This window comes from Streptomyces sp. NPDC048417, from assembly GCF_040651615.1.
GTDB lineage: Bacteria > Actinomycetota > Actinomycetes > Streptomycetales > Streptomycetaceae > Streptomyces.
Genome location: NZ_JBEZKI010000037.1, coordinates 55,738 through 104,251, shown reverse-complemented (window position 1 = coordinate 104,251; position 48,514 = coordinate 55,738). Strand labels below are relative to the sequence as shown.

Below are 48,514 nucleotides of genomic sequence, written 5' to 3'. Positions count from 1 at the left end.
AAGTACATCCAGTACGACGACTTCCGGCCGGCACACCGAGAGCACGCACCGGACGCCGCTCCTTGACGGGCAAACGTTGCCTGCCGCGGCACTAGAAGGCGAGCGGTAGGGAGAGCGGGATCGGCGTCTGGCGCAGGCCCTCCAGTATCAAGTGGGGGAGGACTTCGAGGACTGCGTCCATGGCGTACTCCAGGGCAGCAGCGTCGGGGGACTTGCTTGATGTCGAGTCCACTTGCGGGGTTCGTACCGGGCCGGCATCGAGAAGCTGTAGGGAAGCAGCCACCAGGACATCAGCGGACCGGGTGGTGATGTGGCGGGTTCGAACGCAGGCCGCACATGGCGGTGGGCGTTGAAGCGGACAAACACATCAACGGCCGGAAGTGGCATCTCCTGGTTGATCGGGACGGCCTGCTCGTCGACCTGCTTGTCACACCGGCCGACGTCCAGGACCGGGACGCGGCCCGCGTCCTGCTGACTTGCGCCAAGGGCTTCGTCCTGTTGTCCAAGCGCTGGGGGGTTGAACGGTCGAATTCATGGACGATGCGGGCCCCGCCGCAACGCGCGGGACTACGAGCGCCTCATGGCCCATGCCGAAGCCCACGTCCAGTGGGCCTTCATCACCCTCATGACCCGTCGCCTCACACGACGCAACCGCTGTACCGAGGCGGCCTCAACTCCCCGCGCCGCAGCCGCCTGACAATCCATCCGACCGTCGTTCGATTGGGCGTCCGTCGACGCTCAACCGAACGGCATACCCGATCAGCACCCAGCTCCATGACCTCGTGACCTACGAAAACGTGATGCGGCCCGGGGCGCGAAAAGCATTGGCGGTACCGTGGCTCGCGCCGACATCCTGTCCGCATGCTGATCAGGGAAGCCAACACCGAGGACTGGCCTGTCATTTGGCCCTTCTTCCACAAGATCGTTGCCGCTGGTGAGACCTTCACCTATCCGATCGATCTCAGCGAGGAGCAGGGCCGCGACTGGTGGCTCCTGCCGGCCCCGAACCGCACGGTCGTCGCCGTCGACGACGCCGGAACGGTCCTCGGCACGGCAAAGATGAACAACAACCACATGGGCAACAGCTCGCACATCGCGAGCGCCAGCTACATGGTCGACCCAGCGCACTCCGGGCAGGGCGTGGGCCGGGCACTGTGTGAGTACACGGTGGAGTGGGCGCGCGCGGCCGGCTTCCGGGCGATGCAGTTCAACGCGGTGGCCGAGACGAACGTGCATGCGGTGAAACTGTATCGGTCCATCGGCTTCGAGGTGCTGGGCACGTTGCCGGAAGGCTTCCGACATCCCTCGAAGGGCTACGTCGGGCTCCACATCATGCACCGCGCACTCTGAGCCACAGCAGAAAGGAGACAGACGACCCAGAACCCGCCCACCCGCCGTTCGGATCAGCGTCGACGGACCCCGGTCCGAATGGCAAGCACAGACCTGTCCCGCCGCATAGCCCCGTGAGCAGCGCAAAGAGGTCAGGCTGCAGCTGAACGCGCCCTATTCGGCGAGCAAGCCGACGACCTCCACCCGACGAAGATTCACGGCCGCCGACCTTGTCATCTCTCCTGCGGATAACCATTATCTTGGACCATCTCCGGCGAATGGGAAACAACGACTCGGCTCCTCCGTTGGTAATCACAGGCGGTGAATGCAGGGCCCGTGCGGTCCGACCGTCGACGGAAACCAACGACAAGGATCGGAGGGCTTCCGATGTCGCTTACGTCGGCCACGGGTCTGCGTTCGGACCGCATATCGGTTCGGAAGAGCCGAGCCGGTGAGCAGCTGCTTGCTACCGGCCGGTACGGTGCCGGGTTCTGGATGGTCGCGGCGGTGTTCGTGACGGCCATGGCCTTCTCCACCGTTCCCACTCCGCTGTACCCGCTGTACCAGGCGCACGACGGGTTCTCCACGTTCACGGTCACGGTCGTGTTCGCCGTCTACGCCCTCGGCGTGCTGACCAGCCTGCTGCTCGCCGGACACATTTCGGACTGGCTGGGCCGCAAGAAGGTCATGACGTCGGCGCTGGCACTAGAACTGCTCGCCGCCGCGTTGTTCCTGGCTACGCCGTCGCTGCCGGTGCTGATCGTCGCCCGGCTGGTCACCGGCCTCGGCGTCGGCATGCTGACGGCGACCGCCACCGCGTATCTGCAGGAACTGCACAGCGCCCACCGGCCCGGTTCCTCGATGCGACGGTTCGAGATCGTGTCGACCGTCGCCAACATCGGTGGGCTCGGCCTGGGCACCGTCTCCTCGGGCGTCCTCGCCCAGTACCTGGGAGCGCCGCTGCGGGTGCCGTACACGGTCTTCGCCGTTCTGCTGCTGACGGGCGCGGTCGCCATCGCGCTGACCCCCGAGACCGTCCGTCGGCCCGCCGCCAGGCCGGCCTACCGCCCCCAGCGGGTCGGAGCCACTCACGGAGTGCCTGGATATCTCGTGGTCGGCGCGGCCGGATTCACCTCCATGGCAGTGTTCGGCCTGTTCACCTCGGTGGTCCCCGGCTTCGTCGGCGGGACCCTGCACCACCCGTCCCGGGCACTGACCGGACTGATCGTGTTCGCGGTGTTCGCGGCCGCCGCGGCGGCCCAGACGGGCACCGGCCGACTAGGCGCCCGCACGCGTTGGTACGCCGGGCTGCTCGCCCAGGCCGTGGGCATGGCCGTCCTGGCGCTCGGTGTGCACCTCGCCAGCCTGCCCGTGTTTCTGTTCGCGGGGATCATCGCCGGGGCCGGAGCGGGAGTGCTGTTCAAGTCCGCCATCGGGCATGTGGCCGCTACGGCCGCCCCGGCCGGGCGCGGCGAGGCCCTCGCCGGAGTGTTCCTCGCCTCCTACCTCGGCCTGGCCCTGCTGCCTGTCGGCCTCGGCGTCGCCAGCCGCTCCATGAGCCTGACCAGTGCGACGAACTGGTTCACCGCCGTCGTACTCGCGCTGCTCGCCGCCATCGCCGTAACCACCCGCCGTCACGGCCCCACGGCCGAGGCCGTCTCCGCTCCGCCGGGTCCCGATGGCATCGAAGGAGGCGCCCGTCGTGCAGACCGTGACCACTGACCTCGCCAGCCAAGGACTTGACGCTGCCTCGGGACTTCGTCGCCTTCCAGGCCGGCACGAGGCCGCACTGCTCGCTGGTTGAGGTCTCGGTGACCTGCTGCTGGACCGATTTCTCAGAGCCCCTGCCCAGTCCCGTCGAGCCTGGTGCCTTCTCGTGCGATTCCTGCGGGATCAACAGGACTGCGTCATCTGGTACCTGCACCTCCGTCTGTCGGGCATACATCTGTAGTGCACTCCTATCTCGACTACGAATACGAGTACGAGGCGCGGCGCGATGGGGAAGAGACGGAGAGCAATCTCGACGATTCAGAGGAGCAAAGGGCCGCATGACCGCGCACTGAACGAGATCTTGTACGGGCGTCGGAGCGGGAACGCGTTCGCGAGCTCGATGGCGACGAGGGGCAGCGCCTGCTGCGGAGTGTCCGCCGTGGCACGGGGCCGGTGGTGACCTGGCGGCGGGCACAGATGGCGCTGTTGTCCGCGCGGGGCATGGCCGTGGCGAAGATCGCCGAGTGACGTTCGCCAGCGCGGACCGGGTCCGGGACGTGATCCACGGCTTCTACGCCGACGGCTTCGAATCGCTCTACTTGAAGTACAAGGGAGGCCGACCGGGAACCTTCAGCCTCCCGGAACCCCGGGAGATCAAGAAGATCGTCAAGTTCGGGCCGGCAAAGCGGGCCGACTTCCTGGTCGCTGAGGGGGTCGTCTCGACAGGCGGCCGCAGTCAGCCTGGAGGCGAGGTTGTGCTCGGCGGTAGTAACCCGGTTGCGAAGGGCTCGGTCGCCTGGACGAGGATGTCTGCATGAGCCGAGAGACAGACGAGGTACGTGAAGCGATTGCAGGCGAGCTGCGTCTGATGGACCCCAGCGTGCGTGCCACACGCTCGCTTGCCCAGCAGCTCCTGGACCCGGACTTCGTAGAGGTCGGCGCTTCGGGGCGGCGGTGGACCTATGAGGAGATGATCGCTGAGCTGCCCGAGCTGGACGGTGCTACTGAGAGCGGACCGCGCTACGAACCGTCACATTTTACCGGCGTCCTGCTGTCTCCCGGTCTGGTGCATCTCACCTACGAGACCACGTTGGATGGCAACCGGGCACGACGAAGTTCGCTCTGGCGCAAGCAAGGTGCGGCTTCGACGTGGCAGATGTACTACCACCAGGCCACGCCCGTCCCGCCCGCCACCATGTAGTTGCGAATCCCGGGCCATGAGAGGGGGTTGGAGCACCCGGCTTCACCTGCGAGGTGAAGGGGGAAGATCTCGACGGCGACATCAGGCCGGGGACACACCGCAGGTCAGGAGCGCCAACCACCCTCCTGGCCACCCGTCAATAACTTCCCCCGAGTCCAGTTGGTGTGACCGAGCGTGTGGCGCTTGAGACTCGGACTTTGGGTCTACGCGAGGCCACCGTTGCTCATCAGTAGTTGACCGTTGATCCACTCGCCCTCCCTGGAACACAGGAAGTCCACGAGGTGCGCGGTGTCCTGCGGAGTGCCCAACCGGCCGAGCGGCGTGCTGCGGAGGCAGTGCTCCCGGACTTCCTCAGGCATCCAGCCGGTGTCGACCGGCCCGGGGTTGATCGCGTTGGCGGTCACACCGAGGTGGGCGAGTTCGTGGGCGGCGGCCAGGGTGATGCGGTCCAGGGCTCCCTTGCTGGCCCCGTAGGGCAGGTTGCCGACGGTGTGATCACTGGTGAGGCTGACGATCCGGCCGGTTCCCCGTTCCGCGGCGAAGCGGCGTCCGAATTCGCGAATGAGCAGCCATGAGGCGCGCGCATTGACGGCGAAGTGCCGGTCGAAACTCTCGACGGTGGTGTCAAGCAGCCCGGAGTCGACGGACTCGCAGTGACTCATCACCAGCGCGGTGACACTGCCCATCTGCTGTTCGACCTCGTCGAAGACGCGTGCCGGGGTGTCCGGGTCCGCGAGATCCGCCTCGATCGCGGTGGTGGACGCACCGTGTTCGGCCAGAGATTGGCTGATCACTTCAGTCGCGCCGGGCTCGCTGCCCCAGCTCATGCGGGCGTCGTAGGGGGTCCAGTAGGTGAAGGCGATGTCCCAGCCCGATGCGGCAAGCCGACGGGCGATGCCCGCGCCGATACCGACGGTGCGGCCGACCCCGGTAATCAGGGCGAGCGGGCGGTCGGCCGAAGAGCCTGGTCCGTGGGCAGGCTGGTCATGATCGGTGTTCGTCGTCACGGGCCGGAATGGTTCACGAACGACACCGCGGCGTCAATCGTTTTCCTGTGACGGCGCGGCAAATGAGCAGGGGTGGGCGGGAGACGCGTCTCGCACTGAGGAACAGCGATCACGCTCCGTACGCAACCACGAGAAGTGGACCAGGGCCTTTGTTTTTGACGTCGGTTGGGGGTTTGCGGTGGGACTGTGAGGTGTGTTTCTCCCGCCGGGGCCTCATGGGTAACTCGCCGTCGAGGGCGAGGCGGACCAGGCACCACACAGGAGGGGCCACTGGGTGGCCGATCGGTAAATGAGTAGCGTGTTGTTACGGGTGTCGGAACACTGCCTCGGTGACCAGTACTGCACCGTCTCAACTGCTGCGCCCTCGCGCCCTCATACCCGGGGACCTTGTCGTCGTCGCGGCGCTGTCCGGGCCGCTCCATACCCAATACGCACCCGATCTCGAACAGGCGGTGGCCGAGATCGAACGGATGGGATTCCGGGTACGCCTCGCGCCGCTCCTCGAAGCCGGACGGCGCCGCTGGTGGAGCGCGGCGCGGCCGGACGAGATCGCCAGGGAGTTCAACGGTCTGCTGCGTGATCCCGAAGTGCGCGCGATCGTCGCGCACGACGGTGGCCAGACGGTGTTCGGATACCTCGACCTGATCGACTTCGACGCGATCAGGGCCGATCCCAAGCCGATCCTCGGCTACAGCGATATCTCACTGCTGCACCTGGTGCTCTACGCGCGCACGGGTCTGGTCGGGTTCCATGCCGACCTGGCCACGCCCGGTCTCGGCGGGCACTGGCAGAGAGCGTCCGCGGCCCGCCGGGAGGAGTTGGGGAGGCTGTACTCGACGCTGCTGACCGGCACGGAGCCGATCGGTGCGCTGCCCGCCGGCCCGTCGTGGGAATGCTGGCGTGCCGGACATGCCGAAGGTCCGCTGATCGGTGGGGTCATCAATCGGATCGTGCTGGCGCAGGCGACGCCTTTCGCGTTGCCGCTCGAATGCTTCGACGGCGCGGTGCTGTTCTGGGAGGAGCTGGGCGGCCAGGCATCGTACGTGTGGAGCCTTCTGCAGATACTGCGGCACAGCGGGATTCTCGATCGGATCTCCGGCATGGTCGTGGGCATTCCGGAGGCGATCGAGGGACTCGACTCGCCCGATGGCTCTCCGAGCCTGGCCGAGATCGTCCTCGACGTTCTCGGTGACCGCGACATCCCGGTCCTGGGCAACGTCGAGGTCGGGCACGCAGGCCCGAATCTGCCGATGCCGGTCGGTATCCGTGCCGCCCTCGATGCAGGGGAGCGGACGTTGTCGCTGCTCGAACCGGCGGTACGGCCGCACGCGTTGACGGGGCCGGTCGGCTGAACGCCTTCGGCAGCGACTGCGAGCCCGTTCCCGTGACCGTCCTCGGTGTGGACACGTTCCTGCCGACAGCATGCAGTTCGCCCTGGAGTCCGGCCGCCGGCTCTCGCCGGGCGGCTGCTACAGCATCCTGCCCTCCTAGCGGGGCGAAACCTCGGACGAGACGCACCTCAACCAGTACACGCTCAGCGAAGCCGAGATCCCCGGCGGCCTCGACGACATGATCAGCTACGTCGACGGCTACGTGAAGACGCTCGCCGCCGCGGTCCCGGACGAACACGTCGACCGGATCGCCCGGCTCCGCGGCACCACTGTCCACGTCGAAAGCATGGCCGCCCGAGGTGCCCCCTTCGACGAGTTGCACGCGGCCGACGCCCTGGACTGGACCCGGGCCTGCGTGGATGCCTCCCACATCCGCGCAAAAAAAGGGGGGCGAGGCGACCGGCCCGTCACCGGTCGACCGCGCAAAGACGGGCAGTAAACGCCATCTGATCTGCGACGGGAAGAACACCCCGTTCAAGGTCATCACCACCGCGGCCAACGGACCGCCTTCCGGCCTCGCGTAAAAGAAGAGCTGCTCGCCCGGCGGCATCTTGAAGCGGTCGAGAGATCCGTTCAGCCGATGGTGAAGCGCTGGTTCTGGGCGCCTCGGTCGCAGCGGGCAGTACGGTAGTAGCCGTTGTCCTGCTGGTAGAGGCAGCGGCCCGTGCCGACGCTTTGGAGCATGATGGCGCTGCGGGGGGCGGGCTGGACGGTGCGCCACTTCTGGTATGAGCCGCCGTTACAGCGCAGGGGGTAGACGTCGCCCCGGTCATTGCTGTCGAGGCAGCGGCCCCAGAAGTTGTTCTTAAGAGTGGTGCTGGTGTTGAGGCGGCCGTTCCACTGCCACAGGAGGCTGCCGCGTCCGGTGGTGCAGCGGTCGCCCTTGAGGCCGGTTTCGGAGGTCTCGCGCAGGCAGTCACCGTAGCGGTAGTTCGCGAAGCGGCTGGTGGCGGTGGCAGCCGAGGCGGGTGTGGGGGTGAGGAGGGGGAGGGCGAGGCCGGCTGCGGCGATGAGGGCGGCGAAGGCTTTCCGGGTCGGGCGGCGCACTGGGGGTCTCCTTACAGTGGTTTTCAGAGGTACCTCGACAGGATCCCCGAACACCACCGCCTACGTCTGAAAAATGGGGAAAACGCCGGATCGAGCCGCTCATGCCGGCCGTTCCGGTCCGGGGACGGCGCTGGGCCGATTACCGCGGCACGCTCGAGGCCATCGCGTGGAAGTACCGCACCAACTCGCCCTGGCGGGACCTCCCCGAGGACCTCGGCTCGTTCCAGACGGCCCATTAGCTGCTGATCAGGTGGGCCGTCGACGGCACGTGGGAGAAGGTCTTCGCCGCCGTCCTCGCCGCAGCGGATGCCGTCGACGACATCGGCTGGACCGTAGTGATCACTAATCGGACAGATACATCCGATCAACTGACCAACCCATCAAAGAGGCACGCTCTAGCAGAAAGTGATCAGCGTGGAGACGAAGAACGTCGCCGGCAACGCCGGCACCAGACCAGGCAGAAAGTGGGGGGTCCTCGGCCAGCGTGACTTCAGGCTTCTGTGGATCGGCGAAACGGTACGCGGTATCGGCAACAGCGTCACCGCGGTGGCCGTCCCCCTCGTCGCCGTCATCACCCTCGACAGCAGCGCCACCGCCGTGGGCATACTCACCGCCGCGGTCTGGCTGCCCTGGCTCCTGGTCGGCCTGCCCGCCGGAGCCTGGGTGGACCGGATACGGCGCCGCCCCCTGCTCATCGCGTGCGCCGTTCTCTCCGCCATCCTCTACGCCACCGTCCCGGTCGCGGCCTGGCTCGACGCGCTCACCTTCACCCACCTTCTCGCTGTCGTGCTGATCTGCGGCATCGCGGCCGTCTTCGTCCGCACCGCCGTGCACAGCTACCTGCCGACCGTGCTCACCGACGCCGACCTCCAGGAGGGCAACGCCCGCATCAGCGCCAGCGAATCCGCCACCGACGTGGTCGGCAAAGGCCTGGCCGGCCTGATCAGCCAGATCTTCGGCGCCGTCGCCGGCCTCCTCCTCGACGCCGTCACCTTCGTCCTGTCCGCACTCTGCCTCACCGGCATCAAGGCCAGGGAAACGAAGCCGGAACAGCCCGACCAACCGATCCCCCTGGGCCGGCAGATCGCCGAAGGCCTGCGCTTCGTGTTCAGCGACCGCTACCTGCGCCCCATCGTCACCTACGGCGCTCTGGTCAACTTCGCGCTCCTGGGCTACCAGGCCGTACAGGTCGTCTTTCTGGTACGAACCGTCGGTGCGAGCACCGCGACCGTCGGCGTGCTCCTGACCGCCGGCAGCATCGGCGGCATCGTCGGAGCCTCCGTCGCCCCCACCGTCGGGCGGCGCTTCGGTACCGCACGGGGCATGCTCGCCACACAGCTGCTCACCGGGCCCTTCGCCCTGCTGCTCCCTCTGACGACATCAGGCGCAGGACTGGCGTTCTTCGCTCTGGGTACCTTCGTCATCGGATTCGGCATCGTCACCTGCAACGTCGTCCTGGCCTCCTTCCGCCAGACCTACTGCCCGCCGCGCATCCTCGGCCGTGTCGTAGCCACCACGATGGTCATCAACCACAGCACCATCCCGGTCGGCGCACTGATCGGCGGCTTCCTCGGCGACGCACCCGGCCCGCGGCCCGCCATGTGGATCATGACCGCGGTCCTCGCCCCCTGCGGCCTCGTCCTCGCCCTCGGCCCCATGCGCTCCCAGCGAGACCTGCCCGCCACAGCCCGGCCCGAGCCCGGACCCGGCATCCAGGAGAAGGAACCCGCGTGACCGGCCGGGACCTCTTCGACCGCTCGCGAACGGGAAGGGGAACGGTGTCGGGAACACGCCGGTGGCTGGTCCTGCGGGAAGAGGGCGTGTCTGCTTCGTAGCATGAGGCGATGATCACGTCCGGCGGGCAGGGTCCTCACCAGCGGCGCGAGCGGCAGCGCAGGTTGTGCCGCCGTCTGTTCGCCCTCGGCGTTGCCGGGACCGGTGCGGTGGCCGTTGCGGTGTTCGTGTTCCGTGCCGGCTCCGAGGGGACAGCCTCCATCGGAACCGCCCGGGCCCCCCTACGGGCGACCGGGATCACGGCGTCCGGTGCACCGGGGCCGCCGCGTCCGACGGGCAGCGTGCGGATCGCTGCCGTGGGGGACATCGTGATGGGCTCGCTGCCGGACGACCTGCCACCGGACGGCGGCGCCTCGTTCTTCGACCCTGTCGACGACCTGCTCGCCGGCGACGTGGTGCTCGGGAACCTGGAGGGCACACTCACCACCGGCGGCTCCAGCAAGTGCGACTACATCGATGGCCCGAACTGCTTCGCGTTCCGCGCCCCGCCGTCCTACAGCCGCTGGCTCAAGAAGGCCGGGTTCACGGCCATGAACCTGGCGAACAATCACGTCGACGACTTCGGGGCGGAGGGGCGACGCGACACGTTCGCTGCGCTGCGCTCCGTAAACCTGCCCTTCACCGGCCGCCTGGGCCAGATCACCATCCAGCGGGTACGCGGCATCCGGGTCGCACTGATCGGGTTCGCTCCCGACCGAGGGGCGAACGACCTCACGGACATCCCCGCCGCACGGCGACTCACCGCCCGCGCCGCGAAGATGGCGGATATCGTGATCGTCACGATGCATGCCGGCGCGGAAGGCTCGGACCGCACGCATGTAGAACCCGGCACCGAGTATTTCCTCGGCGAGAACCGGGGCGACAGCTACCGCTTCAGCCGTGCGGTGATCGACGCCGGAGCCGATCTCGTGGTGGGCAGCGGCCCGCACGTGATGCGGGGGATGGAGTTCTACAGGGGCAGACTGATCGCCTACAGCCTGGGCAACTTCACCGGGTACGGCGTACTCGGCCTCGGCGGCACACTCTCGACCAGCGGCGTGCTGCAAGTCACCCTCCGCGCCGACGGCACCTACGTGTCCGGGCGACTGCGCCCGACCCAGATCGTGGAGCCCGGCACGCCGGAGCCGGGCGGCGAGGCAGTCGACCTCGTCTCCAGCGTGTCGGAGGAGGACTTCGGCTCGGACGCCGCCCACATCTCGACGGAAGGGACAATCCAGCGCTCTTCGCCGGGTACCGGAGACGGCTGAACTGCTTCGGGGCCGGTGGAGGCTCTGATGCGCTCGTGGTCTGATGGAGCCGGGTTCCTGGAGAACTGACCGTCCAGCAGTACCCGGAGGCTGTCATCGATCGACTGGCCCCCGTAAACCCCTGAGCCCGATTCCTGCCGGCCGGAGAGCGGTGACTGCCGACAGGCACGCCGAAGCGTGGCCGCCGGCTGGGCCACCTCTTCCCGGGCGATCCGAGCGGCATGCCACGCCATGTCACGCCACGCCACGTCCCCCGGACCGGAAAGGACATCGGGCCGACCCGTTCCCGGCCGGTCGGCCGGGAACGGGTCCGGTCACTCCTTGGCGGCGGCGAGGGCGGCCAACTCGCGGTTGACGGCGACTTGGTGCGCCTCAGCGTCCATACGCGCCTTCTTCGGGCTCCATCGACCCGCCATCACGAAGACGAAGGGCAGGAAGAGCACCTGGCCGCCGACGCAGATCCACCACCAGGTGCGCCATTCGCCGGGCCCGTCCTTCGACGCCTTCTGGACCTTGGCGCCGTACTCCTGCAGCAGTTTCAGCTGCGGCGCCGCCTTCTGCACGACGGCGAGGTTCTCCGGGCCGACCTCCTTGGCGGCGCGGGCGCCCAACGCGGGCGGCACGGTGGCCGGGGTGTACTTGTTCAGCTCGGCGAAGAGATCCGGGTGCGCGTTGACGATGGCCAGCGCGGGCGCCGCCTGCGCCGAGGCGACCTTGACCTCGGCGCCGTGCTCCACGAGCGGGGTCACGGAGGTGACCAGTACCGGGATGAAGGCCGCGGAGACGGCGACCACGATGCGCACCGTCCAGCCCCACACTGCCAGGCCCGCCGCGGTCGCCGCCGGGTTGTGCTTCTCCACCGTCTCGGTGAAGCTCGCCATCCAGGGTGCGTAGGCGATGCCGCTGAAGACGCCGATGCCGATGAACAGCCAGGCGAAGGAGTAGTAACCGGTCGTCAGGTGGGTGGCGCGGGTGGCGAAGATCGAGGTCACCACGACGGAGCCGACCGCCCCGACGATCATGAAGGGCTTGCGTACCTTCAGCCGGTCCGAGAGCAGGCCGACCAGGACCAGAGCGATGGCGTTCGCCGCCCAGTACCAGTTGGCCAGCGCGTTGGTGCGCTGCTCGCTGTAGCCGAAGACGGTCGAGAAGTAGACGACGAAGTTGCCGACCGCCGCGTAGTACAGCAGCAGGAACACGGCGATGGCGAAGGCCGAGCCCAGCACGTCCAGTCGCACCATCTGCCGCCACTCGCCGCGGCGTACCGCCTCGGTGTCCAGCCCCTTGGCGCGCGCCTCGACCAGCGCCCGGTCCCGCAGCGTCACCATGATCTGGTCGCGCAGCGCCGGGGACAGCTCGCGCAACGCGAAGATCGCGACGATGAAGACGACGAGCCCTGCGATCGCCGAATAGCGCAGTTCGTCCTGCCAGGTGGCGCTGTCGAGGGTGTTGCTGGTGACGGTGGTGACCACCAGGGAGCCGATGACCGGGCCCATCGTCCAATACCCCATAGCGGTGGCCCGGCCGAGCTGTGGGGAGAAGTCCCTGATCAGCGCGGGGGTGGCGACCAGCACAATGCCCTCGATGAAGCTGACGAGCGCGAAGAGCACCAGATAGGTGGTCTTGTTCGCCGCGTTCGGCAGTCCGAAGCAGACCAGCAACGCGGCGATCAGCAGCCCATAGACCACCAGATTCGCCCGGCCCCAGCGGTCCGCCAGACCCGCCACGAGCGAGGCGAAGGCCCCGACCGCGTTGCCGATCACCGAGACCCAGATGAAGTAGCGGTACGTCATACCGAAGTGCGTGATGATCGACGTCGCCACCGCGTACTGGATGTACAGCATGTAGTACAGGACGACAGTGGTGACGACCACGATCGCGAGATACCCCATACGGCGACCGGTGGGCGGGTAGTCCGCAAGTTCGCGGCGGTACAGCCGGGCCAGCGGGCCGCGGGCGTCCGCGGAGGGCACATCGGGCGCGGGTCTGTCGGCGTCGGACGGTGTCGTGGCGGCGGACATACGGCTCCTCCCAGGGATACCCGGAACAGGGTGTTTGCGTCGGTGCGACGAGGGTGCGCGGCGACCCGGCTCCGGGAGCGTGGCCAGAGGGTAGTACCGACTAGTCGGTACGCCTAGGGGGTCTGCACGAGGTCATGCACCTGGTTCGTCCCGACCCGGTCGTCGCCGGTCCGCTCGACCTCTTCGGCCATGGATCACCACCAACCCGCCGGCTCCTCCTCCAGCTCGGCGAACTGCTCACCGGACAGCTTGGACGGACAGCTTGGACGGACAGCTTGGGCAGCTTCGTCGACCCGCGAAGGCGAGCGCGCCACTCCCGCCCTCACGCCGGGCACGACGCCGACGTTCCACCGACCGCTCACTGACCCGCAGATCCTTCGCGATCCCGGCGGTTCTCTCCCCACGAGCAAACCGCTCTCGCCTGCCTCGTACCGGATCCGCTCGCGAAACCGCCGCCCCTCCACGGTCGGACCACCACACTGCGCACACCGCATCCCACCGGCCTACCGCAGGCTCGAAGGGCCTTCGGCTGCTGCCCGCCGCCCTACCGTTCCATTCGCCGGTCAAGGCCGTGGTCCATCATCGTTCAGTGAAGTGAAGACCTCCGGAGGGGGAAGGTCACAGAATGTGATGGACGGAGTGAGGGGCATGTACAACCTGCGCCGCCTGGAGGTGCTGCGGGAGTTGAAGTACCGCGGCACACTGGCCGCCGTTGCGGCGGCCATGTCCTACAGCCCCTCGGCCGTCTCCCAGCAGTTGACACTCCTGGAGTCCGAGGTCGGCGCACCGCTTCTGGAGCGGGAAGGGCGGGGCGTCAGGCTGACACCGCAGGCCGAGATCCTGGTAGCCCGTACGGAGAAGGCCCTGCGGGAGTTGGAGCGCGCCGAGGTGGAGATCGCGGTGTCGCTTCGGGAGGTGTCCGGAACTCTCAGGGTGGCGGCCTTCCAGACCGCGATGCTCGCGCTGATGCCCGCCGCACTGACCTGGTTGCGGGAGAATCATCCCGGGGTGAGGGTGGAGGCCACGCAGGCCGAGCCCGATGCGTCGTTGCCCGGCCTGCTCTCCCGGGACTTCGACCTTGTGATCGACGAGACGTTCCCCGGTCACGCACGACCGGCCCGCGCCTCAGAGGTCGAGCAGCACCACCTGTACGAGGACGCCATGCGGCTTGCCACCCCGGCGCCCGTCGCGGCCCTGGCCGAGGTGGCCGAGCGGCCCTGGGTGATGGAACCTGTCGGCACGCCCGCCCGTGCGTGGGCGACCGCCGTCTGCCACGCGGCCGGCTTCGAGCCGGACGTCGCCTACGTCTCTGCGGACATGCTGGCCCACGCACGGCTGGTCGAGCAGGGCCACGCGGTGGCCTTCCTGCCCGACATGCTGTGGTTCGACCGCACCCCCCACCTCGCCCTCGACGCCTCCGCCGTCCACGTTCGCACCGTGCTCGCGACCGTACGTGCCGGTGCCGGGGAGCACCCTCTGATCCGGACTTTCCTCTCCGCGCTCCGGTACGCGTCGGCAGACTGCCCGCGCGCACAGGGTGACCGCCCTGGAGCGGCGCCGGTCACGACGTCCGCCGGGGCCTTCGCTGCCGCGGATCACCTGGCTGTTGCGGGCGCGGGCCAGGCGCAGCGGCCGGAGTGCCGCATTGCGTCGGTTCGCGAAACATCTCCAGACAGTTATTCGTCAGTATTACTGATCCTTCATATCCAAAAACATTCACTTTACTGAACTGGCGATACTTGAGAACGTGAAAATGAAAGGGCTCTTCGGACAGATGGGAAGCAAAGGGCATGGACATCGACGCGCTCCGCCAGGACACGCCGGGTACCGCGAACCGGGTGCACCTCAACAACGCGGGGGCCGGTCTGCTGTCCCGTCGGACTCTCGCGGCCATGACCTCCCACCTGGAGCTGGAGGCCGCCGTCGGCGGTTACGAGGCCGCCGCCCAGGAACGGGACCGCATCAATGCCACCCGCGCGAACATTGCCCGGCTGGTGGGCGGACAGGCGGACGAGATCGCGTTGTTCGACAACTCCACCCACGCATGGAATGCGGCCTTCTACTCCATGAGGTTCAAGCCCGGCGACCGTATCCTCACCGGCCGGGCCGAGTACGGCAGCAGTGTGCTCGCCTACCTCCAGACCGCCCAGCGCACCGGCGCCGAGGTCGTCGTCGTGCCCGACGACGAGTCCGGACAGCTCGACACCACAACCCTGGCCAACCTGATCGACGGGCGCACCAAGCTCGTCGGCGTCAGCCACGTCCCCACCAGCGGCGGCCTGATCAACCCGGCGGCCGAGATCGGCCGGATCACTCGCGCGGCCGGCATCCCCTTCCTGCTGGACGCCACCCAGTCCGTCGGCCAGTTTCCCGTCGACGTCGACGAGATCGGCTGCGACCTGCTCACCGCCACCGGCCGCAAGTTCCTGCGGGGCCCGCGTGGAACGGGCTTTCTGTGGGTGCGTCCCGAGGCCCTGGAGTACCTGGACCCGTGCGTCACCGAGATCGAGGCCGCGACCTGGGACGGCAAGCGCGGCTTCACCTGGCACGACGGCGCGCGGCGCTTCGAGACGTGGGAAGTCAGCTACTCCAACGTCCTGGGTCTGAGCGAAGCCGTCCAGCAGGCTCTGGAGCTCGGCATGGACGAGATCGGCCGACGGGCCATCTTCCTGGGCGCGTATCTGCGCGACCGCCTCGAGGCACTGCCCGGTGTCACCACCTACGACCTCGGCCGCAACCGGTGCGCCATCGTGACCGCAAAGGTCGACGCCGTCCCCACGGCCGACGTCGCCTCGACGCTCACGAAGCAGGGGATCAACGTCACCACGACCGTTGCCGAGCACACCCAGTTCGACACCGAACACCGAGGCGTCCACCCCTTGGTGCGGCTTTCCCCGCACTACTACAACACCGAGGCCGAACTCGACCGTGCAGTCGAGGTCATGGCCGAATTGGCCCGCACCGCCGGCTGATGCGCCGCTCCATACCTCCGGAGACCTCCGTGCGCCCGAAGCCGGCCGCCGGCCTCGCTCGCCTGCCCGCGGTACGGGTGGCCTGACGACGTCTGCTCACCACGCGGCCGCCGTGGCCGACGTCGCCGCCGTCTTCGCGGCCGCGCGACGTCGCGTCGCCGTGGACGTACCGTCAGTCCTCCAGGCGGACCGGCATCAGGATCGAGAAGGTGCCCTCGTCGCCGGGGCGGCGGATCGCGATCGGCGCTGTGGGGGTGCCGAACTCCAGAATCAGTCGGTCCCGGGCTCCGGCGGTCAGCGCGTCCAGCAGGAACTCACGGTTGACGGCGACCCGGTTCGGGTCTTCGTCAGCGTCAGTGCAGATGGTCACCGTGCCGCCGTCCTCCACTCTGAGCACGCTGAGGTCGTGCGCTCCGTCTTGTCCAAAGCGGACAGGACCGGTTTCCAGGGCGTTCCGGAAGGCCGCCACCTCGACGACGGTGCGGCGCCCTGCGACCTGGGGGAGAAGACGACGGTAGTCGGGGAAGGCGTGGTCGAGGCATTGACCGGCTGCCTGCCGGTCCCCGGCCTCCAGTGTCACGCGGCCACCGTCGACAGAAAGTCGCACGGGCCCTTCGCTCTCCAACAGCGCCCGCATTGCGTCGGCGAGGGGGGTGGGCACGAGGACCTGCACTCGGCTCCCGTCGTGCCCGGCGACAGCGGCCTGCGCGAGAGCCATTCGGTACCGGTCGGTTGCCACGGCATGGAGGCTCTCGCCCTCAATGTCGAACAGGACCCCGCCGAGCATCGGCAACTCGGGGTCGGTGCTCGCCGCGAAACGAACCGTGTCCAGCGCGGCTGCCAACTCGGGTGCGGCGACGGACAGCCGGACGGTGGTGCTGTGGAGCGAGGTCATGACGTTCTCCCGGTGATCGAGTAGTGCTCGGAGCGTGGAGAACTCGCCGCGGGCATCGGACAGACTCCGTTCGAGGCGGCGCAGATGCGCCGTCAGCAGCTTCCGGACCAGATCGGTGTCCGCGCCGGACCAACTGGCCAGCACCAGCCGGATGTCCGCCAACGGCATCCCGGCCCGGCGCAAGCGGGCCAGCAGCCTGGCCTCTTCGAGCTGCTCGGGCTCGTACCAGCGATAACCGCTCACCGGATCCACCCAGGCCGGGACCAGCACGCCGGCGCGGTCATAGAACCGCAGGGCGCTCACGCCCAGGCCGCTGTCGCGAGCCATCTCGCCAATGCTGCGCATGTCGTTCTCCACATCCAGCACTCTGGGCCCTGCACAAGGTCGAGGGTCAACTCGGCTCCATCCGCAGCCGCTCGCTGAGCGTCACGGATCAAGGGGATTGAACACAACTACTGAAGACCCAGGCGTCGATCAGTTGCCGCGTGGTGCGGCTGACGTGCGTGTTCACGTCGTCCCAGACCAAGACGACGGGGCCGCCGAGTTGCTGGTGCGGCTGTGTCGAACGCCCGATGCCAACGCCCGCCGCCGGCGGTTCGCCGGAGACCGGCGCAAGGGACACCTTCGTGATCCATACTCTGTGGAGGCGGTTCGGGGGAGGGCGTGTCCTTGCAGCACAGCGGTGGGATGGGACGAGCAGTCAAGGGAGCAGCGGCCGTTGTCGTTGCCGCTGTCCTGATACAGCTCAGGCTTCGAGACCTTGGTCGATTCAGCTGGCTGGTGCGGTGACCGCGAAGGTTCACCGGGTGGGGTCGAACTGATGACTCCCCTCACCAGTACAGTCGGCGCACCGAAGGAGCAGAGGAGCCCGGTGAGCACGAGTGACAGCAACGCAGATGGCCACCGTCGGCGGGCCGTGGCCATCAGGCGGACACAGGCCGGGCTGTTCGGAGTCGTCGTCCTGTTGGTGGGATTCCGTATCTGGGAGCGAGAGCATGGCGGTGGGTCGAGCTCGATCGTGTTCGGGCTGATGGCCGCATCGGCACTGTCTGTCGGCGTGCTGGAACGTTATCGGGTCAACGCTGCCAAACGATCTCGGTGACTCACCTTCCAGGTGGTTCAGGCTGCCGCTGGCAGCGGCCGACCGACCCAGCGGATCACGTCCCGGACGCGGACCGCGCCGGCGAACGTCACCTCGGCGATCTCTGTCACGGGCATGCCCTGCGCGGACGGTAGCACCATCTGCTCTCGCCGCCAGGTCACCACCGACCCGGTCCCCTTGCGGACGATCCGCAGCAGGCGCCTGCCGTCGTCGCCGTCGATCCCACGAACCCGCACGCGTTCAGCCGCGTGCTCATTCTGACCGTCCAGTTCCGGACCACGACAGGCCGCAGACCTGGCTGCTGACGGATCAGAGGGGAAAGACAGAATGGGAATCATGGATGCTGGACTCGCTGCACTGCTCGGCGCCTGCGTAGGTTCCCTCGCCACCATCGGCGCGGCGTTGGTGAACGGGCGTGCGGCGGCGCGCTCGCAAGGTGACCAGTGGCGCAGGCAGCACCGCAGGGACGCCTACGCGAACTACCTCGGTGCTCTTCACGACCGAGACATCGCTATGGACGCGGTGTTCGGTGCACTCCAGCCGGAGACTCCTGACCTGCGGGACGTAGACGACAAGGTCCACCGTTTCGTCGCCTTGGCTCGGGAGGTACACCGTGCCGCGGAAGTCGTCATCCTCGAAGGTCCGTTTCCCACGGTGGAAGCAGCCGATCGTGTGGCGCGCGCATCCGGTGACCTCTCCAGCGTGATGCGTCGGATGGTGAGGAACGCCCATGCCGAGGACTTCTCCCAGAAGGTGGTGGACACCGCTCTCGCCGCCGAGCGGGAGCGCGCCCTCTACCAGGCCGTGAAGGACTTCCGCGCAGCAGCCAGCGATGTCCTCGGCAACGCGAACTGACCCCTCCGCCCATGCACCACCAGGCGACGCGGTGTGGCCCGGCGTAGTGCGGCCGGCCGGCCGACAACATCAAGCGCGGTCATCCCAAGGACCCCCGCTACGACCTCAAGCAGCTCCGGACCGGCCTCGCGGTGACCGGCGACGGCGATGTCCCGCTGCCGTCCCGCGTCATCGACGGCGGAGCCGCGGAGATCTCCCAGACCACCGGCACCATGGACAGTCTGTACGCGATGGCCGGGCCACAGTACGCGAACTCCATGCAAAGAAGCGACAATCGCTTGCAGGATCCGTACTGATAGATGGAAGGAAGCGTCCAACGACTTGTCCGGCCGTCCTGCCGCGCCCTAATGTCCCGGTACGCAGCGGCACGGCACGTTCCCGCCGTGCTGCCGTGCACCGAGCTGCCCTCGGTGACCTCCGCTCCTAGAGAAACGAGAATCCGATGGCGCGCTACACCAACCACGTGGCTGCGGAGCGGCTGAGGGGGCGTGCCCGAAGACCGGCTCGGACCCTCGTGGCGCTGACCGCGGCCGCCGCCGGACTCGTGCTCGGGCTCGGCGCTCCGGCCCCGGCGGCCTCGGGGCACGGTGGCCGTGCGGGCACCCCGGCGGTGACCCGGGCCGGGCTCGATCCCGCCCTCGTCGCGGGGCGGGGCGCCACGGTGGATTTCGTCGAACAGGAGGCGGAGAACGCGGCGACGAACGGCACCGTCATAGGCCCCGACCGCACCGCGTACACGCTGCCCTCGGAGGCATCCGGCCGCACGGCGGTGCGCCTGAAACCGGGCCAGTACGTCGAGTTCACCCTGCCGCGCGCGGCCAACGCCCTCACTGTGCGGTACAGCATCCCCGACGCTCCGGAAGGCGGCGGCATCACCGCGCCCCTCGATGTCTCCGTGGGCGGCGGCCGCCGCACCACGATGACCCTCACCTCGCAGTACTCCTGGCTCTACAACCAGTACCCGTTCAGCAACGACCCTCAAGGCGACCTGCTGCACCCCGACTGGTGGATCACCGAATGCGGTTGCGTTCCCGCCGCCACCAGCCCGACGCCCACCATCGACAAGCCGTTCAGGCCAAGCCACTTCTACGACGAACAGAGACTGCTGCTCGGCAAGCGGTACGCGGCCGGTGACACCGTCCGCCTCACCGCGCCCAAGAACACCAACGCGGCCTGGACCGTGATCGACCTGCTCGACACCCAACTCGTGGGCGCGCCGCATGTCGAGAAGCATGCCGCGAACGTCATCGCGTTCGGGGCCGATCCCACCGGCCGGCGTGACGCGGGCGACGCCTTCGACCGGGCCATCGCCTCCGCCAGGAAACGCCACCTCAAGGTGTACCTGCCGCCGGGCACGTACCAGGTGAACCGTCACATCACCGTGGACGACGTGACGATCGTCGGGGCCGGCAGCTGGTACACGATCGTCAAGGGCCACCAGGTCACCCTCGACACCCCCGCCCCCGACGGCTCGGTTCACACCGGTGTGGGCTTCTACGGCAAGGACGCCGCGGACGGCGGCAGCCACGACGTCCACCTGTCAGGCTTCGCCGTCGAGGGCGACGTACGCGAACGCATCGACACCGACCAGGTCAACGCCCTCGGCGGGGCGCTCAGCGATTCGACGATCGACGGTCTCTACCTCCACCACACCAAGGTCGGCATGTGGTTCGACGGCCCGATGACCCGTCTGCGTGTCACTGACACCGTGATCGCCGACCAGATCGCCGACGGCCTCAACTTCCATACCGGCGTGACCGATTCGAGTGTCTCCAACACCTTCGTCCGCAACACCGGCGACGACGGTCTGGCCATGTGGTCGGAGAAGACGGGCGACGCGCGCAACGTCTTCGCCCACAACACCGTGCAGACCCCGGTCCTCGCCAACGGCATCGCCCTGTACGGCGGCACCGACAACACGGTCACCGGCAACCTCATAGCCGACCCCATCAGAGAGGGCAGCGCCATCCAGGTCGGCTCCCGGTTCGGCGCGCAGCCGTTCACCGGACAGCTGAAGATCACGGACAACACCACAGTCCGTTCAGGGCCGTTCGAGCTCAACTGGAAGATCGGCCTGGGAGCCATCTGGTTCTACGCCCTGGAACGGGACATCGACGCCGACATCCAGGTCACCGGCGACCATTTCCTCGACAACACCTACAACGCGATCATGCTGGTCTCCGACTTCCCGGTGAAGGACAAGTACGCGATCCGAGGCGTCCGTTTCAAGGACGTCCGCGTGGACGGCACCGGTACCTCCGTGCTCAGCGCCCGCTCCGCCGGATCGGCGTCCTTCGAGAACGTGGACGCCCGTAACGTCGGCGCGGTCGGCATCAACAACTGCGGATCCTTCAACTTTCCCGCCTCCGGCTCCGAGTTCGCGGTGAACGACCTCGGCGGCAACGACGGAGGTGGCACGACCGGCCCCTGGCTGGCGTCCTGGGAACTGCCGAACACCATCACCTGCGACGACCGTCCCCCGGTGGCCCCGCCACCGGCCCCGGCACCTTGGTGAGGCACGACGGGCGAAGTAGCCACACCATCGCAGGGAGACGGACCGTGTCCACGGGTGGGAGGCCGAGTGCGTGCCGGGGGGGCCTGCGAGACGACCGGGAGCAGGCCGCCGTGGAAGCCCGTAGCCGGTCTCGCGGCCGACGCGCGCGGGAGTGACAGGGAAAAGCGTTAGGTCCGGGTGGAGAAGGCGCTCGAAACCCTCGGGGCCGGTATCGGCCCCGAGGATGACGCTGCCGAGTACGGCTGGGCCGTGGACGCGCGGTGCTCGCTCTGCTGCATCGTGGGCGCTGTACGGCGTTACCGACTCCACCGCTCCGAACCAGCCAACCAGGTCTCGCCCGGCCCGTGCCCCGTCAAAACCCCCGCCCATACGGCTTCTGTTGCGGGGCTGGAATCGCCGGGCGCCGGTGATCGTGGACGCCCTGCGCGGAACCGCGTGGCCGGGATCGGGTGAGGTGGTCACCGCCACGTCGCCCGTCCCACCCCTTGAAGGGCGTTGATCGCCCGGTGCCGTGACGTACCGTGCCGGGGGCGTCCTCGGCACGCCCGGAAGGTGACCGTGGCTCGCGGCGTCACCGATGTCGTGCAGGCGCGGCGATCACCCTCCGCAGGGCGGCGGAGGGGTGACACGGCGCCTAGACGGTGCCGCGCGCGGGTGGTCAGTCCCGTCCGGGGCGCGGTAGGACCTGGACCGTGTCGCCGACGGCACGCTCGCCGGTGGCGTCGGACGTGACGTTGACGAGCCTGCCGTCGACGGCCATGGCGGTGGAGCCGCCGCCGTCCAGGTTGAGTGCCTGTACCGCGCCGAGTGAGCGCATGAACCGGGCGGCCTCGCCGAGCGTGAAGCCCTCGCTGACACCGGGCTGCCGGCCGTCGACGGTCACGAGCAGCAGCCGCCCGCGACCGTCGACGCCGGCCAGGGTGCGCGGCTGGCGCACGTTGGACCAGGCGAACCCGAAGGAGAGGTCGAGCGGGTCGAGTGTGCCCTCGGTGGCTGCGTCGATGTGGACCCGGCCGTCCTCGACCAGAGTCGGGGCCGCGCTGACGATGCTGTCGTCGGGCCCGAGCCGGACCTGCCTGCCCGAGGCGTCCCGCACCGTCTCCCGCAGCTCCAGCCGGCTGCCCGTTCCGGCGTGCCCGGCGAGCCAGGCGGCTGCGGCCCCGGTGCCCTGGAGGACCGAGCCGCCGACGGGCACGGAGCCGCCCCGGTCACCACGGGATACGACGACACCGTGCTGGTCGAGGACCACCTGGACGCCGGCGCCGGTCGGCAGTGGCGCCCCGAACTCGGAGGTGAACTTCACCAGGTCGTCCGCGAGCGAGCAGGTGATGTCCTGGCGGGGGAGTTCGGTGGGCACGGCGCCGGGGCGGCCGCAGTTGCGCACCTTGCCCGGGATCCGGTTGATGCCCTCCACCGCGCGGACGGCGGAGCCGGAACGGACGGTCACGGTGGTGGTCAGGTCCGCGACCCGGAGGTGCCGTCCGCCGTCGGCGAGGATCAGCGCGGCACGGGAACCGACCGCCATGGACTGCAACTCGCCGCGCACCGCGGACAGTCCGGCCGAGGTGCCCTGGACGCCGTCCGCGTCGGAGGTGACGAAGAATCCGCCGTTGACGCCGACGAGGGAGCCCAGACGGGCGGCCACCGTCGAGGTCTTCTCGCGGTCGGCGGCGTCGCCGCCGTCGCTCACCTCGATCGTGCCGCGCAGCCGGGCCGGATCGACGACGGCCACGTGGATGCGTTCCGCGTCGGCGCGCCGGCGTCCGTCGTAGCCCGTCCACTCGACGGAGGTACGGAAGCCGGCGGCCGACACCGCCGAGGCCAGCGTCACCGCCTCGGCCTGCGTGGCGTACCGGCCGACCCTGACCTGCCACCCCATCGTGCCGTGCGGCGTGTCGGCGTACTGGTCCCACGTCACCCGCTCGACGCGTGGCGCGAGCCCGGCGGCCCGCAACTGCCCGGCAGCGGTGTCGGCCCAGCCGCGGTCACCCAGCGGGGCCCAGGTGGCGGCACCCGTGAGGCGGTTGACGGCCGGAGCCTGGACGGTGACCGTCCACACGCCGGCGGCCCGCGGGTCGCTGAGCACCCCGGTACGGACCTCGATCCCGGGCGCCACGTACCGAGTGGTCCACGCGACGGCATTCGCGGTGGCGTTCCCGGCCCGCGCGCTCGCGCCGGCCGGCGGAACGAACGCGAGCAGCGCCAGCACGGTGCCCAGCACGAAACCGCGTCCCGCCTTCCGGCGCACACCCCGTACCGCGCACCCGAACGTCTCGGCTCTGACAGACATGCCTCTCCTGACGTACGACTCGGCTTGTGCGGTGCCACCTGTCATAGCCGCCCCGCCCTGCCATCCCAGACCGACGCGAAGGCCCCTGCGTGAAGCGGCGGACACGGGGTGGAAAAGCCTGTCTTACATCCGACACACCCTCACGTCCCGCCCTGTGAGCGAGCATCCGCCCCCGCGACCTCCCCGTACCGTGCACGGCTGACTCGAAGCCGTGTCGTTCACCGTGCCCCGCGCTCGGGGTGTTCCCTGCCTGTGCGGCCGGAGAAGGCGCGGGTGGGTTCGGGCGGCACGACACCGTGCGTACGTGGTGCCGAAGACCCCACCCTCAGATATGGACGGCCCGTTCATTTCATGGTTATATGAACGAGCCGTTCATTTGGAAGCGCCTGAAAGGGAGACCCCCCATGAGCACCCCCACCACCGACCGTGTCGCACTGGTCACCGGAGGCTCGGGCGGCATCGGCCGCATCGCGGCCGAGCGGCTCGCCAAGGACGGTTTCGCGGTCGCCGTGCAGTACGCGGGAAACAGGACCAGGGCCGAGGACACTGTGGCCGCGATCACCGCCGCCGGCGGCAGGGCCCTGGCAGTGGGAGGCGATGTCGCCGACGAGAACGCGATGAGCGCGGCGTTCGACGCGGTCGAGTCGGTCTTCGGCGGCATCGACGTGGTCGTGAACACCGCCGGCATCATGATCCTGGCACCGATCGCGACGTTCGACCTCGCGGACCTGGACCGGATGCACCGCACGAACATCCGCGGCACCTTCGTCGTCTCCCAGCAGGCCGCACGCAGGGTCCGCCCGGGTGGCGCGATCGTCAACTTCTCGACCTCGGTGGTCCGCACCCAGCTGCCGGGTTACGGCGCCTACGTCGCCGGCAAGGCCGCAGTCGAGGGCCTGACCCTCATCCTGGCCCGTGAGCTGCGCGGCCGGGACATCACCGTCAACGCCGTCGCGCCCGGCCCCACCGCCACACCGCTGTTTTTGGACGGCAAGGACGACGCCACCATCGCGAACTTCGCCAAGGCGACCCCGCTCGAGCGACTGGGCCGGCCCGAGGACATCGCCGAGGTCGTCTCGTTCCTGGCCGGCCCCGCGCGCTGGGTCAACGGGCAGGTCCTCTACGCCAACGGCGGACTCGCCTGACCCCCGCCGCGCACGCACCACCCTGCCTCTCCACCGTCACTGCGGAAAGGAACCACGTTCATGTCCACAACCGGCAACGTCGTCGTCATCACCGGCGCCTCCAGCGGTTTCGGAGCACTCACCGCCCGTGCACTGGCGGACGCCGGCCACACCGTCTACGCCGGCATGCGCCAGACCACCGGCCGCAACGCGCCCCAGGTCCAGGCCGCCGCCGACCACGCCGACGAGCACCACGTCGACCTGCGGTCCATCGAGCTCGACGTGAATTCCCAGCTCTCCGTCGACACCGCCGTCGCACGGATCGAGGCCGAGCACGGCCACATCGACGTGCTCGTCCACAACGCCGGCCACATGGTGACCGGGCCGGCCGAGGCCTTCACCCCCGACCAGCTCGCCGAGCTCTACGACGTGAACGTCCTGTCCACCCAGCGCGTCAACCGCGCCGTGCTGCCGGGTATGCGCCGGCGCCGGCAAGGACTGGTGCTCTGGGTGTCCAGCACCAGCGTCAAAGGCGGCACCCCGCCCTACCTCGCCCCCTACTTCGCAGCCAAGGCCGCCATGGACTCCCTCGCGGTGTCCTACGCCGGCGAACTCGCCCGCTGGGGCGTGGAGACCTCGATCGTCGTCCCCGGCTCGTTCACCAGCGGCACCAACCACTTCGCTCACTCCGGCCACCCCGACGACACCACCGTCGAGGCCGAGTACGAGAGCCGGTACCCCGGCCTGATGGACCAGGTGGCGACCAGACTCGCCGCCCTCGCCCCCGAGGACGCGCCCGCGTCGCTGGTCTCCGACGAGATCGCCCGCATCGTCGCCCTGCCCGCTGGACGGCGCCCCTACCGCGTGCACATCGACCCTGCCGACGACGGATCCCAGGAGGTCTCCGAGACCGCCGACCGTATTCGCCGCGGGTTCCTCACCCGCATGGGCCTTGCCGACCTGCTCACCGTCCAGAGCTGAAACCCTGGTCCGGGACGGCAAGAGGGACGTCAGGCCCCGCGTCCTGGCCCCACTCACCGACGAGGCACTTACCATGAACATCATCGATATCCCCGCCGCCATCCAGACCTTCGTCGAGGCGACCAACCGAGGCGACGCCGAGGCATTCGCCACCGCGTTCACGCACGACGCCGAGCTCAGCGACTGGGGTCGCGAGTACCACGGCCGCGACGGCGTGCGCGCCTGGGACCGGACCGACAACATCGGCGTACAGGCACACTTCGCGCTGGACGCGATCGAGCCCGGCGCGTCATCCGACACCTTTGTCGCCACCCTGACCGTGACCGGCAACGGCTACAACGGCACCGGCCCCATGACCTTCCGCCTGCGCGACGGGCTGATCGCCAGCCTGCGGATCGCTCCGTGACACCGCGCGTGACATGACACACGCAGACCCGACGCGGGCAGCGCCCACCTGGAATCCGACACGACACGGCCCCCCGGCAACCGAGCAGGAGCACACATGGCGAACGATGCGAACCGACCCGCTGCCGGGGAGGGCAACGCTCGCGGACGGGGGCGCCGGCCCGCGGACGAGGTCCGGGCAGACGTTCTGCGCACCGTCGGGGACCTGCTGCTCAGCGAAGGCATCGGCGACGTCACCTTCGAACGTGTCGCCCGGGCATCGGGCGTCAGCAAGACCACCCTCTACAAATGGTGGCCCTCCAGAGGCGCGCTCTCCCTGGACGGCTACTTCCACGCCGTCGAGGACACGCTCGCCTTCCCCGACACCGGGGACATCCGCGCCGACCTGCTCGCCCAGCTCCGCGCCTTCGCCCAGGTCATGACCCAGACCCCGGGCGGTCGCATACTGGCCGAGCTCATCGGCGAGTCACAGACGGACCAGGACCTGGCCACCGCCTACCGGAAGCTGTACTCGTCGCAGCGGCGCCGGCTGGCGGGAGAACGCCTCCACCGAGCCCAGGAACTCGGCCAGATCCGCACCGACATCGACGTGCGGATCCTCGTCGACCAGCTGTGGGGCGCCGTCTACCACCGACTGCTCATCCCCGACGAACCCATCACCGACGACTTCATCGTCGGACTCGTGGGCAACCTGCTGGACGGAGTCCGCCCGAGGTAGTCCGGTGATGAACCCGGTGACAGCGGCGGGAATGCGGTCCGCCGCCGTCCGAAAGACGGCGGCGGACCGCACCCCTTTCATGGATGGCGGCGGACCGCACCCTTTTCACGGGCGGAGCAGGACACTCGGCGCAGCGCGGGGAGGCGTTCGCCGACTCCGGGCGGGCGTCAGGCGCACCCGGCCGGGGTGGCCCGTGAGGCGTCGGAGATCAGCGCCTGTTGGGCCGTCCTGAGCCGTTGGACGTCGGGCTTGACGACCTTGCGGTCGTACGTCAGCAGGCCGTTCAGCTCACCCTCGACGTCCGAGATCTGGGTGTACACCGCGCCGTTGCCGCCCTTGCAGGCCAGCGCGTGGACCTCGGCGAGCTTGGCCAGGTAGTCGTCGGTGTAGGTCGCCGGGTCGACGTCGACGTACGACTGCTGCACGGACCAGGCGTGTCCCGGTACGGCGAGGCCGAGGCCGCCGTACTCACCGCTGACCAGGGCACGTTGACCGTCGGGGTGGGGCGGCAGGGCCGGACTGGGATAACCGTGTTCGTCCATGATGTCGCCGGTGCCGCCGTCGTCGCCGAGGTTGAGCCCGGACATGGAGTTGACCAGCCGGGTAGGGTCCCAGGACTTGGCCTGGTCGGCGATCCGGGCCATGTCGTACTGGCCCCAGCCCTCGTTGAAGGTGACCCACATGACGACCGACGGGCTGCTGAAGTGCTCGTCGATCATCTGCTCCATCTCGCGCTCGTACTCGGCGCGCGCCTGGGCGGACGGGTTCACTCCGGCCGTCATCGCGGGCATGTCCTGCCACACCATCAGGCCGAGCCGGTCGGCCCAGTAGAACCAGCGGTCGGGCTCGACCTTGATGTGCTTGCGCACCGCGTTGAAGCCCATGCTCTTGTGCATCTTCAGGTCGTAGGCGAGAGCCTCGTCCGTCGGGGCGGTGTACAGGCCGTCCGGCCAGAAGCCCTGGTCCAGGGTGGCCATCATGAAGATCGGCTCGCCGTTGAGGAGGGTGCGCGGGACACCGTTCACCTTCTCGACCTTGATCGACCGCATCCCGAAGTAGCTGCCGACACGATCGGCTCCGACGCTCACCTTCAGGTCGTAGAGGAACGGGTCGTCGGGCGACCACAGACGCGGGTTCCGGATGCGCAGGGTCAGGGGCGTGCCGCTGCGGCCGGTGACGGTGGCCACCTTGCGCTTGCCCTCGTAGGCCGTCGCCGTGACGGGCAGGCCGTCCCGGACGCCCTGCGGCTCGACGGTGAGCGTGCCGGCGTCGACGTTCGGGGTGAGCCTGAGCTGGTCGACGTGGTCGGCGGCCACCGGTTCCATCCACACCGTCTGCCAGATACCGGAGGTCGGCGTGTACCAGATGCCGCTGGGGTCCAGGCGCTGCTTGCCGACCGGCGGGTTCTCGCCGTCGGCCGCGTCGGTGGGGTCGTAGACGCCGACGATCAGCTCCTGGGGGCGGCCGGGCTTCAGCGCGTCGGTGATGTCGGCGCTGAACTTGTCGTATCCGCCCTGGTGTTCGGCCACCTTGGTGCCGTTGACATACACCTCCGCCCGCCAGTCGACCGCGCCGAAGTTCAGCTGCAGCTTCTTGCCGGAGCCGATCTTCCAGCCGGCCGGGACGGTGAAGGTACGCCGGTACCACATGCGGTCCTCGTGCCGTTCGAGCCCGGACAGCTGCGACTCGACGGGGTACGGGACGAGGATCTTCTCGCCGAGCTTCCTGCCCACCGGCGGCTGTTCTCCCGCCGTGGCCGCGGCGAACTGCCAGGTGCCGTTGAGGTTCTGCCAGGCACCACGCGTGAGTTGGGGCCTCGGGTACTCCGGGTGGGCGTTGCTCGGCCCGACCTTGTCGGCCCACTTGGTGCGCAACTCGTACGTCGACCTGTTGGCACCGCTGCTCCAGAACGAGCTGACAACGTTGCCACTCGCGCCGGTCAGGCCCCCTTGACCGTCGTAGCGCAGGTCGGCGAGACCTGACGCGGTGCCGGTCTTGTTGCCGACGACGGGCTCCTTCAGCGTGATCAGCAGCTTCCGGGGGTCGGCGGAGTCCAGCCGGGCATCGCCCAGAGGCCAGGCGGCGCCCCCGATCACGGCGTCGAGGTGCTCGCCGAGACCGGCCGGCGGCGCGCTGAGCGGCTGCGCGAACTCGAGGGCGAGGGTACGGCCGCTCGTCAGGACGGCGGTGGAGACGGCTCCGTCGTAGTCGTAGCCGTCGGGCAGGCGGAACGCGGACTGCGGTACGGCGGTCTTGGTGCCGCCGGGCGGGGTCCAGCGCAGGTGGAGGTTGGAGCCGCCGTAGTGCTCGAAGTACTCGACCTTGATGTCGTAGGCCTTGCCCGCCGTCAACTCGATGAGCTGGCCGGTCTGTTCGCGGTCCCAGTCGTCCACCCAGTGGTCGATGACCGCCTTCCCGTCGACCCACAGCCGGAAGCCGTTGTCGCCGATGATCGAGAATGTTGTGGGGCCGGACTTCTCAGGGACGATCTTCCCGGTCCAGCGGACGCTGACGTCGTCCGACTGGCCGGTGGCGAAGTTCAGACGCGGCTCCAGGGTGTCGAAGTCGAGGTTCGGGTCGAACCCGGTGGCTTTGAGCTCGTGGAAGTCGAAGGCGCCCGGGGCGGACTGGGTGTAGTACTCGCCCTTGAGGCCGTGGACTTCGACGGGATCGTCGGCCGCGGTGGCGGCGGGTGCCGCGGTGAGGCCGGCGAGGCCCAGTGCCGCGGCGAGCAGCAGGGCGAGGCGTTGTCCGAGAGGTCTGATGCGCACGAATCCTCCTTGGGTGAGGAAGGGTGGCGGCTCGTTGCTTCAGTCTGTACAACGTTGGAAGGAACGGCAGTTGGCATGAGAGCACGGCTCTCGACCTCTGTCCAGGGGCATGACAATCCCCGGGGTACGGGGCACTCATCGATGCTGAGGAGATCCCTTGCGGGTCAGCCTGAGGGACGTGGCGGAACGCGCGGGCGTTTCGATCAAGACCGTGTCCAACGTTGTGAACAACTATCCGCACGTCACCCCGGCCATGCGCGCCAGGGTGCAGGCGGCGATCGACGAGCTCGGTTACCGGCCCAACCTGACCGCGCGACATCTGCGCAAGGGCCGGACGGGGATCATCGCGCTCGCCGTTCCCGAGCTCGGCAACCCGTACTTCGCGGAGCTGGCCGGCGCCGTGATCGACGCGGCCGCGGAGCACGAGTTCACCGTCCTGCTCGACCACACCCGGGGCGAGCGCGAACAGGAGATCCTGGTCAGCCAGGGGTTCCGGGGCGGTGTGATCGACGGGCTGATCCTCAGCCCACTGACCCTGGAGGCCGAGGATCTGCAGGGCCGGTCCGGCGACGTACCGCTGGTGCTGCTCGGTGAGCGCGAGTACGGCCTGCCCTTCGACCACATCGCGATCGACAACGTGGCGGCGGCCCGGTGCGCGGTGCGTCATCTGCTGGGCCGCGGCCGGACCCGGATCGCCTACCTCGGCGTGCGCACCGACTCCCTGAACCAGCCCGCCCACCTGCGACTGGACGGCTGGCGCGCGGAGTTGGCGACGGCCGGGGTACCCGCGCCGGACAGCCTGGTGGTGCCCGTCGGCGGCTGGGACCGGGACGACGGGGCGCGTGCGATGGCCGAGTTGCTTGACTCCGGCGTGCGTCCGGACGCCGTCTTCGCCTTCAACGACCTGATCGCGATCGGGGCGATGCGGGTGTTGCACGAGCGGGGTCTGCGGGTGCCCTGGGACGTGGCGGTGGTGGGTTTCGACGACATCGCGGAGGGGCGTTTCGGCGCCGTCACCCTGACGACGGTGTCGCCGGACAAGCAGGCCATCGCGAAGATGGCCGTGGCCTCGCTGCTGCGCAGTCTTTCGGGCCGCGAGGAGCCCGGCGGGCGCGAACTGACCGCGAAGTTCGAGCTCGTCGAGCGGGAGAGCACCTTGGGCCGACGGTGACGAGATTTCGGACGGAAGGCTTTACACGGCTCTTCCAACGATGTAAAAACCTCCCCTGAACGACGAGCACGCCGAGTTGACGCAAGAGCAAGCCTCCCCGAGAGCGCTCTCAGCTCCGGGGCCGTGCCGTTTGGGGACACTCATGAAGCCCACCGCACTCGTCCGTCGCACCTCCGCGCGAACGCTTCTCGCCGCCGGCCTCGTCACGAGCCTCGCGCTCGCGACCGGATGCACCAAGTCCGAGGACGACTCGGGCACGAAGCCCTCCGCCTCGAAGCAGGGCGACGCCGGCCAGGTGGTCGCCTCGCCCGGCGCCGCCTCGGGGCCGACCTGCACCATCGACGCCTACGGCGGCCGGAAACTCGATCTGAAAAGCGCCACCGTCGGCTTCTCCCAGTCCGAGAAGGAGGCCAACCCCTTCCGGATCGCGGAGACCGCCTCCATCAAGGCCGAAGCCAAAGCCCAGGGCGTCAGACTGCTCACCGCCAACGCCCAGTCGCAGTTCTCCAAGCAGATCAGCGACGTCCAGGACCTCATCGCCAAGGGCGCGAACCTGCTGGTCATCGCCCCGCTCAACTCCGACGGCTGGGAACCGGTGCTGCGCGCCGCGGCCGCCAGGCACATCCCGATCGTGACCATCGACCGCAAGATCAACGCAGCGGCCTGCAAGGACTATGTCAGCTTCATCGGCTCAGACTTCGTCGAACAGGGCAAACGGGCCGCGGACCAGATGATCGAAGCGACCGGCGGCAAGGGCGAGATCGCCATCCTCCTCGGCGCGGCCGGCAACAACGTGACCACCGAGCGCACCAAGGGCTTCGAGGACCGCATCAAGGAGAAGGCACCCGGCCTGAAGGTCGTGTTCCGTCAGACCGGCGAATTCGCCCGCGAGAAGGGCCAGTCGGTCACTGAGAACCTCATCCAGTCCAAGCCCGGCATCACCGGGATCTACGCCGAGAACGACGAGATGGGTCTCGGCGCCGTCAACGCCCTCAAGGGCGCGGGCAAGAAGGCCGGCGACGTCAAGATCGTGACCATCGACGGAACCCGCAACGCCGTACAGAGCATCGTGGACGGATGGATCTACGCGGTGATCGAGTCCAACCCGCGCTTCGGGCCGCTCGCCTTCCAGACCCTCGACACCTTCACCAAGGGCGAGAAGGTCGGGCAGGACATCGTTATCAAGGACAGCGCCTACGACAGGAGCAACGCCCGGTCGGACCTCGGCAAGGCCTACTGACGTGCTCTCGGTCACCCAGCTGTCCAAGACCTTCCCCGGCGTGCGCGCGCTGTCCGACGTGGACTTCACCGCGCGCGCCGGAGAGGTGCACGCGCTCGTCGGCGAGAACGGCGCGGGCAAGTCGACGCTCATCAAGGTGCTCACCGGGGTGTACCGGCCCGACCACGGCGAGTTGAGGTACGCCGGAGAACCGGTCCGCTTCAGCACACCGCTGCAGGCCCAGCAGGCGGGCATCTCCACCATCTACCAGGAGGTCAACCTCGTCCCGCTGATGAGCGTGGCCCGCAACCTGTTCCTCGGCCGCGAACCGCTGGGCCGCCTGGGCCTGATCGACTTCCGCCGCATGCACCGCGAGGCCGACGAGGCACTGCGCGGACTCGGCATCCGGGTCGACGTGCACCGGCCGCTGCGCGAACTCGGCGTCGGCACCCAGCAGATGGTCGCGCTCGCCCGTGCCGTCGCCGTCGAGGCCCGCGTCGTCATCATGGACGAGCCGACCTCCTCCCTCGAACCACGTGAGGTGCAGACCCTGTTCGAGGTGATCCGCATGCTGCGCGAGCGCGGCGTCGCGGTCGTCTACGTCAGCCACCGCATGGACGAGCTGTACGAACTCTGCGACGCGATCACCGTCCTGCGCGACGGACGCGTCGTGCACACCGGCCCGCTCGCCGAGCTCGACCGGCTGCGGCTGGTGGCCATGATGCTCGGCCGCGAGATCGGCGAGGTGCGGGCGGAGGGCCTGACCAAGTTCACCGGCTCGCACGACACCGAGGCCGAACCGCTGCTGACCGCAACCGAGTTGACGGTACGTCACCGTCTGCGGGACGTGTCGCTGTCGGTCCGGCCCGGCGAGGTCGTGGGCCTGGGCGGGCTGCTCGGCTCCGGCCGCAGCGAGACCGCGAAGGCCATCGCCGGGGCCCTGCCCACCGACACCGGCCGGGTCGTCGTCGCCGGCGTCCCGGTACGGGCGGGCTCGACCGCGGCCGCCATCCGCGCCGGCATCAGCCTGCTGCCGGAGGACCGCAAGAGCGAGGGCATCATGCCGGGTCTGTCGGTCCGCGAGAACATCGCCCTCGCCGCGCTGCCCGGGCTGTCCCGCTTCGGCCTCGTCGACGACGCCCGCGTCGACCGGATCGTGGACACGTTCATGGAACGGCTCCGGATCAAGGCCGCGGGAGCGCACCAGAAGGTCGGCGAACTCTCCGGCGGCAACCAGCAGAAGGTCCTGCTGGCCCGCTGGCTGGCCCTGCACCCCAAGGTCCTGCTCCTGGACGAGCCGACCCGCGGCATCGACGTCGGCGCCAAGGCCGAGGTGCAGGCACTCATCGACGAACTCGCCGACGACGGCCTCGCCGTGCTGCTGATCTCCTCCGACCCCGAGGAACTGATCGAGGGCAGCGACCGTGTGGTGGTCCTCAAGGACGGCGTCGTGGTCCGCGAGCTGACCGGTGAGGCCGTCAACGAGGGCGAGCTGATGCGCGCCATCGCCGCCGTACCCGCTGGAGAAAGCGATGACTGAACTCACCCTCGGGCGCGGCACGCTGGACCGTGCCCGGCTGCTGCGCCTGCTCCAGGACTACGGCGTGTACACCGGCGTCCTGGTGCTCCTGCTGTTCAACCTCGCCTTCACCCCCCACTTCGCCTCCGCGGAGAACTTCCGCACCCAGGCGGTCCAGGTCGCCCCCGTTCTGATCGTCGCGCTGGGCATGGCGCTGGCGATCGGCACCGAGGGCGTCGATCTGTCGGTGGGCTCGGTGATGGCCCTGGCCACCTCCCTGCTCTCGCTCTACCTGGGCTACGGACCCTGGATCGCCACGTTGCTCGCGGTGATCATGGGTGCCGTGGTCGGCGTCGCGAACGGCGCGCTGATCGCGTTCGTCGGCGTCCAGCCCATCGTCGCCACCCTCGCCCTGATGGTCGCCGGACGCGGACTGGCCCTGGTCCTGCTGCCCCAGCTCAAGGACGTACGCGACCCCGGACTTGCGGTACTCGGCTCCGGCGCCGTCCTTGGCGTGCCCTACCTGATCCTCATCGCCGCGGCGCTCGCGGTGCTGGTCGCGTTCGTGATGCGCCGCACCACCTTCGGACGGCAGGTCCTGGCCATCGGCGACAGCCGCCCGGCGGCCCGACTCGCCGGACTCCCGGTACGCCGGGTCCTGGTCGTGGTCTACGTCTGCTCCGGCGCCCTCGCCGCGATCGCGGGCGTGCTCGCCACCGCCCGCCTCGCCGCGAGCGACCCCACCTCCCTCGGCACCCTGATGGAACTGTCCGCCATCACCGCCGTGGTCGTCGGCGGCACCCCGCTCAGCGGCGGACGGGTGCGCGTCGGCGGCACCGTCGCGGGTGCCGCGCTCATCCAGCTGCTCACCACCACCCTCATCAAGCACGATCTGCCGCCGTCGTGGACCCAGATCGCCCAGGCCGTGGTGATCGTCCTCGCCGTCTGCGCGGCCCGGGAACGAGGCAGGCGATGACCACGCAGACCGAAGAGGCCGGAATGCCGACCGACACCATGAGCCGCAAGGGCGCCGGTCCCGGGCGCATGAACCGTTCCGAGCGGCTGAGCGGGCTCGCGCAGCAACACGGCGCCCTGGTCACCCTCCTGATCGCCATGGCCGTGGCGTCGCTGAGCTTCGACACCTTCCTCACGGGCGACAACCTGGAGAACATGGCGCTGTCCTCGGCGTTCCTCGCCGTGGTCGCCCTCGGCATGACGTTCGTGATCGTCACCGGCGGCATCGACCTGTCGGTGGGCTCGCTGTTCGCCCTCGGCGGCGTCCTCGCCGCCTGGGGCTCGCAGTACGGCACGGCGGTGGCCCTGCTGCTGCCGCTTGCCGTCTGCGGACTGATCGGCCTGGTCAACGGAGTACTGATCGCGCACGCCCGGCTGGCGCCGTTCATCGTCACCCTGGCGGCGATGCTGGGCGCCCGGGGCATCCTGCTGGCCATCACCGACGAGGGCTCGAAGACGTATCTCGTCGACAAGGACTCCTTCTTCGCCACTCTCGGACAGGGCTCCTTGGGCGGCATCGGAGTGCCCGTGTGGATCACCGTGGCGCTGTTCGTGCTCGGCGCCGTCGTGCTGCGCCGGACCAGATTCGGGCAGTACGTCTACGCGGTCGGCGGCAACGAGGACGCGGGAGCCCTGATGGGGGCACCGGTGGCCCGTACGAAGATCTCCGTCTACACGCTCTCGGGCCTGTGCGCCGGGCTCGCCGGCGCACTCAACGCCGCCTGGCTGCTGTCCGGCGTGACCATTCTCGGCAGCGGCATGGAGCTGGAGGCCATTTCCGCCGTGGTCATCGGCGGCACCCTGCTCAGCGGCGGTTTCGGCTTCATCAGCGGCTCCCTCGTCGGGGTGCTGCTGCTGAAGGTCATCCAGAACGTGATCAACCAGATCGGCTCGCTCGACTCGGCCTACCAGCAGGTCGTCAGCGGAGCCTTCCTGGCCGTGGTGGTGGTTGCCCAGACGTGGCTGGGCCGGAGACGGAGAGTGCTGTGAAACCATCCTTGCCGAGATTTCCCCGCAGGCTGGGCCGCCCCGTCGTCGTCGGGACGGTGGCCATGGCGGCACTGGGGCTCTGCCTGGGCACCCCGGGCGTGGGGGCGGCGGACACCAGAAGCCGGCCGAGCGACCCTGCCGCCGTGACCGTACAGGACGCCCGCTTCGAAGTCCTGTCACCGACATTGATCCGGACGGAGTACGCGGGGGACGGCCGCTTCGAGGACAGCCCCACCTTCAACGCCGTCGGCCGGGAATCCTTCACACCGCCCCCCTACACCTCGTCCGTCAGCGACGGTGTCCTGACCATCACCACCAGCGCCATGACCCTGCGCTACCGGATCGGCTCCGGACCCTTCGACGCCGACAACCTGACGACGTCCTTCAAGGCAGGGCAGACGCCGGTGCTCACGGCACCCTGGCAGCACGACGTCTGCACCGTCGGCGCCTTGTGCGAGGCGGAGGACCAGCTGTACGACGGTCCGGGCCTGGCCACGGATCACAGCGGGTTCACCGGCAAGGGCTTCCTCGCCGGTTTCGAAGTGGCCAACAACTCCCTGGCCGCGGACGTGCAGGCCTCGTCCGCCGGTACCTACGACCTCGCCGTGCGCTATGCCAACGCGGCAGGCAGCGACGGCCACCACGAGGCACGCACCCTCAGCCTCAGCGTGGACGGCGGCGCCGACAAGACATTCACGCTTCCCGCGACATCGGACTGGAACACCTGGGGCGTGGCCCGCCTGCCGCTGACGCTCGGCGCCGGTCCGCACACCGTCAGACTCCACCGCGCCGCCACCGACTCCGGCAGCGTCAACGTCGACAGCCTCGCCCTCCTCGCCACCGGAGCCACCTACCCCACCCGAGCGCAGACCACGGTCAACGGCTGCCGTTTCGGCACCAGTTGCGAGGCCGAGGACGCCCTCCTGTCGGGCTCCGCGATCATCGCCACCGATCACAGGAGTCATGCCGGCTACGGCTTCACCGCCGAACTCAACCAGGGATCCGGTATCTCGGACCGGATCACCGGCGTACCCGGCGACGGCACCTACCTGCTGAACCTGCGCTACGCCAACGGCACCGGCAGCGACGGCCTGCACCAGCCACGGACGATCGAAGTCCGCACCGGCAACGGCGCCTCCCACACCCTCACGCTCCCGGCCACCGACAACTGGGACACCTGGCAGTCGGCCTCCTTCCCCGTCGAGTTGAAGGCGGGCACCGACCAAGTAACCCTGAACTGCCCGGAGTCCACCAGCTGCCACGTCAACCTGGACACCGTCGCCCTGAGCCGGCAAGGAGAGGCCGCCCCCGCGCCCCACCTCGCCCTGGGCGGCTACCGTCGCAGCCTCGACGGACTCAACGGCGACACCGAACCCACCCCCTGGACCACGCCCGGTCTCCTGCACCGCGACGGCTGGTACCTGCTCGACGACACAGCCTCCGCGGTCTACGACACCGGCACCAAGAAGGCCACTCCACGCCCCGCCCACGGCGGCCGGCCCTACCAGGACGGCTACCTCTTCGGCTTCGGACACGACTACCAGCAGGGCCTGTCCGACCTCGCCATGCTGACCGGGCCGTCACAGTTGCTGCCCCGCTGGGCCTACGGCGTCTGGTACTCCGAATACATCGACCGCACGGCGAACGACTACGAGAACACCATCCTGCCCGCGTTCCGCGCCGCGGACGTCCCTCTGGACGTGCTGGTCACGGACACCGATTTCAAGTCGCCGAACACCTGGAGCGGGTGGAACTTCGACCCGGCCAAGTTCCCCGACCCCAAGGCCTTCTTCGACTGGTCCACCGGCCAAGGGCTGCACAACACCCTGAACGTGCACCCGAGCATCCTCGGCTCCGACCCGCAGTTCGCGAAGGCCCAGAGCACGGCCAAGGGCAAGCTGAGAAAGGGCGGTTGCGCAGGCAGCGCCGGCTCGGACTGCTACACCTTCGACTTCGGCGATCCCGACCAGCTCAAGGCCTACCTCGACCTGCACCGTCCGATGGACCAGGCCGGCAACGACTTCTGGTGGCTCGACTGGTGCTGCGACGCCTCCCGCTCCTCCCAGTCCGGAGCCACCCCGGACGCATGGATCAACCAGAAGTACGCCGACCTCACCTCCGAGACCAGCGACCGCGGCTTCGTCCTGTCCCGCGCCTACGGCTCCCTCCAGGCCGGCGGCTACAGCGGCGGCGTAGGCCTGCCCACCGGCCCCTGGGCCGACAAGCGCAGTACGCTCCACTTCACCGGTGACACGACCTCGAACTGGGGCACCCTGCGCGCCGAAATCGGCTATACGCCGGGGGAGTCGGCCGCCACCGGCCTCGCCGCCGTCGGTCACGACATCGGCGGCCACAACGACGGATACGGCATCCCCGGAGCCGAGACGTACACCTCGAACGGCCAGACCCACCGCACCACCAAGCTGCCCGACGACCTGTACACACGGTGGGTGCAGTTCGGCACCTTCCAGCCCGTCGACCGTCTGCACAGCAACCACAGCGACCGCCTGCCCTGGCAGTACGGTCCCGAAGCACAGAATTCCGCGGAGAAGTTCCTCCGGCTGCGCGAGGCGCTCGTGCCGTACACGTACACCCTGGCGCACGAGGCCAACACCACCGGCACCCCGATCGTCCGCCCGTTGTACCTGCAGTACCCGGAGGAGGAGAACGCCTACACCAAGGCGGACAGCGAGTACCTCTTCGGCCCCGACATGCTGATCGCACCCGTCACCACACCCGGCAGCGACACCACCACGTCGGTGTGGTTCCCTCCCGGCCAGTGGACGGACTACTTCACCGGCCGCACCTACACCGCACCCGCCGGCGGAGCCACGCACGACATCACGACCACTCTGGACACCATGCCGGTCTTCGTCCGGGCAGGCGGTATCGTCATCACCCGGTCCGACAACGTGCCCAACGACGCCCTGAGCCCGCTCGACAAGGTCAGCATCACAGTGGCCCCGGGAGCATCCGGCGCGTTCTCTCTCTACGAGGACGACGGCACCACCTCGCATTCCGGTCGTACGGCAACCACCCGGATCCGCTATACCGCGCACAAGGACGCACACCTGCTGAAGATCGCCGCTGCCAAGGGAACCTTCCGAGGACAGGCGGCCCGCCGAACCTGGACCGTGTCCTTCCTCGGCGTGAACGAACCACCGAGGGAGGTAACCGCGGGCGGCACCCGGTTGACCACCTCGGCCTGGCACTGGGACGCCGACAGCCACGTACTGCGGATCACCACCCCCGCGCACAGCATCCGCGTTGCCACGGCCATCGCGTACAAGTAGAAGGCCGGGACTGGTGCGGGCCCTGCCGCGCATGTCGTGCTTGGCGGCAGGGCCTGTCATACCTCGGCGCGGTCGGCGACCTCACCCGCTTGTGCCACACCCGGTCGGGGTCACCCACCGATCAGCCGTGTCGACAACGCCACGGGTCACTGCACCTCGTCGGCCAGGGCCGGGGACTCGGGCTTCTCCTCGGGGGCGGCCCCGGTGCCGGTGACGATACGGCGGATCGTCTCCAGCGGCAGCTTCGGCGAACCGTCCGTATACAGGAGGCCGTTGGTCTCCTGGGCGGTGTCCATGAACTGCGTGTAGCAGAAGCCCGCGACGATCGGGCTCTTGTGCAGTACCCCGAAGATCTCGCCGAGCAGAGCGGCGTACTGCGTGTCCGAGCTGGTCCGCGTGTAGGAGAACTCGTCCTCCTCGGCGCCCACGGAAAGACCGCCGAACTCCGTGACCATCAGAGGGACTTCACCGGAGCGGTAGCGCTCCGTCTGCCGCGCGCCGAGGGAGAGGGTCCGCCCGGCCGGGCCCGGCGAGGCCAGCAGCGCTTCGAACCCGGCGGCGTCGCCGTAGCGGCGGGTGAGCAGCGCGGGGTCGGAGGAGTAGTCGTGCACACCCATGATGTCGCTGTCGGTGTGCTCCCAGCCCTCGTTGGACATGACCGGGCGGGTCGGGTCCAGGGCGCGGGTCAGGTTCGCGAGCGCGACCGTGTAGGCCTGCTGCGCCGGATCGTTGGCGACGTCGGAGCAGCCCCAGCTCTCGTTGACCGGCACCCAGGTGACGATCGAGGGGTGGCTGCGGTCACGCCGCACCATCTCCAGCCACTCACGGGTGAGCAGCTCCACGGCCTCGGTGCCGTACTCGTACGCGGCCCCGGTCTCGCCCCACACCAGCAGGCCGAGCCGGTCGGCCCAGTACAGGAAGCGGGGGTCCTCGGCCTTCTGGTGGATACGGACCGCGTTGAAGCCCATCGCCTTGATCAGCTCGACCTCGCGGCGCAGTTCTCCGGTGCCGGAGTTCGCGATCAGGGTGTCGGGGCGGTAGCCCTGGTTGAGGACCGAACGCACGTAGTAGGGGCGGTTGTTGAGCAGGAAGGCGCCCCGGCCGACGCCGGCGCTGCGCAGGCCGACGTAGCTGGCCACGGTGTCGAGCACCTGGGAGGTGACGGCGTCCCGGACGGTCACCCGCGCGTCGATCAGCGTGGGCCGCTCGGGGCTCCACAGCAGATCCTCGCGGTCGATGCCGTTGCGCAGGGCGGGGACGACGAGATCGATGCGGCTGCGCGGGGTGCGGACTGCGGTGGTGGACTGGGCGAGCACCTCGCCGTCGTGGCTGAGGACGATCTCGACGCTGACCGGGGCGGCGGGCCCCGAGGCCAGGGTGATCTCGGCCTCGACGCCGCGCGTCGGGTCGGGGGTCCAGGCCAGGTCGGTGACGTGCTGAGCGGAGACGGTCTCGGTCCACACGGTCTGCCAGATGCCGCTGGTCCGCTCGTACCAGACCGCGTGCGGCCGGTCCTGCCAGTCCTGCTTGCCGCGCGGCTGTGCCAGGTCGGCCGGGTGGTCCTCGGCGCGGACGACGAGGACGTGCTCGTCGGTGCCGGGGCGCAGGGCGTCGGTGACGTCGGCGGTGAAGGGTGTCTGACCGCCCACGTGCTCGGCGACCAGGCGGCCGTCGAGCCAGACCTTGGCCCGGTGGTCGACGGCGCCGAAGTGCACCAGGGCCCGGTCGCCACCGCTGGCGGCGAGGACCTCGTGGGGTATGCGGCGGCGGTACCAGACCACCGCGTGCGGCGCGGTCTCGCCGATGCCGGAGGCGGGGGCCTCGGGCGGGAAGGGCACGGTGATCTCCCGGTCGAACGCGCCGGCCGTCTCCGGGGAGAACCATGCGTCGCGCTCGCCCTGGCAGGCGTCGTCGTACCCGAAGTCCCAGACGCCGTCGAGGCTGTGCCACCGCTCCCGCTGCAGGATCGGCCTCGGATACGTCCCGTCCTGCTCGATCGCGCTCACGGACCCTCCTCCTGCCTTTTCCGGAATTCCCGGCATAGGCGTTTCTACGACTCGAAGCCCTGCCATCATGTGTGATCGTTTGCATCGATGCAAGGTCCTGCCGGGATGCGACGCTGAGACGGACCCGGGTACGGCAGACTCTGAGAGCCTGCCGGGCGCCCGACCTGGGCCGCCCGGCAGGCCCTGAGAGGGCCGGCACGACGGGAAGGAGGCCCCAGTGGCCAAGGTGCGGATGCGGGACGTGGCCGAGCACGCCGGGGTGTCGGTGCGGACGGTGTCGAACGTGGTCAACGGCTTCTCGCACGTCAGCCCCGACACCCGCGCCAAGGTGCAGCGCTCGCTCGACGAGCTGGGATACCGCATGGACTACCTGGCCCGTGGCCTGCGCTCGGGCCGCACCGGCTTCATCGCTCTCGCGGTGCCGTTCCTCGCCGAGCCCTACTTCGCCGAGCTGGCCCAGGCGGTGATCCGGGCCGCGGGCCGGCGCGGCATCACGGTGCTCGTCGAGTCGACCGCGGGCGACAGTGAGGTGGAGCGCCGGATCATCGAGGGCGGTCTGACCAATGTCGCCGACGGTGTGCTGCTGAGCGCCCTGACCCTGCCGGCCAGCGACATCGCCGCCAAGAAGCCGGACTTTCCGCTGGTCATGCTGGGTGAGCACAGCGTCGGCGACCAGTTCCCGCGGGTCGGCATCGACAACGTGGCGGCCGCGCGCACCGCCGTCGAGCACTTGCTGGAGCAGGGCTGCCGCTGGATCGTCGCGCTCGGCCGCAACGGCAGCGAGAACGGCCGCCAGCGCACCGAGGGGTACGAGCAGGCGATGTCCGCGGCCCGGGTGCGGCGGGTGAACTGGCTGGTCGTACCGGTCGAGGACTGGACCAGGGAGCAGGGTTACGTGGCCGTGCGCGAGCTGCTGGAAGGCAACGGCCCGCTCCCCGACGCGATCTTCGCCTTCAACGACGCGCTCGCCGTCGGTGCGCTGCGGGCCCTTGACGCCTCTGGCGTCCGGGTGCCCGAGGACGTCGCCGTCGTCGGTATCGACGCCGTTCAGGAGTCCGCCTACACCCACCCGCCGCTCACCTCCATCGCCCCCGATCTCGACGCCATCGCCGAGCGTTCGCTGGCCCTGCTGGAGGAGCAGATGCAGGCTCCCGATGGGTCCGCTGAGGCCGCGTCGAGCGAGAACGCGCAGGTGGGAACGGTGGTGGCGGCCCCCCAGGAGGCCACGCCGTACCGGCTGGTCGTCCGGGAGTCCTCGCGCCGCGAGCCCGAGCCGGAATGAGCCGCGGCGGCGACAGCGGGCCGAGGGGGGACTTCTTGCCGACGTTCTATTGCATCGTTGCAAATCGTGTGCGAGGGTCTGCGCCATCGAGTTCACATCGAATTAACGAGGTGAATACCCCTATGAGCGGAGCGATGGCGCGCCGACGGTTTCTTGCCCTCGGTGGTGGCCTTGCCCTGACCGGAGGGCTCGCGGCGTGTTCCTCCCCGCTCGCGTCCGGCCTGACGGGCTCACAGCCGGACACGGCGGATGTCATCTTCTGGAACCTCTTCACCGGCGGTGACGGCGCCAACATGGTGCTGATGGAGAAGGCGTTCCAGAAGGCCAACCCGGGCACGACGGTCGAGGCGACCGTCCTGGGGTGGGGCAATCCGTACTACACGAAGCTGGCACTGGCCACCGCGAGCGGCACGCCGCCGGACGTCGGCATCACCCACCTCTCGCGGCTTCCGCTCCTGGCCGCCTCCGGCCTGCTGGAGCCGATCGAGCGGACCCCCCTCGGTGAACTGGGTGTCACGCAGGACAAGTTCACGCCGGCGGCCTGGAAGAAGGCCACCGTGGACGGCACCGTGTACGCGGTCCCGCTCGACACGCACCCCTTCGTCCTCTATTACAACGTGGACATCGCCCGCAAGGCCGGCCTGCTGAACGCCGCAGGCGACGATCTCGTGCCCCTCAAGGGCAAGGAGGACTTCGTCGGCGCGGTGAAGGCGATGAAGGACGCGGGCGGCGCCCAGTACGGCGCGGTCATGTCGATCACGGCCGACCCGTCCACGGCCTGGCGCTTCTTCAGCATGGTCTACTCCGGCCTCGCCGGCCCGATCGTCACCGACTCCGGCACGAAGATCGCCATCGACGACGAGGCGATGCAGGAGACGGTCGCCTTCATGCAGAGCCTGACCGGTCCGAACCTGATGCCGAAGAACCTCACCGGAGCCGGCGCCAACGCCCTCTTCAGCACCGGGAAAGCCGGCTTCCTCTTCGACGGCGAGTGGCAGATCCCCACGTACCGGCAGGTCAAGAACCTGAAGTTCAACGTCGTGCCTTTCCCGGCGCTGCTCGGCCCGAAGCCGGTGGCGTACGCCGACTCGCATGCACTCGTCCTGCCGCGCAACGACCGTGGCAGCGAGACCCGCACCCGCAACGCGGCGAAGTTCGTCAGGAGCCTCCTCGACAGCAGCGCGGTGTGGGCCGAGGGCGGACACATCCCGGCCTGGCTGCCGACGCAGCGCAGCAAGGCGTTCCTCGACCAGTCGCCGCAACGCAACTACGTCGAGGCCGCGTTCAACGCCCAGTACGACCCGGTGGCCTGGTACACCGGCGCCGGCTCGGACTTCCAGGGCGTGATCGGCGGGACGGTCATCGAGGCGCTCGCCGGGCGGATCACGCCCAAGGGCATGGCGGCCGCGATGCGCTCGGCCCTGAAGCGGTACACCACGTCCCGACCGCCGGTCACGATGAAGTAGGAGGCAGTCACCATGACGACCGTCGTCCCGACGCGACCGGCACGAGCCGCATCCCCGACAGACCTCACCACCGACCGGCCCACCCCTTCCGAACGCCGGGCAGGCAGACTCCTCACCGCCCCCTTCCTCGTGATCTACCTGCTGTTCCTGGTCGGCCCGCTGCTCGTCGGCGTGGTACTGAGCTTCTTCAACACCACCACCGTCAAGAGCGGCCTCGGGGACTTCGTCGGCCTGTCGAACTACCACGAGGTGCTCACCGACTCCCTCTTCTGGGAGAGCATGTGGCACTCGGTGCTCTTCACACTGCTGACCACACCCCCGCTGGTGATCCTCGCCCTGGGCGTCGCCATCCTGGCCTCGCGGATGCGCCGCGGCCGGCTCTTCTACCGCATCGCCTTCTTCGTGCCGTACGTCGTGCCGTCCTCGGTGGTCACCCTGGTCTTCCTGTGGATGTACACCCCGCAGATCGGCCTCATCCCGAAGGTCTTCGACGCCGTCGGACTCCCGGTACCTGACTTCATCGGCAGCACCTCGGGCGGCTGGACCGCCGTCGTGCTGATGACCGTGTGGTGGACGTTCGGCTTCAACTTCGTCCTCTACACCGCCGCGATCCAGGACGTCCCCGCAGACGTCTACGAGGCGGCGGCGATCGACGGCGCGAGCCCCTGGCAGCAGATCCGCCACATCACGGTGCCGCTGCTCGGCCGGACCACCAGCCTGGTGCTGATCCTGCAGATCCTCGCCTCGCTCAAGGTGTTCGACCAGATCTACCAGCTGCTCGGCGGCGGACCCAACCAATCCACCCGACCGGTCATCGAGTACATCTACGACACCGGCTTCACCGCCTACCGAGGTGGCTACGGCGCTGCCGCCACCATGGTGTATTTCGTCATCATCGTCGCGATCTCGGCGGCCTGGTACGGGCTGCGGCGCCGTCGCGCGACCGGCAGCGCGGCCTGAGCGGAGGACCCATGACCACCATCACCCAGCCGCAGACCGCCGAACCGAAGGGCGCGGTCAACGGCGCCAAGCTCTTCAACCGGCTCTGCGCCGTGTGCCTGACCCTGTTCGCCCTGATCTGGCTGGTGCCCTTCGCCTGGGCACTGATCACCTCACTGCGCGACGACGCCGCCATCACCCAGAGCCCCACCTCGGTCTTCGCCGGCGGCTGGTCGCTGGACGCGTACTCGACCGCCTGGGACAACCACCCGATCGGCACCTGGTATCTGAACAGCCTGGTGATCTCGGTACTCGCCGTGATCTTCACGGTGGCCTTCTGCTCGATGGCCGGATTCGCGCTGGCCTTTCTCCGCTTCCGGGGGCGGGCCCTGGTGATGGCCGTCGTCGCGGCCGGCCTGATGCTGCCGACCGAGGCGCTGGTGCTGCCCCAGTTCATCGAGTACCGGTCGTTCCACCTGCTCGGCACGTTCTGGGCGCTGGTCCTGCCGTCGGTCGCGGCACCGATCTCGGTGTTCGTCTTCCACTCCTTCTTCCGCGGCATCCCCACGGCGTTGATCGAGGCGGCCCGCATCGACGGCGCGAGCTGGTGGCGGGTCTATGCCACCGTCTGCATGCCGATCTGCCGCCCCGCGGTGTCCACGGTCGCGATCCTCACCTTCATCGGCTCCTGGAACTCGTTCCTGTGGCCACTGCTGGTCCTCAGCCAGACCAAGTCCCAGACCATCCCGGTCGGTCTCGCCTCACTGGTGGACCCCACCAGCCCCCAGTACGCCGAGATCATGGCCTCCTCGGTCCTCGGCTTCATCCCGCTCATCGCGGTCTTCCTGGTCTTCCAGCGGCAGATCGTCCAGGGAATCGCAACGACGGGCATCAAGTGACACACCCGGCCCCGCCATCGCGCCTGACGTGGTGAGCAACTCGTTCCACGGGTGATCGGACCGTTCAAGATGCGCGGTCCCCGCTGCGGTGAACTCATGGGGTACGGCATGGTTTCCACGGTCCGTCGGTGCCGTGGACCACGCCGTACCCGTTCGGAACACCGCAGGAGGGCTGCCATGGTCAGTACCCCGGACAGGACACTCAATGGCAGGGTCGCCTTCGGCGGCGGCGCATCCCGCAACCTCGGCGGTCTGAGAAAGAGCGGCTCGCGGGCCCCTGCCGGCTTGAGCGCAGACCAACGGCATCACAGCTCGTCGCCCCGGATCCTGACCCGCCCAACGCTCGCCGCAACTGTGATGTTGATCTCATGGTTACGGAAAGTGGTGACGGTGTGAAACCGGTGAGGGGTTGGTAAACGCCATTCACAGGCTACGCACAGGATTCATCTAGCCTCCTCCTCGCGCCGAGGCTACCGACCGTAACTTCCCCTGTCCGTAACGTCCTTGCCATGAGAATCAGCGTTATGTCCATGGTGGCGTCCGCTCCTGGACGGACCTGGCCAGTCCGTATGTCCGGGAGCGCTCGGCGTGTCCACGGGGGGAGCGCCAACACCATGTGAGGGCCCATGTGAGGGCCCATGTGCGGGCCTGACCTGTCCCTCCCAGGAGTGCGCCTCCAGCAGCCACCCCAACAGAGAGGGATACGCGTGTTGCGTAGACCTGTACGCCGTCATTTCAGACGCCCCAGATGGACGGCGGGCCTAGCGACTCCGGTCGTCCCGGTCCTCTCCCTCGCTCTCCTCGCGACCGGAGCGGTACAGCCGGCTTCGGCCGTCGCCGGTGATCCACGCACTGCTCCGGCCGCCGACTCCTACGACGGGTACGACGCCAAGGCAGCCGAGCAACTGCGTTTCGACCAGTGTCTGATGGCCGACGGCCTACGCAGAGGCGGGCCGAACATGTACGGCCTGTCCAGTGCTTCCTTGCCGTTTGCCGGCGGACCAGTTGCACCAGAAGGCGGACCGCTCCTGGGGCACCGGCGCGTTCGCCCAGTCATTGCACAAGGACAGCGACGACTCCGACGCCTGGGTGAAGAAGACCGACGACACCCGCCAGGCATGGGGCACCACCGTCAGCGGCCTGGACAGCTATCCCGGCGCCCCCGCGAAGGAGAACCTCTTCGACAAGACGGGGCTGCTTCCCTGTCTCTACCAGTCGTACTTCAAGTCGATCGACCTGCTGTCGCCTTTCTACGACCCGTCACCGCAGGCGGACGACAAGACGAAGAAGGCCGTTCTCGCGATAGGTGACCCGCTGTACACCAACGGCGGGACGAGCCAGGAGCAGGAAGCCTGGAAGCTGTGGAAGAAGAACTCCGGCGACCCGGTCCCGAACGAGATCTTCGTCCCGCGGGTGTTCGCTGAGGACGCCCGTATCTTCCTCGCTTCCGGGGGCTTCCCCAGGACCGCGCCGACGCCGGAGTCCCCGGAGTTCCGTATCGCGGTGGAGGACCTCAAAGCCCGGTTCGCCTCGTGCGCCTGGCACGACCCGGTCGACCCCGACCGGGTGCTGGGCAAGGAGGTGGCGCAGGCGTCCGCCGAGTGGCAGTTGTGGGCCACGTACGATGGCGGCCACACCCTGCGCAACCCCAACTCGGTCAAGTGCCTGGAGGTGCTGAACGGCAGCAACGCCGACGGCACGAAGATCCAGATCCGCGACTGCGGCGGTGCCAAGGCCCAGCAGTGGAAGTTCGACGTGCGCAGCGCCGGTCCGCTGGTGAACGCGGCGTCCGGCAAGTGCCTGCACCTGCCGACGTTCGACAACAGCAAGGACGCTGTCTCGTCAACGTGCAATGGCTAGGCGGCACAGAAGTTCCGGATCGTCGCCAAGACCCACACCGCAGTGCGCCGGCCAAGGCCGATGTGGACAAGGCCAAGGCGGCCATCACCGCCGCGCAGGCGGAGGCGAAGAAGCAGCTCGCCGTGGTCAAGGCGCAGCTGACCACGGCACAGAAGGCCGCGACCACGTCGGACACCGCGCTCCAAGCCGCCTATGCCGTCGCTGATGCGGCGGGTGCTCCGCGGGGCCGGGGTCTGCTGGTCGGTTTGCAGAAGGACCAGGTCATCAAGGGTGCGGCTGCCGCACTCCAGGCGCTGGAGAAGGCCGGCGAGACCGCGGAGGCCGCAACGCGTGCCGCGGCCGGGGACAGCGCGACCATCGCGCAGCGCGCCCTGGCACAGGCGGCACAGTCGAACGCGGAGTTCCGCAAGAAGGCCGCCGAGGCGGCCGAGGTGCAGGCCAAGGCCGCGGCCGACGCGGCCAAGGTCCACAGGGACAACGCCAAGAAGGACAAGGAGACCGCGGAGGCCAAACTCGCTGTCGCGGTGAAGTCCGAGGGCGACGCCAAGGCGGCCGCCGCCGACGCGCACGCCAAGCGCCTCGCGGCCGAGGCCGAGGAGAAGACGGCCAAGGCGGAGAAGGAGAACGCCGCCGCCAGCCGGGCCGAGGCCCTCGAGCACCGCAAGAACGCCGAGTCCGAGGCGACAAAGGCAAAGGACGTCAAGGACAGGGCCGAGGCCGCCGAGAAGACCGCCGAGGACCGGCGGGACGACGCGGTCAAGGCCAAGGACAACGCCCCCGCCGGACCCGGCTCGTCCCCCGTGCGTGGGCCGCCGGTCACGGCGGTCCGGCTCCGCGAGCGGTGGCCGAGCCCGTCGGCCACGCCATGCCAGGGGCCGCGCGGGTCCCGGACATACGGGTCTCGTGCCGTGCGGTTCTCGGGGCGCGGCGGTGGTGACGGTGGGTCCCGGCACCGGGCGGGCAGGGCATCCCGTTCCCTCGGTGCGTCCCGTCCGCTACGCCCGACTACAGGTCCAGCAGCGCCTGCTCGACGGCTTCCGTCAGAGCCGGGTGGATGTACAGGACGTCGTGCCCGATCCGGTCCACCGTCAGTCCCAGGGACATGGCCTGGATCAGGGGCTGGACGAGCGTCGCGGCCTGGGGCCCGATGATGTGCGCGCCCAGGAGCATGCGATCGGCCGGACTCGCGAGGAGTTTGACGAAACTGGTGGTGTCCTCCAGGGCCCATCCGTAGGCGGTCTGGGCGTAGTCGCGGACGCTCACCAGGCAGTCGATGCCGCGCCGCCGCGCCTCCTGTTCCGTGAGACCGACACTGGCGATCTGCGGACTGGTGAACACCGCGTGCGGCGCCACCCTGTTCGGCAGCGTGCGCACGTCCTGCGGATGGAGGATGTTGTGCCGCACCAGCCGGGACTCGGCGTTCGCCACGTGCTTGAGCTGGAAGTGGTTCACCGCGTCGCCGAGTGCCCACACCCCGGGCA

At 69.0% G+C, this 48,514-nt stretch carries 37 protein-coding genes and 3 pseudogenes (1 of these 40 cut by a window edge); 30 read left to right on the top strand and 10 right to left on the bottom strand.

Annotated elements, in window-relative coordinates; genetic code table 11:
* Positions 1 to 91: 91 nt before the first annotated feature.
* Positions 92 to 232: a hypothetical protein gene (locus AB0D59_RS42540; RefSeq protein ID WP_362576645.1), complete on the bottom strand. Its 141-nt coding sequence runs from the start codon at positions 230 to 232 to the stop codon at positions 92 to 94.
* Between the two features lie 629 nt (positions 233 to 861).
* Between AB0D59_RS42540 and AB0D59_RS42535 the strand changes: the two genes are divergently transcribed.
* The 4 genes and pseudogenes from AB0D59_RS42535 (at position 862) to AB0D59_RS42520 (ending at position 4,240) form a co-directional block, all read left to right on the top strand.
* Positions 862 to 1,350 (top strand): GNAT family N-acetyltransferase, encoded by a 489-nt coding sequence (locus tag AB0D59_RS42535; protein ID WP_362576644.1) that lies wholly within the window; start codon positions 862 to 864, stop codon positions 1,348 to 1,350.
* 474 nt (positions 1,351 to 1,824) lie between these two features.
* Entirely contained in the window at positions 1,825 to 3,051 is a 1,227-nt protein-coding gene (locus tag AB0D59_RS42530) for an MFS transporter (RefSeq protein ID WP_362576643.1), read from the top strand.
* Positions 3,052 to 3,459: 408 nt separating this feature from the next.
* Positions 3,460 to 3,710: pseudogene (locus tag AB0D59_RS42525) on the top strand (helix-turn-helix domain-containing protein); the annotation flags it as partial.
* A gap of 143 nt (positions 3,711 to 3,853) precedes the next feature.
* A complete protein-coding gene (locus AB0D59_RS42520) occupies positions 3,854 to 4,240 on the top strand; it encodes a nuclear transport factor 2 family protein (RefSeq protein WP_362576642.1) in 387 nt (128 codons plus the stop codon).
* 203 nt (positions 4,241 to 4,443) lie between these two features.
* On the opposite strand, the gene AB0D59_RS42515 is transcribed toward AB0D59_RS42520, so the two are convergent.
* The gene (locus tag AB0D59_RS42515) at positions 4,444 to 5,247 is read right to left on the bottom strand and encodes an SDR family oxidoreductase (RefSeq protein ID WP_362576641.1); all 804 of its coding nucleotides are present in this window, start codon (positions 5,245 to 5,247) and stop codon (positions 4,444 to 4,446) included.
* Between the two features lie 329 nt (positions 5,248 to 5,576).
* Between AB0D59_RS42515 and AB0D59_RS42510 the strand changes: the two genes are divergently transcribed.
* Both AB0D59_RS42510 and AB0D59_RS42505 read left to right on the top strand, forming a co-directional pair.
* Positions 5,577 to 6,599 (top strand): S66 peptidase family protein, encoded by a 1,023-nt coding sequence (locus AB0D59_RS42510; RefSeq protein ID WP_362576640.1) that lies wholly within the window; start codon positions 5,577 to 5,579, stop codon positions 6,597 to 6,599.
* A gap of 373 nt (positions 6,600 to 6,972) precedes the next feature.
* Positions 6,973 to 7,096: pseudogene (locus AB0D59_RS42505) on the top strand (IS5/IS1182 family transposase); the annotation flags it as partial.
* A 115-nt stretch (positions 7,097 to 7,211) separates the two neighbouring features.
* On the opposite strand, the gene AB0D59_RS42500 reads toward AB0D59_RS42505, so the two are convergent.
* Positions 7,212 to 7,685 carry a hypothetical protein gene (locus AB0D59_RS42500; RefSeq protein WP_362576639.1) on the bottom strand — a complete coding sequence of 158 codons (474 nt, stop codon included), beginning with the start codon at positions 7,683 to 7,685 and terminating at the stop codon, positions 7,212 to 7,214.
* Here AB0D59_RS42500 and AB0D59_RS42495 point away from each other — a divergent pair.
* The 3 genes from AB0D59_RS42495 to AB0D59_RS42485 all read left to right on the top strand — a co-directional run bounded on the left by AB0D59_RS42495 (position 7,685) and on the right by AB0D59_RS42485 (position 10,726).
* The gene (locus AB0D59_RS42495; protein WP_362576648.1) at positions 7,685 to 7,924 is read left to right on the top strand and encodes a transposase; all 240 of its coding nucleotides are present in this window, start codon (positions 7,685 to 7,687) and stop codon (positions 7,922 to 7,924) included. The genes AB0D59_RS42500 and AB0D59_RS42495 overlap by 1 nt on opposite strands.
* 175 nt (positions 7,925 to 8,099) lie before the next feature.
* A complete protein-coding gene (locus tag AB0D59_RS42490; protein WP_362576638.1) occupies positions 8,100 to 9,419 on the top strand; it encodes an MFS transporter in 1,320 nt (439 codons plus the stop codon).
* A 356-nt stretch (positions 9,420 to 9,775) separates the two neighbouring features.
* Positions 9,776 to 10,726, top strand: coding sequence for a CapA family protein (locus tag AB0D59_RS42485; protein ID WP_362576637.1), 951 nt, complete (start codon positions 9,776 to 9,778; stop codon positions 10,724 to 10,726).
* Between the two features lie 314 nt (positions 10,727 to 11,040).
* Here the strand turns inward: AB0D59_RS42485 and AB0D59_RS42480 are convergent, their stop codons facing one another.
* Positions 11,041 to 12,747, bottom strand: a complete 1,707-nt coding sequence (locus AB0D59_RS42480) for an MFS transporter (protein ID WP_362576636.1) — start codon at positions 12,745 to 12,747, stop codon at positions 11,041 to 11,043.
* A gap of 648 nt (positions 12,748 to 13,395) precedes the next feature.
* Here AB0D59_RS42480 and AB0D59_RS42475 point away from each other — a divergent pair.
* Both AB0D59_RS42475 and AB0D59_RS42470 read left to right on the top strand, forming a co-directional pair.
* Positions 13,396 to 14,475 (top strand): LysR family transcriptional regulator, encoded by a 1,080-nt coding sequence (locus AB0D59_RS42475; protein WP_362576635.1) that lies wholly within the window; start codon positions 13,396 to 13,398, stop codon positions 14,473 to 14,475.
* A 62-nt stretch (positions 14,476 to 14,537) separates the two neighbouring features.
* A complete protein-coding gene (locus AB0D59_RS42470) occupies positions 14,538 to 15,719 on the top strand; it encodes an aminotransferase class V-fold PLP-dependent enzyme (RefSeq protein ID WP_362576634.1) in 1,182 nt (393 codons plus the stop codon).
* A 172-nt stretch (positions 15,720 to 15,891) separates the two neighbouring features.
* On the opposite strand, the gene AB0D59_RS42465 is transcribed toward AB0D59_RS42470, so the two are convergent.
* Positions 15,892 to 16,959: a MerR family transcriptional regulator gene (locus tag AB0D59_RS42465; protein WP_362576633.1), complete on the bottom strand. Its 1,068-nt coding sequence runs from the start codon at positions 16,957 to 16,959 to the stop codon at positions 15,892 to 15,894.
* A gap of 526 nt (positions 16,960 to 17,485) precedes the next feature.
* Here AB0D59_RS42465 and AB0D59_RS42460 point away from each other — a divergent pair.
* Complete coding sequence (locus AB0D59_RS42460; protein ID WP_362576632.1) at positions 17,486 to 17,716, top strand: hypothetical protein; 231 nt, start codon at positions 17,486 to 17,488, stop codon at positions 17,714 to 17,716.
* 53 nt (positions 17,717 to 17,769) lie between these two features.
* Here the strand turns inward: AB0D59_RS42460 and AB0D59_RS42455 are convergent.
* Positions 17,770 to 17,985: pseudogene (locus tag AB0D59_RS42455) on the bottom strand (hypothetical protein); the annotation flags it as partial.
* 67 nt (positions 17,986 to 18,052) lie between these two features.
* Between AB0D59_RS42455 and AB0D59_RS42450 the strand changes: the two are divergent.
* From AB0D59_RS42450 to AB0D59_RS42440, 3 genes are all read left to right on the top strand, one after another.
* Positions 18,053 to 18,571, top strand: coding sequence for a proline dehydrogenase (locus tag AB0D59_RS42450; protein WP_362576631.1), 519 nt, complete (start codon positions 18,053 to 18,055; stop codon positions 18,569 to 18,571).
* A gap of 131 nt (positions 18,572 to 18,702) precedes the next feature.
* The gene (locus AB0D59_RS42445; RefSeq protein WP_362576630.1) at positions 18,703 to 18,867 is read left to right on the top strand and encodes a hypothetical protein; all 165 of its coding nucleotides are present in this window, start codon (positions 18,703 to 18,705) and stop codon (positions 18,865 to 18,867) included.
* 146 nt (positions 18,868 to 19,013) lie between these two features.
* A complete protein-coding gene (locus AB0D59_RS42440; protein ID WP_362576629.1) occupies positions 19,014 to 21,086 on the top strand; it encodes a glycosyl hydrolase family 28-related protein in 2,073 nt (690 codons plus the stop codon).
* Between the two features lie 658 nt (positions 21,087 to 21,744).
* On the opposite strand, the gene AB0D59_RS42435 is transcribed toward AB0D59_RS42440, so the two are convergent.
* Positions 21,745 to 23,376, bottom strand: a complete 1,632-nt coding sequence (locus tag AB0D59_RS42435; protein WP_362576628.1) for a phosphodiester glycosidase family protein — start codon at positions 23,374 to 23,376, stop codon at positions 21,745 to 21,747.
* A 404-nt stretch (positions 23,377 to 23,780) separates the two neighbouring features.
* On the opposite strand from AB0D59_RS42435, the gene AB0D59_RS42430 reads away from it, so the two are divergent.
* The 4 genes from AB0D59_RS42430 to AB0D59_RS42415 all read left to right on the top strand — a co-directional run bounded on the left by AB0D59_RS42430 (position 23,781) and on the right by AB0D59_RS42415 (position 26,604).
* On the top strand, positions 23,781 to 24,521 hold the full coding sequence (locus tag AB0D59_RS42430; protein ID WP_362576627.1) for an SDR family oxidoreductase: 741 nt from the start codon (positions 23,781 to 23,783) through the stop codon (positions 24,519 to 24,521).
* A 60-nt stretch (positions 24,522 to 24,581) separates the two neighbouring features.
* Entirely contained in the window at positions 24,582 to 25,481 is a 900-nt protein-coding gene (locus AB0D59_RS42425) for an SDR family oxidoreductase (protein ID WP_362576626.1), read from the top strand.
* Between the two features lie 73 nt (positions 25,482 to 25,554).
* A complete protein-coding gene (locus AB0D59_RS42420; RefSeq protein ID WP_362576625.1) occupies positions 25,555 to 25,887 on the top strand; it encodes a nuclear transport factor 2 family protein in 333 nt (110 codons plus the stop codon).
* A gap of 96 nt (positions 25,888 to 25,983) precedes the next feature.
* On the top strand, positions 25,984 to 26,604 hold the full coding sequence (locus AB0D59_RS42415) for a TetR/AcrR family transcriptional regulator C-terminal ligand-binding domain-containing protein (protein ID WP_362576624.1): 621 nt from the start codon (positions 25,984 to 25,986) through the stop codon (positions 26,602 to 26,604).
* A gap of 167 nt (positions 26,605 to 26,771) precedes the next feature.
* Here AB0D59_RS42415 and AB0D59_RS42410 read toward each other — a convergent pair whose 3' ends face one another.
* Entirely contained in the window at positions 26,772 to 29,375 is a 2,604-nt protein-coding gene (locus AB0D59_RS42410; RefSeq protein ID WP_362576623.1) for a PA14 domain-containing protein, read from the bottom strand.
* 157 nt (positions 29,376 to 29,532) lie between these two features.
* Between AB0D59_RS42410 and AB0D59_RS42405 the strand changes: the two genes are divergently transcribed.
* From AB0D59_RS42405 to AB0D59_RS42380, 6 genes are all read left to right on the top strand, one after another.
* A complete protein-coding gene (locus AB0D59_RS42405; protein ID WP_362576622.1) occupies positions 29,533 to 30,546 on the top strand; it encodes a LacI family DNA-binding transcriptional regulator in 1,014 nt (337 codons plus the stop codon).
* 142 nt (positions 30,547 to 30,688) lie between these two features.
* Positions 30,689 to 31,786, top strand: a complete 1,098-nt coding sequence (locus tag AB0D59_RS42400; protein WP_362576621.1) for an ABC transporter substrate-binding protein — start codon at positions 30,689 to 30,691, stop codon at positions 31,784 to 31,786.
* Between the two features lies 1 nt (position 31,787).
* Positions 31,788 to 33,305 (top strand): sugar ABC transporter ATP-binding protein, encoded by a 1,518-nt coding sequence (locus tag AB0D59_RS42395; RefSeq protein ID WP_362576620.1) that lies wholly within the window; start codon positions 31,788 to 31,790, stop codon positions 33,303 to 33,305.
* Positions 33,298 to 34,260, top strand: a complete 963-nt coding sequence (locus AB0D59_RS42390; protein ID WP_362576619.1) for an ABC transporter permease — start codon at positions 33,298 to 33,300, stop codon at positions 34,258 to 34,260. Before AB0D59_RS42395 ends, AB0D59_RS42390 begins: the two co-directional genes overlap by 8 nt.
* Positions 34,261 to 34,283: 23 nt before the next feature.
* Positions 34,284 to 35,288 (top strand): ABC transporter permease, encoded by a 1,005-nt coding sequence (locus AB0D59_RS42385; protein WP_362576647.1) that lies wholly within the window; start codon positions 34,284 to 34,286, stop codon positions 35,286 to 35,288.
* Positions 35,289 to 35,296: 8 nt separating this feature from the next.
* Positions 35,297 to 38,581: a TIM-barrel domain-containing protein gene (locus AB0D59_RS42380; protein WP_362576618.1), complete on the top strand. Its 3,285-nt coding sequence runs from the start codon at positions 35,297 to 35,299 to the stop codon at positions 38,579 to 38,581.
* Between the two features lie 146 nt (positions 38,582 to 38,727).
* Here the strand turns inward: AB0D59_RS42380 and AB0D59_RS42375 are convergent, their stop codons facing one another.
* A complete protein-coding gene (locus AB0D59_RS42375) occupies positions 38,728 to 40,587 on the bottom strand; it encodes a glycoside hydrolase family 2 TIM barrel-domain containing protein (protein ID WP_362576617.1) in 1,860 nt (619 codons plus the stop codon).
* A 217-nt stretch (positions 40,588 to 40,804) separates the two neighbouring features.
* Here AB0D59_RS42375 and AB0D59_RS42370 point away from each other — a divergent pair, with 217 nt between their 5' ends.
* From AB0D59_RS42370 to AB0D59_RS42350, 5 genes are all read left to right on the top strand, one after another.
* Positions 40,805 to 41,869, top strand: coding sequence for a LacI family DNA-binding transcriptional regulator (locus AB0D59_RS42370; RefSeq protein WP_362576616.1), 1,065 nt, complete (start codon positions 40,805 to 40,807; stop codon positions 41,867 to 41,869).
* Between the two features lie 122 nt (positions 41,870 to 41,991).
* Positions 41,992 to 43,335: an extracellular solute-binding protein gene (locus tag AB0D59_RS42365; RefSeq protein ID WP_362576615.1), complete on the top strand. Its 1,344-nt coding sequence runs from the start codon at positions 41,992 to 41,994 to the stop codon at positions 43,333 to 43,335.
* Positions 43,336 to 43,347: 12 nt separating this feature from the next.
* On the top strand, positions 43,348 to 44,295 hold the full coding sequence (locus tag AB0D59_RS42360; protein WP_362576614.1) for a sugar ABC transporter permease: 948 nt from the start codon (positions 43,348 to 43,350) through the stop codon (positions 44,293 to 44,295).
* 11 nt (positions 44,296 to 44,306) lie between these two features.
* Entirely contained in the window at positions 44,307 to 45,173 is an 867-nt protein-coding gene (locus AB0D59_RS42355; RefSeq protein ID WP_362576613.1) for a carbohydrate ABC transporter permease, read from the top strand.
* Between the two features lie 990 nt (positions 45,174 to 46,163).
* Entirely contained in the window at positions 46,164 to 47,033 is an 870-nt protein-coding gene (locus AB0D59_RS42350; protein ID WP_362576612.1) for an RICIN domain-containing protein, read from the top strand.
* A 1,005-nt stretch (positions 47,034 to 48,038) separates the two neighbouring features.
* Here the strand turns inward: AB0D59_RS42350 and AB0D59_RS42345 are convergent.
* A protein-coding gene (locus AB0D59_RS42345; RefSeq protein WP_362576611.1) for a mycothione reductase crosses the window boundary here: on the bottom strand, positions 48,039 to 48,514 show its 3' end. It continues 880 nt past the right edge of the window; the window shows 476 of its 1,356 coding nt (coding positions 881–1,356); its start codon lies off the right edge, out of view; the stop codon is at positions 48,039 to 48,041.

Bases quoted from the DNA above. Each gene is read 5' to 3' on its own strand.
- AB0D59_RS42535 (WP_362576644.1), top strand. From the start codon at position 862: ATGCTGATCAGGGAAGCCAACACCGAGGACTGGCCTGTCATTTGGCCC.
- AB0D59_RS42530 (WP_362576643.1), top strand. From the start codon at position 1,825: ATGGTCGCGGCGGTGTTCGTGACGGCCATGGCCTTCTCCACCGTTCCC.
- AB0D59_RS42520 (WP_362576642.1), top strand. From the start codon at position 3,854: ATGAGCCGAGAGACAGACGAGGTACGTGAAGCGATTGCAGGCGAGCTG.
- AB0D59_RS42480 (WP_362576636.1), bottom strand. From the start codon at position 12,747: ATGTCCGCCGCCACGACACCGTCCGACGCCGACAGACCCGCGCCCGAT.
- AB0D59_RS42475 (WP_362576635.1), top strand. From the start codon at position 13,396: ATGTACAACCTGCGCCGCCTGGAGGTGCTGCGGGAGTTGAAGTACCGC.
- AB0D59_RS42470 (WP_362576634.1), top strand. From the start codon at position 14,538: ATGGACATCGACGCGCTCCGCCAGGACACGCCGGGTACCGCGAACCGG.
- AB0D59_RS42465 (WP_362576633.1), bottom strand. From the start codon at position 16,959: ATGCGCAGCATTGGCGAGATGGCTCGCGACAGCGGCCTGGGCGTGAGC.
- AB0D59_RS42450 (WP_362576631.1), top strand. From the start codon at position 18,053: ATGGATGCTGGACTCGCTGCACTGCTCGGCGCCTGCGTAGGTTCCCTC.
- AB0D59_RS42440 (WP_362576629.1), top strand. From the start codon at position 19,014: ATGGCGCGCTACACCAACCACGTGGCTGCGGAGCGGCTGAGGGGGCGT.
- AB0D59_RS42435 (WP_362576628.1), bottom strand. From the start codon at position 23,376: ATGTCTGTCAGAGCCGAGACGTTCGGGTGCGCGGTACGGGGTGTGCGC.
- AB0D59_RS42430 (WP_362576627.1), top strand. From the start codon at position 23,781: ATGAGCACCCCCACCACCGACCGTGTCGCACTGGTCACCGGAGGCTCG.
- AB0D59_RS42425 (WP_362576626.1), top strand. From the start codon at position 24,582: ATGTCCACAACCGGCAACGTCGTCGTCATCACCGGCGCCTCCAGCGGT.
- AB0D59_RS42420 (WP_362576625.1), top strand. From the start codon at position 25,555: ATGAACATCATCGATATCCCCGCCGCCATCCAGACCTTCGTCGAGGCG.
- AB0D59_RS42415 (WP_362576624.1), top strand. From the start codon at position 25,984: ATGGCGAACGATGCGAACCGACCCGCTGCCGGGGAGGGCAACGCTCGC.
- AB0D59_RS42400 (WP_362576621.1), top strand. From the start codon at position 30,689: ATGAAGCCCACCGCACTCGTCCGTCGCACCTCCGCGCGAACGCTTCTC.
- AB0D59_RS42390 (WP_362576619.1), top strand. From the start codon at position 33,298: ATGACTGAACTCACCCTCGGGCGCGGCACGCTGGACCGTGCCCGGCTG.
- AB0D59_RS42385 (WP_362576647.1), top strand. From the start codon at position 34,284: ATGCCGACCGACACCATGAGCCGCAAGGGCGCCGGTCCCGGGCGCATG.
- AB0D59_RS42365 (WP_362576615.1), top strand. From the start codon at position 41,992: ATGAGCGGAGCGATGGCGCGCCGACGGTTTCTTGCCCTCGGTGGTGGC.
- AB0D59_RS42360 (WP_362576614.1), top strand. From the start codon at position 43,348: ATGACGACCGTCGTCCCGACGCGACCGGCACGAGCCGCATCCCCGACA.
- AB0D59_RS42355 (WP_362576613.1), top strand. From the start codon at position 44,307: ATGACCACCATCACCCAGCCGCAGACCGCCGAACCGAAGGGCGCGGTC.